Below are 57,671 nucleotides of genomic sequence, written 5' to 3'. Positions count from 1 at the left end.
CCATTTATAATCAATCGCGAATACACTAAAAATAGGGCTTTTTAGTGTGGAAAGGGAGGAATACATTCTCGTGAAAAAACTACTAATTATTGGCTCAGTAATTGTTTTGTTATTTGCAGCAATTATTGTGTTAACAAATGTCTCGAACAATAGCAAATTAGCAAACGCAGAGAAACTTTATGGCGACAAAGAACTAAAACAAGAAACAATTGATCAATTGGATGATAAAAATTACCAAAATATTATGTTGCCAGACGAACTTGAAAAAAAATTAAAAGCTGGTGAAGATGTAAATGCTTATTTCTTCAGTCCGACATGTGTGCACTGTAAAGCTTTTACACCCGAGTTAATGCCTATTGCTAAGAAGCTTGGTGTTGATATTGCTCAATTAAATGTTTGGGAATACGAAGATTTATGGAATAAATATCATATTAAGGCGACACCAACTTTTATTCGCTTTGAAGGTGGTAAAGAGGTTAATCGTTTTGAAGGTGCATTACCAGAAAAAGATTTACGTGCATTTTTAAATAATGTAGTATTAAAAAAATAAGTAAAGCTGAGACTGTATCAATAGTTATTTTTGATCCAGTCTTTTTTTAATGTCTTTCAGCAGTGTTCTTTGTAGGAAAGTGAAACGGGCAGGGACAGAATTTTCCCGCCTCTATAGCTGAAAGGATGTAGAGTCTTCAGCCTATTCTGGAATCAATTATGCCGAGGCATAATTGATTTTTGTAGTGTATACTAAATATACTGAAGAGTTGTACATTGGAGGAATATTGAATGACAATGGATGATTATTTTTATAATGGTGAGCTAATGAAGTGCTATGAGGTGGCTAAGCAAGTTACAAATGAAAACGAGAAAGCGTTAGCTAATAGGTATATTAAATTATTAGAAGAGTATGATTTTGCGAGCTATCCAAAACCAACACTGTTTGTGGAAACCCAACATGCAGAACGAGCAGATGAAAGCTATCCTGAATCGGATACCGTCGTCGAAATTCGTGCGATAAAAGATGAAGCAGAGTTTTCCAATCGTATTAAAGAACTCGAGGAAGTAGCAATAACAGGCACTCCAAATGAAAAGGCACTTTCATTTTTTACACAGGGTGAACTGTTTTTGTTTTCACATCATTACAACGAGAGTGTTCATTGTTTTAGACAAGCAGTAAAAGAAAACCCTAACAAGGCGTTATATTGGGGGATCACAGGTCAAACGATGCACCGTTTTGGATGGATGCCATTCGATGCGCTTGGCTACTTAGAGCAAGCTATTAACTTAGATCCAAATAATGCACGTTGGAAATGGAATAAAGCACTTGTTCTTATACAATTAGCGAAGGATTTGCAGATGGCACCGTTTATGGCAAATGCTGCGATGGCATTGGAGGAGTCACTAGCAGTTTGTGGCGAGCACCAGCGGTCATTGAAAGACGCTATCCAAAATACAATAGATAATATGGATAGTTATGTATTTTCATAATATATATTAGATGTCTCAATGAGTTGAGGCATCTTTTTTTGTGCTGAAATCTGACCTGAGGAACGAGGCTAAAAGTATCATGTCCTGTAAAAAATATCTTAAATCCATCACCTGTTGTTGCTGCCGCTCCGCTGTGCAGTTGTTACTTCAAGTGGCTCATTAGATGTCTACATGATAACGCTCAGTCAAACGTAATTAAACAAATTTTATAATAATAAGCCTGTTTCTTTGTTATTTATGCCTATTTTCATTCGGCTTTGAGTTTTAATGGAAAAGTTTATATTTCGTGGTAATACTATGGTATAATTATTCCGGAAATTTTTGTTATTAATGATTAGAAGAACTAATAGCTGAGTGAAATCAGTTTTCGATTTGCTGGTAAATAGAGTTAATAGCATATTTGTGAAAATATTTTCAGGTCAAAGGAGGATAGTTGAATGTGGAAATATAATGAGGATTTTTCATATGTAAGACACGGTATTCAATTCATCATATTCTCAATGATTTTCGTAACCGCAATCGGATTCGGTGGTGATGAATTTTATGGAGTATTTGGTGAGGACAACTATGTTACGATTCATTTAATGATGGAAATTCTCATCATTGTGGTGACGATGTCTATTTCGATTCAGACATGGTTAATATCACCGTATATTTTATCTAATAGAGGCCTCTATGTCGGCGCATTGTTTTTAACAATTAGTTTCATAGAAATGGTGCATACACTCAGCTATAAAGGAATGCCGTTCTTTATAACTGATAATACACCTTATGAGGCAACTTGGTTTTATATGCTTGGTCGATTACTATTATCGATGGGTTCTCTTTTAATATTTTTTACCAAGGAGAAGGAAATTAAATTAATTTATCGCTGGTTCATTTATAGTTTGCCATTTGTCATAATCATTGGTTGTTTTTGCGTCCTCTATGCCCAAACACCTATTTTGCCACCCCTTATGATAGAAGGTGAAGGTCCTACTGTTTTAAAAAATACTCTACAATATACGGCTGTAGCACTTCAATTGGTGATTATAGGCCTACTATTTAAAAATTTTAAGAAAGCACCAAAAATAATATTTTTACTATTAGGTAGTTCGATTTATTTAATAATGAGCGATTATCTTTTTACAATTTATCAAGATGTTTATGATATTAAAAACTTCATTGGACATATTTTTGAGTTAGGTGCATATTATTTTTTATTTAGAGCTATTTATTTTTCATCGATTGAAAAACCGTTTAAGCAGTTAATTGATACACAAGAACATTTAGAAAAATCTCGTGAAAAGATGCATTACATGGCTTATCATAATGAGATTACAAATTTGCCAAATGAACGTTTTTTAATGGAAACCTTAAAAAAAGATTTATACATATCTAAATCACAAAAGGCAATACTTGCTATCGGTATAGAGAGACTTTCTGCTATTAAAGCGTCTTTAGGTAGTACATATGCAGACCAAATGATAGGCCTAATCGCGCAAAGATTGAAAAATGTTTTACCGGAGCAGTATTTACTATGCATGCTGAGAGAAGACTATTTTGTCGTTTATATTGATGAGGTGAGCAATACCCATCAATTGACCCAGCTAAGTCAACAGCTTCAATTTGTCATGGAAGAATCATTCCAAATACAACATTTTTCTTTAAATAGTCAATTAAATATTGGTATTGCTTTATTTCCAACAGATTCTTATAGGGAAGAGGAACTCATTAGATTTGCACTTTATGCAATGCATGAAGCACAGAAGACGCCAACACGTATACGGTTTTATGAGTCTTCAATATCTAAAGAAACGACTGAACGACTTTTATTAGAAAATGATTTACATGATGCTTTAGCTAATCAAGAGCTTTTTTTAGAATATCAACCGCAGCTTGATTTACATACGGGTCAAATTAAGTCGGTAGAGGCCTTAGTCAGATGGCAGCATCCGAAGAAGGGGTGGATTTCACCGGGAGTCTTTATTCCAATTGCAGAGGAATCGGGATTAATTATTCCTATCGGACAATGGGTACTAGAAACAGCCTGTCAACAAGTAAAGAGGTGGGAAGCGGCTGGATTGCCACCAATTAAAGTAGCGGTCAATCTGTCATTAGGTCAACTTTTTCAGCAAAATTTAGTCGAAATAATTCATAATGTTCTTGAGAAAGCACAATTAGAGCCAAAATATTTGCAACTAGAAATAACAGAAAGTATGACGATCAATATCGATCATATGACGACGATCTTACACAAATTGAAGGCACTTGGGGTTACGATTGCGGTAGATGATTTTGGGACGGGCTATTCATCATTATCTTATTTAAAGGATTTCCCTATAGATTGCTTAAAAATTGATCGGTCTTTCGTTCAGAAAATACAATCGAACTCTACAGATAAAGCATTGGTAGATATGATTCTCTCTATGGCAAAGCATCTACAGTTAAAGGTAGTCGCAGAAGGAATAGAAGAAATAGAACAGCTATCATATTTAGTAGCAAGCCAATGTGATACTGTACAGGGCTTCTTATTTAGTAAACCAGTATCTCCAAGAACATTACAGGAGAACTATCAAACGCTTCATAATGATGCAAAGTATATTTTAGATTCAATTATTGCGTCTAAAGTATAAAGCGAGCCTACATTGCAGACCTAAACGTTACCCGTTTCTTTATATTCTACAATCATGGTATGATAGTGTTGAAATGATTTGTAGATATAAAGGACGGGTTTTTTGATGGCACAAGAGGCGGCAAATAAATTTATTGAAAATGTATGTAATCATTTAGTGCGCAATATGAATATTACGAAGGTTGAGGAGCACTTTAAAGCGGCAATAGAGATGCAGCGTAAATCAGCACAATCTCAAGTTGATTTTTGGGATATGTTAATGATGAATATGCTGTATTTTACTGAAAGTGAGCAAGTTTGGGAAAAAGAATTTTTGAAGATGCTCGAAAAGAAAGAGTGGTTAAAGACCACTGTACTTGAGGAAGAGCTATTGATGCATCAAATGCGTATTCGTCAGCAGGTCGCGGAACAAATGGATGCCGCTAAAGAATTGTTTCATCAACAGTATGTAACAGAAAATGTGACAGAGGAAGATATTGTTTACGATTATGCGTATAGCTCTGCTGGACATTCCATGCGCGTAGATTTATTAACAGTGCTTGTCTCAACACCAGAGCAATCCAAAGTGCTATTTAACGCAGATCCACAAGAAACGATTCGCATAATTAACGGCTATATTGCTTATCACACTGATGGGATTATTAATAAAGTGAAACTTTAAAATGCATTCGTGACCATCATCTTGCGTTGAGTTTTCGTACATAAAAACATCGTGTTCCAAGTGGCTTACCGTATTACTTGGGAAAGCGCCGGATTGGAAAGAGATCAATCAATCGTTATGGTGATAAGTCTATAGAAAAAGCTATTTATGATAACGGAGCAATCCTGTTATTGTCTAGATATATTTTGCAGTATAATAAGGTGACACTAAGTTCACCTGAAAGGAATTTTATAATGAATACACCATTTACATTTAAGCATACACAACCAACGAATATGGACCCAAATAAAAAATATCCAGCGATTTTTTTATTACATGGAATGGGGAGTAATGAAGACGATTTACCACAATTAGTGCAGGGTTTTAAAGAGCAATGCCATGTTTTTAGCTTACGTGGACCTATTGCGCAAAAGCCTGGCTATGCTTTTTTCACAATCCAGGAGGTCGGTAAACCAGACCGCGAAATTTTCGATAAAGTATTAGTGGCTCTACAACGATTCGTTTTAGAGGCTATTGATGAATATCAAATTGATCCACATAAAGTGTATGTTCTTGGATTCAGTCAAGGGGCAGTTTTGGCACAGACACTTGCGTTTGCAATGGGGAATTTAATTACAGGAATAGTAGCATTAAGTGGCTACACGCCAAAATTCGTAACAGAGGAATATGCAATTCGTCCAGTCAATCATTTACATGCATTTATTTCTCATGGTGATTATGATTATGTCATCCCATCACAATGGGGCGTAGAAAGTAAAGAAAAATTTGAGCAATTTGGTGCTACTGTGACATTTAAACAATATCCAGATGGTCACGGTGTGACACCAGAAAATTTACGTGATCTAACTGCATTTTTAGCACATGAATTACAAGATAATATTCAATGATATTGAAGCCGAGACACGTAGGATGTCTCGGCTTCTATAATATTGAAAACAACAATGTCAATGTATTTAAGTTGCATAAAAAAAGTATGCCTCTTCTGCAAAACGAGGGGTTGATTTCCGTTCCGACTGGGCGCTTTCCTGGGGGCGTCCGCTGAGCCGCTTCGCTACGCTGCAGGGTCTCATCTGCGACGCTAATCCCCGAGGAGTCGCCCAGTCTCCACTCCAATCTACCTCTTCACATAGCACGTAATTTATGGCATTTTATTCTAATTAATAGTGCTGAAACAAAACTTCAGTAAGAAGAGCAGCAAGTCAGCAACAATGTTTATCTGTGCACAAGTGCAGTAAAACGTACCGGTTCAACGCTTACTTACAGGAAATCTGGAAAGGAAATCCCCCTCGTTTAAAAGCCGTAAGATAACAAAATTCTCTTGACTATTTGTTTACAACTATTTAAAAACCGAGACATTGTATGGTGTCTCGGTTTCATTTTTTTTAGTATAATAACCCAATATTATTTTGATAAGCTTCGATCTTTGTCAGTCACGGCAGTTACTGCATCGTGAATCGTTGTTTCAAAATGATTGCTTTGTAATGAAGATACACCTTGGATAGTTGTCCCACCTGGAGAGCATACTTGATCCACAAGTGCCCAAGGATGTTCTTGTGATTGTAAAATCATTTTTGCACTGCCGAGTACTGCATTTGCCGCAATATCAAGCGCCATGTTTTTTGGCATCCCTTCACGCACAGCAGCACGTGCTAAAGCGTCAATATACATATAGGTGAATGCTGGTGAAGCACCACCAATCGTTGTAAATATAGAAAATAAGTGTTCAGGCACCTCGATAATCGTGCCAACTGTTTCAAATAGGGAATTGACAAGCTGAAGCTGCACATCTGATACTTGTTCACTCGCTGTAAAGCAGCTTGTTGAGGCACCGATAAGTGCATTAATATTTGGCATTACACGAATAATAGGGGTAACTTCAGATAAGTAACCTTGTAAATATGTTATATTTTTACCTGCAGCGATGGAAACAATAACATGGTTATCTTGTAAATGTTTTTTCACCTCTGGTAAAACATCTGGTAACATTTGGGGTTTGACGCCGAGGATAATGACGTCACATTTTGACATAATATCTTCAATAGAGCTTGCGGCTTGAATACCGTAAGAGGTTGTTAATTTTGTTGTTTTTGCTTGGGTACGATTATAGCCATAAATAAAAGTAGGATCAAAATCTCCGCTTTTACACATTCCTTTAATAATAGCTGTAGTCATATTTCCCAGGCCGATAAATCCGTATTTCACGTGTTAGACACTCCTTCATATAGTTAGAACATAAACCTTAGTATAGAGTAGATTGTTTTACTTGAATAGTAATATGCAAAGAATCAAGCTGATTAGGTTCAAATTCACGTCAGTCGGTGGTATCATAGAAGATGTTGTGAATAAACGTATATCTCTATGTAGAATATAAAGAGTAAAGAAAATCATGTACTTTATGTGAACATTGAGACAGACTTTATCTAAAAGAGGTAGAATAATATTTTGATATGTTTACTTTTTTCAGCAAATGTTTTTTGTAGCGAAAGCAACGCGTCAGCTACAATGTTTTCGTAACGAAAGTGCAACGGCAGTTACAAATGATTTTTGTAGCGAAGCAAAGCGCCTGCTAGAAATCTCCTACCTCTGGTGGTGAGATGAATGCGGTTTTAAGTTTCTTTGCATTGGATGTCCAGGCATCGGCTAAAATAGAGGAACTTAGGCTAAGAACTTCAGATCCTGTGAAAACGCCTAAGTGACTAACATCAATTGGCTTAAAGCCTTCGGAGCAATTATGCCGAGGCATAATTGATTTAATAATTTGTCGCTTTCTAATGGTAAAGCGTGTAGAAATTAAGAGAGAAAAGGAATTAAGATGAATGGAACATAATCTAAAAACGGAGCCTAAACTACAATCTGCCAAGAAGTCATTGGAGAAGTCCACACGCTCTACTATTTTAGCGCAGACAGTGAAAACGGGAATCATTAAATCCAATTTAATTCCTATGTGGGCTGGTTTAACGCTAGGTATGTACAAAAATAAAATGACTTTTGGAGAAAATATACCTGAAATTATTTTCGCGACGATTGGCTCTGCACTTGTGATTGGTGCTGCGGGAGCATTTAATAATGTGTATGATCGCGACATTGACGCTATCATGCCTCGTACACAAAGTCGACCAACTGTAACTGGTGAAATGTCAGCTAAATCTGCATTAGCGTTAGCTTTTGCCATGCTCATTATCGGGGCAGTTGTATTGGCACTTGCTTCACCACTAGCTGCAGCCTTCGGTCTCTTAGGGGTATTTTTATATGTAGTACCCTATACAATGTGGACAAAACGACGTACGATTTATAATACGGAAATTGGGAGTATAGGAGGGGCGATTCCACCTTTTATTGGTTGGGCTGCTGTTTCTACTGATATTACACACCCGGCGATCCTTGGCCTATTTTTCGTGATGGTCATTTGGCAGATGCCTCATTTCTATGCCATCGCTATTCGTAAGCATGCGGATTACGAAGCGGCCAACGTTCCAATGCTTCCTGTTGCAAAAGGGATGCGACGTACTTATTATCAAACGAACTTTTATTTAATCTTATTGATCTTATCAAGCTTCTTATTCGGCACTTTAAGTGTGGGCATTATGCTTGTTGCACTATTGCTAAGCATTGCATGGCTTGTTATGAGTATTTACGGTTATCGTAGTAATAAAGATCAAACAAAGTGGGCGACAAAAATGTTTGTTTTCTCACTTATCCATATGACAATTTTATTTACAACTGTTATTGTGTACTCTTTAGTAGGTGTTATTTTTAAATTATATTAAAGCTTAGCTTTACGTAGCACGAAAAGCCAACAGGTTATTCTAACTTGTTGGCTTTTCCTTTTCCACCGAAACTATTTGACGACTTGGCCATTCTAATGCATGTAACTGACCCCCAAAAACAGCTCCACCATCAATACCAATTATATTATTTTCACCAAAATAGACACTATAATCTGTTGGATTTTGGTGAAGTCTATAGGTAGGTGTATGGCCAAAAATCACCGTTTTTTCGCCTTGATAACCTCCATGGAATTCTTCACGTATCCATAAAAACTCCATAGGATCTGTGTCTGCCATTGCTACTCCAGGTACAACACCGCCATGTACAAAAATGGTGTCCTCTAATTCGATGTAAATATCAAAGGTATCGATAAGTTGTAAATGTTCTTCGAGCTTTGGTAAGGTTTGAATAAAGCTAGGTAATGTATCGTTTTCAATGGCTTCCTTAAAATCGTCTAATTGATAACCGTAGCTTGCGAGTGTTGCATCACCACCGCAAAGTCCCACCCAATGGTTCCACGGCTTAGGATGGCCAGAGCGACAGGCTTTTAGCATAATGGCTTCATGATTTCCTAATAGAACATGTGCACCTTTTGCCTGTAATTCCGTCACTAAGTTTAAAACGCCACAAGAGGCAGGGCCTCGGTCAATATAGTCGCCAAGTAAAAATAACCGATCTTGCATAGTATCATAATTAGCTTTTAATAATAATTCTTCAAAAAGTTCTAATTCCCCATGTATATCACTAATTGCTAGTATTCGTTCCATAAAAAAGCATCCTTTCCAGTATTAGAGAAGGTATTTTAAAGTATAGAGAATAGTTTTACAAATTTCGACTAATGTTACTTTTAACCAAAAGGTTGATTGCAAAGATATCACTTTACATGATCGTTTTCTAGTTTCCTTTTATCATATGACGAAGTGATTCCATTATCTTATTCATTCGTCTATGGTGTAGGAATAGCGAGGGGAGAGTGATTGGCTATAGTCAGTTCAATACGTATATGAAAAAATATAGGGCTGTCATTTTCAAGTGCATTTATTTTGTATCAACAGCGCTAGAAGAGGTGAGGGGGAAGTCATTAAAGAAAGTGATATAACAAATGCAAGGGGAATATACAAATGAAGAAAAAGAGCGAATCGAGAAGGTTAGTAGCGCAAGTACAGCAGCATAAACACTCGTTCTGCAACCTTTATACTCCTCGCGCATAACGTATGTGTATTTGGAATGTATGCGCGAGTACAGTATTTAACTTCTTTCAGCAAGTGCTTTTTGTACCGTAAGCGTAGCGACAGGTACAAAAAACACTTGTAGCTGACGCTTTGCTTTCGCACAGACAAAACACGTTGCTGACGCTACGTTAGCACTACGCTTTCGCACAAAAAACATCTGTTGGCCCAAAGCCTCCGGCGGATGTCACGGAATCGGAAAGGAGGTCTTAGAGGATGTTAGCCTAAAATCATCGCATCCATGCGATAACAGCTAACTGACCTGCATGCTGTTGTTGCTGCTGCTACGCTTTCGCACAGACAAAACCTTTTGCTGCCGCTACGTTAGCACTGCGCTTTCGCACAAAAAACATCTGCTGGCTTAAGCACAAAGCCGATTCCGGACGCAGACGCAATTATGCCGAAGCATAATTGATTTATTCTTGAAGATTTTCCCATACTTGTTTGGCTATCGACTCGTCGAATGTTGATAGTAGTCGATAGTTGTCTGTATTTAAAATTCGAAAATGCTGACTAATGACGTTTTGTTGTAGACAATAACCATTGTACTCGCTAAGATTTTTCCACCATATGTATCCCCCCATCGTTTTTTCCTTAGGTTGTAAGGTTCCGTTATTAGCGATTAAATCGACAACTTCAAGTGGATCTCCGCCTAGCTCATGCTGTAAAATCGTGCTATCTCGGCATAATGCACAAACCGCAATCGCTGTAGTCCAGCCAGTTTGAATACGGCCTTTTTCAATTTGAACAAGTGTCTTTTTAGAAAGTCCTAGTAAATCACTCATCTGATCCTGTGTTAAATCTTTTTCGGTACGGATTAATTTCAGTTTTTCTGAAATAAGTGTGATTAATTGTTCACGATTCAAATCCAAAACACCCTTTCTTTCAGATTGTTAAATACTATTATACATGAAAGTAGTAAGAGATGTTTTTGTTTGCTGGTGACGGTGATTAAAATAAGAGTTAGGTAATAAATAACAATTGAAATATAAAAAAACAGACTGTCCTGTAATTTAATTGGACAGTCTGTAAAATATTTAAATCTCGTATTTTTTCGTGTCAGAAATAACGCGGAAATGGATACCTTTAATTTGAGCACTTACTTTATGTCGTAGTGTATCAATATCTACTAACTCATCATTATCATTGACGCATTCTGCAATCTCTTGTAATAGCTTCGTAAATGCCTCTTTGAAGAGTGCGCGCATATTATCAAAATCTAGGCTACGGAAGTTTCCGTCAATATCAAATGCTTCCACAGAATTTAATTGCTTTGAAGCACCTGCAAAGCGATCATCGTACACCGTGTAGTTATCATCTGTTACTACGATAATATATAATACTTCACCTGTAATTGTTTTTAATTCAATGTTTGTTTTGTGTTTTTTGACGTCGGTAATGATATGAATACCGTCCGAATGATATAGCTTAAACAATCTCATTTGTGATGCCCCCTGAAAATAGAATCATATCCATATATTTATTATATATGAATATGCCTAATAATGGAATAATACAAAAGTATTTGGAAAAGCTAGAATAGCCCTGTTTGAATGATACATGTAAAGCTAAAATTATTATAAACTATCAATAAAATCGTATCGGTCGTATTACGCTTCTAATACAGTAGGTAATATATTGCGAAGGGGACGAACCTCGATGTAATGAATACGATGACCTTGCTGCTCATAAATGCTAAATATATATGGGGTTAGCTCAATATTTTTAGTTGCTTTAATGCCATTGTTCACAGTTAAAAACCAACCGCCCAATGTTTCGACTTCTTCTGCTTCAAGCGTTACTTTTAATAGTTTTTCAACATCTTCAATAAGCATTTTTGCATTTAATATATAGTGATTGTCATTTACTTTTCGGATTTCTGCAATTTCATCATCGTCAAATTCATCGCGAATCTCACCTACAATTTCTTCTAGAATATCCTCGACTGTTACAAGCCCTGATGTCCCACCATATTCATCCATTAAAATGGCCATATGAATGCGCTCTTTTTGCATACGCACAAGTAATTCTTGAATTGGAATCGTTTCAATTACTCGAATGACAGGATTTATAAAATCTTCAAGGACTAAAGAATCGTCTGTAAGTTGCTCAAGCAAACTGTGTGTAAACAATTCCTTGGCATTGATGAATCCTAAAATATTATCACGATCACCATCATAAACGGGATAACGAGTATATTTTTCAGCTGCGATGAAATGAATCATATTTGTAAAAGATTCATTTTTTTCAATTCCAGCAATTTCTGTTCGAGGAACCATAATTTCACGAGCAATACGTTCATCAAATTCAAAGACATTATTCACAAATTTTAGCTCTGTTTTATTGATTTCACCACTTTTAAAGCTTTCAGATAACAGTAATCGAATTTCTTCCTCTGTATGTGATAACTCATGCTCAGAAGCAGGCTTCATGCCAAATATACCAACTAATAATCGTGCTGAGCCGTTCAAGAACCAGATAAAGGGATACATCACTTTATAAAATATCATAATAGGTTTTGCAAAATGAAGTGTAATCGTTTCAGCCTTTTGAATCGCAGCAGTTTTTGGTGCCAACTCCCCGACAACAACGTGTAAAAATGTTGCAATGGCAAAAGCACTACCGATTGTGAAAATTGTCATATATTTATCTGAAATACCAACCAAATCAAAAAGAGGATGTAGAATAAATTCAAAGGTTTTTTCACCGACCATCCCGATACCAAGTGCTGTTACAGTTATACCAAGCTGACAGGCGGATAAGTACTCGTCTAAATGATGGACAACATACTTTGCAGAAATGGCTCTTTTATTGCCCTCTGCAATCAATTGGTCAAGCCTTGAGGAACGTACTTTTACAATGGCAAACTCTGTTGCCACGAAAAAACCAGTTAAAGCTAATAACATGGTGAAAATCGATAAGTTGAGTATGGTCTCCAAATAGTCGTTCTGTATGAACAGAACGTCACCTCCTAATTATGAATAAGTAAAAGTAAAGATTGCATGAGTGCAATACTTTCGGGGGAAACATTTTTTTTAATCTTTTCGATATCTTTATTGTCTTGTTTGTTTATTTGTTCAAGTAGAATAGCTACATCCTGCTCTAAGTCCTGCATTTTTACACGTAGCATTTGTACATCGATTTCTTCGTGCGGAGTGATGTTTAGTTCATGTTGTATTTCTATGAGTGAAAGACCTTGCTGTTTGCGTTGTTCAATATAGTGAAGTCGTTCAATCATTGCAGGGGAATAGTAGCGATAATTGGATGCAGAACGTTCAGCCTCTAATAAGCCAATGTTTGTATAATAATCGATTGTTCTTTTTGTAATGCCTGTTTTTTCTGCAAACTCGCCAATTTTTAATTTCTCTGTCCCAATGCAAACACCTCCAAACCATCACGTGATACTTTATTATAACTTGATGGTTTAGTTGTTTTCAAATAGAAGAGCCTAACATTTCTAAATTGTAAGATTTCCTTTAATGGAGGGGCTAATATGCTGAATGAACATAAAAATAGCTTTTCTAACAACTGAATGTTAGAAAAGCTATATATTTTTGAAAAACTCAATGAAATTGTCATGTTAAACAAAATACCGCTCTTCGGTAGTGCGAGGGTTGATTTCCGTTCCAGGCTACTCGCTTTGTCGCTTTGTCGCTGACGCTTCGCTTTCGCACAGAGCAAGGCTTCCTCCGCTTCCTCCGCTTCCTCCGCTTCGCTCCGCAGCGAAGCTGCTCATCGGACGCCCCCAAGAAAGCGCCTAGTCGGAACGGAAATCAACCTCTCGTTTTGCAGAAGAGCCATACTAAATATAAATTTATAATAGAAAAGATACGAAGTTTATTTCTGTAAATATGTATCATATAGGTGATGAAGTGCATCTTCACCAGTCGTTTCTAAAATTATTTTGTCATTGAAAATAAGTGTTACATTTGTGAGAGCGCTATCAATTTTATCGTTCTTAATAGTGCACGTAACCTTTACTACACCTGTTTCTGCTAGTTGTTTTTTCATCGTATCATCCCACGGTTGCTCAGAAAATAGTGGTGCTTGCCATGTGCCTCTCACATGAAGCTCACTTTTTTTAGCGTCATAATCCCAGCGCACGTCACGTAAAATAGTTTTAAATAGGTCATTAACCGTAAAGGATGTATCTTTATAGTCAATGGCACTTGCTCGTATAGCATGTACATCACGACCAACTGCACTGGCTGCAGTTTCTGCCGCTGAATTTATGCCTGAAACCGCTTCTTTCATTTCAGATAATCGATCACCACAGCCAGCTAGCAGCGCGCAAAGACATGTTATACAAGTTACCTTTGTCATCCATCTCACATGTAGTCCCTCCAGTATTGCAAGTTGATACTACTATATTAACGAAAAGAAAACTATGAAAAAAGGGCATGAAAGCGGCAGATTGTGACGGTTTTGCAACGATGCAACCGCCACTAGAAGGTGCGAGAAATTGGAAGTTTAAATATCTGAAAATTCGGTTAATAAATCAAAGAAGGGGAGCGGTTTGTGATGAAGATTAATGATGAATTACTTGAGCGATTAGGAACTTATTTCGTGTACCATGCTGTTTATGAAAATTATGGCATTACCTTTGAAAATTTTGTAGAGCGTTGGTTACGGGGGATACTTGAAATATAAAAGAAGAAGAGTCGTGTTCATGCATGGAACACGACTCTTCTGATTACTTAAAATAGTTAGTGATAAATTGGTTGGCTTCTTGCCAATTATAAACTCGTACGACATTGTCCGGAACAGCAAGACGGTTATATGGAGTGTCAAATAATACGACCGGTATTTTTAATTCTTCCGCAAGCATGACCGCATTATCATGCTTATCCTCAAAAAATGCCTGAACACCATACTTTTTTGCTGCGGAAATTTTATCGTGACTACCGATGAGCTCGATATGATCGTATGGAATAGACTGTGATTTAAACCAATTTACAGTCACATCTGATACATTCTCACCACGAGCAGAGATGTAATAAAGTTCGTAGTTTTCTATCCACGTATTTAAAATATCTTTTGCATCTTTAGCTGCTTCAGATACTTCGTACATATACGGCTCATTTTCTTTAAACCATGTATTAAATGCTACGCGATCAACAGGGTGGGGAAATGCTGATAAAAAATCATACTCGCACACATCGTCAAGCGTAATATTTACATTGTATTGTTTATTGATATGTGGGATGAGTGTACTAGGACATGTCACTGTTCCGTCGATATCAATCCCAAAGCGTGGCTTTTTCATGCTAGCACCTCCTTAGGCGTTCGCTTTAGCTGCTTCTTCAGCCGCGCGTTTTTCTGCCATTTCAGCGGCTAATTTATCGATTTCTTTTTTCAACTCTTCTACCATTGTTTCTTCAGGCACTTTACGAACTGTTTTACCCTTCATAAATAGTAAACCTTCACCACGAGCACCAGCAATACCGATGTCGGCTTCGCGTGCTTCACCAGGACCGTTTACCGCACAACCAAGCACCGCTACTTTTAACGGTACACTAAGTTTAGAAATATATTCTTCTACTTCATTGGCAATTGAAATTAAATCAATTTCGATACGACCACATGTTGGACAAGAAATAAGGGTTGCCATATTAGAAGCAAGACCAAATGATTTTAATAGCTCACGTGCTACTTTTATTTCTTCAACAGGGTCTGCAGATAGTGAAATACGTAATGTATTACCAATACCTTTTGATAGAATTGCACCAAGGCCAGCTGCTGATTTTACTGTACCAGCAAATAATGTACCTGATTCAGTAATTCCTAAGTGTAAAGGATAATCAAAGGCTTTAGACGCTTTCTCGTAGGCTTCAATCGCAAGATTTACGTCTGATGCCTTCATAGATACGATAATATCGTGGAAGTCCAAGTCTTCCAAAATTTTAATATGGTGAAGGGCAGATTCTACCATACCGTCTGCAGTAGGGTAACCGTATTTTTCTAAAATATGACGCTCTAATGAACCAGCGTTTACCCCAATACGGATTGGAATACCTTTTGCCTTTGCTGCATTAACAACAGCCTCTACCTTTTCCTTACGCCCAATATTACCTGGGTTAATACGAACTTTATCGATACCATTTTCAATTGCTTTTAATGCTAATTTATAGTCAAAGTGAATATCAGCTACTAATGGAATATGGATACGTTTTTTAATTTCTGCAATCGCATCAGCTGCACGCTCATCTGGTACTGCGACACGAACAATTTGACAGCCTGCTTCCTCAAGACGAAGAATTTCCGCTACTGTTGCTTCAACATCATGTGTTTTTGTTGTACACATACTTTGAATGAATAATTCATTACTACCACCTATTGTTAAGTTACCGACACGCACAGGACGTGTATTTGTACGGTGACAAATCTCACTCATTAACTTTCTCTCCTTTTCGGGTCATACTTTCAACCGTCACTGACATTTATTTTAGCAGTGTAAGAAAATAAGGACAAGGAAGAAACGCTAACTTTTCATTTTCCGCATTTGTTTTCAAAGTCAAATGACAGCGGAAGCTTAATATTTTCACCAGGAACAAGAGCCTGTAATTGTAAGTGCGGATTCAATTCATAAAAAAGCTGTAAACGTTCAGGAAAGGTCATGGGTACTTTTGCGGGATGAAGTGCAAATAAACTGTGAATGGTATCGCCTTGAATAGTCTGTACAGTGATATAACTTGGCTCTCGCTCCTTCTCACATAGGGTGTTTTCTGTATTTTTCGGATAAAAGGCAGCGAGATGTAATGATCCTTCTGTTAAATCTACTTTTATAACAAAAGCAAAAATAATAATGATAGCTGTTAACATTAAAGCACGCAAAAAATCCCCTCCTTTTCTACACTATATTTAGAAGAGGGGGGAATCATGCACATTATTTTGTAATTGGTTGTTTTGGATATTTTGTGATGGCTACGATTAGTAGAGTCACTGTTAAAAGTGCAGAAAAACCAGAGATAATTGTACTGCTAATCGGTAGATAATCTGATAGCATACTTATTAGAATTGCCCAAGTCATGGCAAATGTTGTAGTACGCCAAATGTGACGGTATTCTCCGCGACGTTTCATGACGTTTAAAATCAGCAGACCAGCCAGGGCGTAGAGAGCAATTTGTGCAAAAATAAGCATCGTTGTAAAAACAAAAAGCATGATGAATGTCACGGGATACAAAAGCCATTTAACGCCTTCTATGTATTCAGTTATTCCATTTATACTATTCATATCAAATGTATCAACAGACATGCCAGCCGTAAAACGACCAAAAGAGAAAACTGTAACAACAGTAATTAGCAGAAAGGTATATTGAATGACTTTCCCGATAGGTAATAAACGATAGGCAGCAAGTTTTTTTGGATGAATTAAGCTATCGATCAATAGTTGTGAGTGTTTCATAAACATATCTCCTCCAATCGTTATTTTACCATGTTCAACTTTGACAAGATATGAAATAAGAAATAATAACTGAGAATACGATAATGAAATGGTTCATTGCCAAATGTTGTGGATGACTTTTGTTAAAACGTATACTATGTAAATAAGTTGATCTTCGTTACGACTGGGCGACTCCTTGGGGATCAGCAATAGAGGAACGAAGGTTAAAACCATCACATCCTGTGATAAAGCCTTCGTGACCAACATCGTGTTGGCCCGAAACCCTGGAGCGAAGCGGGAGGGGAACGAAGGCTAAAAGCATCACGTCCTGTGATAACGCCTTCGTGACCAACATCCTGTTGCCCCGACGCCCCCAGGAAGCTCTGCTCTGCGCGAAAGCGAAGCGTCAGCGACAAAGCGCCCAGTCGGAACGGAAATCAACCACACGTTTTGGTGATGATCCAATGAAATGTTAATATTGTGTAAAGAAGTTAAAGGTTATCTTTACTTTTTCTATACTATCATTTAAAGATTATGATTAGAGTAGTAGAGACGTAGGAATTGGAGCGAATACAATTGACAATAGATTGGCAAAGCATACTGTTTCAATTTTTAGGCGGTTTAGGAGTCTTTTTATTTTCCATTAAATTTATGGGGGATGGGCTCCAAAAATCGGCAGATGATCGACTGCGCGAATGGTTGAATCGTTTTACAACAAATCCTTTAATGGGCGTGTTAGTGGGCATAGTTGTGACGATCTGTATCCAGTCGAGCTCTGCAACGACAGTGATTACGGTTGGGCTAGTGAGTGCAGGTTTTTTAACATTACGACAAGCAATCGGTGTCATCATGGGAGCCAATATTGGAACGACAATAACCGCATTTATTATTGGTATAAATATCGGCATTTATTTTTATCCTTTATTAGCGATTGGTGCAGGGTTGTTATTTTTCTTTAAGAAAGCGACCTATCAGTATATCGGGCAAATATTATTCGGCTTCGGGGGATTATTTTTAGGATTAGAGTTAATGAGTGCAAGTATGCAGTCACTACATCAATTAGCTGATTTTGAATCATTAACGCTTCAACTAAGCAATCAGCCCGTTGTAGGGGTTTTTCTAGGGGCAGTTTTTACATTGCTTGTGCAAAGCTCAACAGCGACTGTTGGTGTGCTCCAGGGCTTATACGCTGAGCATTTAATTGGCTTAGATAGTGCTCTACCTATTTTATTTGGTGAAAATATAGGAACGACCGTTACAGCAGTATTAGCCTCACTCGGTGCTTCTATATATGCTAAACGTGCGGCAGCGGCGCATGTGTTATTTAATATTATAGGTACGATCATTTTCATGGTGTTCTTTACACCATTTATGCAGTACGTTCTTTGGATTAGCGGGCTATTCCATTTAGAACCGAAAATGCAAATAGCGTTAGCACATGGCTCATTTAACATCATTAATATGATGATTCTGCTGCCATTTATCGGAGGATTGGCAGCACTTGTCACGAAGCTAGTGCCTGGGCGTGATGGAAATATTGATGTGACAACGAAACATTTAGATCCATCATTCATCGATTCCTCTCCAGCGATTGCACTTGGGCAAGCGAAGGAGGAAGTGCTACGTATGGGGGAGCATGCGCTTCATGGTTTAGAAGAAACTTTTTTATATATGAAAACAGGTGAGGCTGCTCATATTCCTACAGTTTTACAATTAGAAGTTGCGCTCAATCATTTAGACAAGGAAATCACAAATTATTTAGTAATGGTGTCTAAGCAGCCACTTTCTCGCGCAGACTCAGTAAGACACCATACACTTCTAACAAATGTACGAGACATTGAGCGTATTGGTGATCATTTTGAAAATATTTTAGAACTTTTACAATATAAAGATCATCATGAGGTAAGTTTAAGTAAGTCAGCACGACAGGATTTAATAGGCATGTTTAGCTTAGCGATTGAAGCTGTACGAAAGAGCATCGCGGCTCTGGATACAGCTAGTTTGAGCTTGGCGCAGGAAGTGACTGAGCTCGAAAGCTTGATAGATGATATGGAAGATAAGCTTAGACAAAAGCATATTGCGCGCTTAAATACAAATGAATGTAATGGAGCGGCGGGAATTGTCTACACGGATATCGTTAGCAATTTAGAGCGTATAGGAGATCATGCTGTAAATATAGCTGACTCTATTTTAGGAATTAGAAATTAAGGAAATGAAACCTTCAGCTTTGTAAATCCGTATGAAAGGCACTGCGCGATCAGGCGGGTTAAATAGGGTCATTGGGATTTCTTTGTTGAGAATGAGCTTTAGCTAGGAGGAAACAGCTCAACTCTCGTCAGTAAAGGAAATTATGACTTCTAATTAACTAACCTGATGCACGACAAAAGGAGAGGATTTTTATGGAAGTTGTTGGCTGGATCTTAGTGATTGCCTGCTTTATCATTTCATTTGTTGGATTGATATACCCGATTATTCCAGGTGTGCTTTTTTTACTTGGTGGTTTTTTAATATATGGATTATTTTTTACATTTGCAGAGTTAAGCTGGTTGTTCTGGGTGAGTGAAATAATATTTGTTGTCATATTATTTGTTGCCGATTCTGTAGCAAACGCATTTGGTATTAAAAAATTCGGTGGCTCCAATGCAGGCATGTGGGGCAGTACCATTGGTTTGTTAATTGGTCCGTTCGTCATTCCGGTTCTAGGAATAATAGTAGGTCCATTTTTAGGAGCGGTAATTGCAGAGCTAATTGTAGAGCGTCGTACATTTGGAGAGGCTGTGAAAAGCGGTGTTGGCTCTCTCGTTGGTTTCTTAACATCAACACTTGCAAAAGCAGTGATTCAAATCGTCATGATTGTTGTGTTCTTTATAGCGATATGATTTTCACGTATAACAATTTAACTTCTTTCAGCGGGTGTCCAACCACCCACTGAAAGAAGTTAAAGCCTCCGGCGGATGTCACAGAATCGGAAAGGAGTTCTTTGTGCAAGCACAAACCGATTCCGGACGCAATTATGCCAAGGCATAATTGATAAAATAGGTTAGGTTAGTAATCGTACTGGCTTTTCAGTCAAAAGGCTGAAATCTTTCATTTGAAGTATTTTTCGTTGAATGGTTTGACCAATTTTGATAATCTAAGAATGTACTAATTATTTCTTTACTTTAGGAGGAACTTAACAATGGCTTATGTATTACCACAATTAACTTACGCTTATGACGCATTAGAACCACATATCGATGCAAAAACAATGGAAATTCACCATTCAAAACACCACAATACTTATGTAACAAACTTAAACGCAGCAGTAGAAGGCACTGAATTTGCTGAAAAAGACATTAACGATCTTATCGCAAACATTGATGCTCTTCCAGCTGACAAACAAACTGCTGTTCGTAACAATGGTGGCGGACATGCTAACCATACATTATTCTGGGAAGTAATCGCTCCAGGCGGTTCAAACACTCCAGTTGGCGAAGTAGCAAAAGCAATCGATGCTAAATTCGGTTCTTTCGATGCATTCAAAGAAGAATTTGCAAAAGCTGCTACAACTCGCTTCGGTTCAGGTTGGGCTTGGTTAATCGTTGATGGTGACTCAGTTGCTGTTACATCTACTCCAAACCAAGACTCTCCAGTTATGGAAGGTAAAAAGCCAGTCCTAGGTTTAGACGTTTGGGAGCATGCTTACTACTTAAACTACCAAAACCGTCGTCCAGATTACATCGGCGCATTCTGGAACGTAGTAAACTGGGATGTAGTGGAAGCTAAATTCCAAGCTGCAAAATAATCTCTGTTTAATAGAAGGCTATGTCAAAGGTGATGTATCACCGAGGCATAGCCTTTTTTGCTGTCTTTTTTAGGTCTTAACTCTTCGAGGTAATACAAGGTAGAGGTGAATGTTCCAACACACCTGCAAAAAATGGCAGTCAGTCGGTGAATAGAAAAAGGCGCTCGCCGGACTGTTTGGAGAAGTTTTTTAGTGCGCCTCACCCTCCAATATTAACTTCTTACTGCTAACGCTGCGTTTTCGCACAAAAAACATTTGTTGCTGCCGCTACGTTGCACTACGCTTTCGCACAAAAAACATTTGTTGCTGCCGCTACGTTGCACTACGCTTTCGCACAAAAAACATTTGTTGCCCTAAAGCCTCAGGCGGATATAAAAAAATTTTTCAAGTAATCGGTAAAAACAGAAACTTTTCATCTTAAAGTGCCGTCAAATAAATGATGTTTTCAAACATAAATTCACAAGTACACGCTTTCCTGACGTACCTTCGAATGGTATACTAAGTATCGTGTATTTAAATTGTAATTAGATGAGGAGGGGAATACATATGCGCAAAGTACCGGGAAAAAACCGCGCGACGAATGTTAAAGCAAAACATCACTCTAATTTAACATTTCGTATGAATGTCCTTTTCTTTGCTATATTTATCGTATTTTCGATGCTAATTTTTAGGCTTGGCTATATGCAGATTGTAAAAGGGGAAGATTATGTACGCGATTTAGAGCGTAAAGAAGAGGTACCTGTCAATACAAGTGTGCCAAGGGGACGTATGTATGATCGATACGGACGTATTTTAGTGGATAACCAACCAGAAAATGCTATTACGTATACGAAAATGCCAACGACGACAACTGAAGAAATGCTGGAAATAGCGGAAAAGCTGGCACAATTGATTGAACAGCCAACAAACCGTGTCACTTTACGTGATAAGCAGGATTTTTGGATTATTAAAAATCATGACGCTGCCTATGCAAAAGTAACAAAGGCAGAAGAAAAGAAAATTAAAACCCAAGAAAATATGACGACAAGTCAAATCAATGGACAGATAGATAAACTTGTTCGTGAACGAATTACAAACGAAGAATTATTGCAATTGACAGACAAGGACATGGAAGTATTAGCAATCTATCGAGAGATGGTATCAGGCTACAATTTATCACCGCAAATTATTAAGAGTGAAAATGTGTCAGCTGATGAATTTGCACGTGTCTCTGAGCGTTTAACTGAACTAACAGGCGTTAACACAACAACGGACTGGAAGCGTTTGAAATTATCATCGCTTGCTATTTTAGGACGCACAACAGTACCAGTAAAAGGGATTCCGAGAGAAAAGCTGAATTATTATTTAGCTCGAGATTATTCACGAAATGACCGTGTTGGTGAAAGTTATATTGAAGCGCAATATGAAGATTTACTGCAAGGACAAAAAACCGTTGTTAAAAATATTACGAATAAAAAAGGGCAGGTAGTCGATACCGTTACGACCTATAAAGGTGAGCCTGGTAAAGATTTAAAACTGACAATTGATAGTGAGCTACAATTAGAAACAGAAAAAATTGTCGAGCGAGAATTGCTTAACTTAAAAGCAAGAGCGGGTTCGTATTTACTTGATCGTGCCTTTTTAGTCATGATGGACCCAAATACAGGCGATATTTTATCAATGGTTGGTAAAAAGATTGAGAAAAATCCTGAAACAGGGAAATATGAAGTCGTCGATTATTCGTATGGGACCTTTACAACAGCCTATGAGTCTGGCTCTTCAGTTAAGGCAGCAACTGTTCTTGCTGGTTATAATGAAGGAGTTATTTCAATGGGTACTTATCAGGGAGATGAACCTATCGAATTAGCTGGGACACCTACAAAAGCGTCAATTTTTAACCGAAGTGGTTACATTACGATGAATGATTTAACAGCTCTAGAACGTTCGTCGAATGTTTATATGTTTAAAATTGCTATGCTTATGAATGGAACACCATATAGCTATAAGATGCCACTTCGCTTAAAGGATGATACATTCTCGAAAATGCGCAATAATTATGCGCAATTTGGCTTAGGTGTAAAAACAGGTATTGACTTGCCAAATGAATTTAGTGGTGTACAGGGTCCATCTGGTCCAACGATGGGTGGTAAAACACTCGACTTAGCGATTGGACAATATGATACGTATACACCTTTACAATTGGCACAGTATATCTCGACAATCGCAAATGGCGGTTATCGTATTCAGCCACATGTTGTGAAAGAGGTACGTGAGCCATCAAGTGATGGGCAACAGTTAGGTCCATTAGTGTCTGAAATAGGACCAACAATTTTAAATCGTGTCGATAATCCTGTAGAAGAAATTGATTATGTGAAAAAAGGGTTACGTCTAGTTTATACAGGTTCGCAAGGTACTGCGCGAGCTCAATTTGCAAATACTCCATATACAGCGGCAGGAAAAACAGGAACAGCTGAGGTAGTGTATTTCGGACCGTTAAAAGAGCATTATGGTACGGATACACTTACTTTTACACATGTTGGCTTTGCTCCTTATGAAAATCCTGAAATTGCCTATGCTGTTGTCATTCCATGGGCAACAACAGGTCGTGAACATTTACCAAATAATAATATTATTGCTCGCGATGCTTTAGACAAATATTTTGAGTTAAAAGCAAAATATAATGCCGAAAAAGTGACAGATAGTAATGTAAAACAACCAATTTTACCAGCTATTACACAAGACAAAATTGGTGAAGATGAGCAAAAATAAGAGAAACCGCTAGTGCATTTCAATGCCTAGCGGTTTTTTTACAGTTTCAGAGTATTATTGAATACCCACAAAAAAACCACGATATGAAAGATCATAACTTTCATACCGTGGTTTATTTATTCTTCAATGGAAGACTTATTGTACAGATAATTGCTGAATAGCTATTTCAAATTGTTGTTTCGGTTTTATTCCATAAAGCTCTATATTATTACAAAAATAAGACTCTACCATATAATCAACGGCTTCCTGTAGAGTATATTCCCGATGATCCATAATAAGTGTTAAATATGTTTTAAAGTAATTGGCATTTTGTACTTTTGCATGTTTAATCACAAAGTCAAACTCCTCTTAGATTATTTCCTGACACAATTGCTTATTATAGCATCTTTCCATTAGGAAGCAAGTTTATCTTCATTCAGAAGAAGGCTCCCACCTCTGAAGGTAGTGAGATGAATGCGGATGTGATCCTTTTCAGTGGGTGTCCAAGCACTTACTGAAAGAACTTAGTCTAAGTACGTCATTTCATGTGACGGTTTATTTATAGCGACAGCAACAAAATATTTACTGTGCGAAAGCGAAGCGACAGCAACAAAATGTTTACTGTGCGAAAGCGAAGCGACAGCAACAAATCCGTCAATTGTAAATCCATCTTTACAATCGTTTACAAAGCATTACATTCCTTTACATCTCTTTTACGAACCGTTTATACGACTTCAACAATTAGTCATTATAGTAAAGATTGTAAGACAAACAACTATAAAAAATGTTAGTGACGGAGGCAAATGAGATGAAAAAGTGGAAGTACTTAACGATGACAGCGGTAATGGGGTCAGCATTAATGCTTGGGGCGTGTGGTAATGACTCTGCACAAAATGGTAACAATGCAGAAACAAATGCACCATCGAACTCAGGACAAGATGCTGCTGACAAAAAACTGCAAGGAGCTGTAGCTGGAGATGGTTCTTCAACAGTCGCACCAATTATTGAAGCAGTTGTTGAAGAGTATGCAGGGACTCAACCGAATGTCAAAGTATCGGTAGGTGTTTCAGGTACTGGTGGTGGCTTTGAAAAATTCATCGCAGGTGAGACAGACTTTTCTAATGCATCTCGTCATATAAAAGATGAAGAGAAAGCAAAACTAGAGAAAGCAGGAGTTGCTTTTACAGAGCTTCCTTTAGCATATGATGGCATATCCGTTGTCGTGAATCCTGAGAATGATTGGGCAAAAGATTTAACTGTTGAGCAATTAAAGAAAATCTGGGTTGAAGATGGTAAACCTAAAAAATGGTCTGATATAGATCCATCTTGGCCAGATGAAAAGATCGTGTATTATTCACCAGGTACTGACTCAGGAACGTACGATTACTTTGATGAAACGATTTTAGACGGTGCTGATCTAGCAAAATCAGCAACATTATCAGAGGATGATAACATGCTAGTTCAAGGTGTAGCGGGTGACAAAAACGCAATCGGCTTCTTTGGCTACGCTTACTACTTAGAAAATAAAGATAAATTAGGTATTGTGAAAGTTAACGGCATTGAGCCAACAAATAAAACAATTGAATCTGGTGAATACGCACCGCTTTCAAGACCACTATTTGTATACGTGAAAAATAGTGCTATGAAAGACAGTGAAGCGGCATATGATTTCATCAAATTTACACTTGAGCATGCAGGAGAAATGGCAGAAGCAGTAGGTTATGTCAGTCTACCTGAAGATGAATATAGTAAAGCTTTAAAAACTTTAGAAGGCTTAAAATAAGTAGACATGCATAGAGGGAAAGAGATGTATGCTCTTTCCCTCTCTTATTTGAAAGGAGCACCCAATGGTTTCTCAAAAAGAAAACAAGACATCATCTGTGCAGCAATTAATTGCAAATTCGCGCAATCATAAAACAAGGAAAATAGTGGAAAAAGCAATGCCAACTCTATTATTTTCTGCGGCACTTATTTCTATATTGACGACATTTGGCATTGTTTTCACCCTTATTTTTGAAACGTTTGAATTTTTTAAACGTGTTTCGATTACGGATTTCCTATTTGGTACACAGTGGCTACCGTTTTCAGGAAAGGAACCGTTATTTGGGATTTTACCTTTAATAGCTGGAACATTGAAAGTTACGCTTATTGCAGTTGTCGTAGCAGTTCCATTTGGCATAGCTTCGGCCATTTATTTAAGTGAATATGCAAGTGAAAAAATAAGACGTACAGTTAAACCTATTTTAGAAGTGTTAGCGGGTGTACCAACAATCGTTTATGGCTTCTTTGCATTAACATTTGTAACGCCGATGTTACAGCAAATTGTCCCAGGGTTAAAACTTTTTAATGCACTTAGTCCAGGGATTGTTGTTGGGATTATGATTTTACCAATGATTACGTCACTTTCTGAGGATGCGATGTCATCAGTCCCAAATAGTATGCGAGAAGGAGCTCTAGCTCTTGGAGCAACAAAGTTTGAAGTAGCTATAAAAGTAGTATTACCAGCTGCATTATCAGGCATTATCTCTTCAGTTGTTCTCGCCATTTCCCGGGCAATAGGTGAAACTATGATCGTATCACTTGCAGGCGGATCTACACCTAAATTTGATTTAGATGTGACAGACTCGATTCAAACGATGACTGCGTATATTGTACAAGTTGCAACAGGCGACGCTGGTTATGGTACGACAATTTATTATTCGATTTATTCAGTCGGATTCACATTATTTATCTTTACTTTAGTGATGAATTTACTAGCCCACTATATTTCGAAACGCTTCAGGGAGGTTTACTAGCATGCGCTATATGGATGACACGGTCGTCATGAAACGAATGACAAAGCGTATTACATTCAATAAAGTTTGGAAGTCATTTTTCTTCTTAGCAACAACCTTTGCTTTAGTGACACTTGTTATTTTGCTTTACCGTATAGTAACACAAGGTGTCGACTATTTATCCATTGATTTTTTAACAAATTTTGCTTCACGTTTTGCAGATAAAGCGGGCATTAAGGCAGCTTTAATAGGCTCACTTTGGTTGATGGCAGTTGTTGCTCCAGTATCGATTTTATTAGGTGTAGGGACTGCGATTTATTTAGAGGAGTATGCAAAGAAAAATAGACTAAATGATTTTATTCGTATGAATATCTCGAACTTAGCAGGTGTTCCTTCCATTGTTTTTGGTTTACTTGGGTTAACAATTTTTGTTCGAATGTTGGGACTAGGGAAGAGTGTTTTAGCAGCCGGTTTAACAATGAGTTTATTAATTTTACCAGTGATCATTGTTGCGGCGCAGGAGGCTATTCGTGCAGTACCGAGTGAACAACGGGAAGCTTCTTATGGTATGGGTGCGACAAAATGGCAAACGATATTGCATGTTGTGCTACCAGCAGCCATTCCTGGGATTTTAACAGGAAGTATATTAGCGTTGTCTCGTGCGATTGGTGAAACAGCACCACTAGTTGTTTTAGGTATTCCAGTTATTTTACAGTTTTTACCTAACGGTTTATTAAGTCAATTCACAGCTTTACCAATGCAAATATACGATTGGGCAAAACGTCCGCAAGAGGCATTTCAATATGTAGCGGCAGCCGGTATTTTAGTACTGATGACAGTGCTTTTACTGATGAACTCTATTGCCATCTTTATTCGAAATAAATTCCAAAAACGTTATTAATGAGGTGACCTTATGGTACTAGGTATTAAAGAGGAAAAATCTATTGTCAAACCGATTCATACGGCTACAAAGCCTTCTGCTGACGTTGCCAAAAAAGTGGTATATGATACACGTAATTTAAATTTATGGTACGGCGATCATCACGGTTTAAAAGATATCAATTTAAGCATTTATGAAAATGAAGTAACAGCTATAATTGGTCCTTCTGGTTGTGGGAAATCCACTTATTTAAAAACTCTAAATCGAATGGTAGAGCTTGTACCGAGTGTTCGAACATCAGGAGAAATAGTCTATCGTGAGCGCAATATTTTAGATAAAAACTATACGGTTGAGGAATTACGCACTCGAGTAGGTATGGTATTCCAGAAGCCAAACCCATTCCCAAAGTCTATCTACGATAATATTGCATATGGTCCGCGTATTCATGGCATTAAAAATAAAAAGATACTTGATGAGATTGTCGAAAAATCTTTACGTGGTGCGGCAATTTGGGATGAAGTAAAGGATCGCTTAAATCAAAATGCATACGGCCTATCAGGTGGTCAACAACAACGAATCTGTATTGCGCGTTGTTTAGCGATTGAACCAGATGTTATTTTAATGGATGAGCCAACATCCGCACTTGATCCAATTTCTACATTAAAAGTCGAGGAGCTTGTACAAGAGCTGAAAAAAGATTATTCAATTATTATTGTGACACATAATATGCAACAAGCGGCGCGAATTTCCGATCGTACAGCGTTTTTCCTAAGTGGAGAGGTTGTTGAATACGATAAAACAGACGTTATCTTCCAAACACCAGCAGATCAACGTACTGAAGATTATATTTCAGGTCGTTTCGGCTAAGGAGGAGCAGTAGATGGTAGTACGTGAACGTTTTGAACAGGAATTAAAAGAAGTCCAAGAACAATTTATTGAGATTGCCAATAATAGTGTCAACGCTCTTAAATTAGCATTTGAAGCATTATTAAATCAAGATTTAGAGGCATCCTTAAAAATTCTTGAGGACGATTTAATCATCAATCGTCTTGAAGAAGAAATCAATGATCGTGTTATTTTAATGATTGCGAAGCAGCAGCCTGTAGCTACTGATTTACGTCGTCTCATGGTGCTTGTCAAAGCGGCATCTGATATGGAAAGAGTAGGGGACTATGCGGTTAATATTGCAAAAGAGACGATTCGTATTGGCAAAGAGCCACTTGTCTTTCCTACAACAAACTTGCAAACGATGTGTAATAAGACTGTAGAAATGCTAGAAAGTATTATTAAAGCCTTTACAGAGGAAGATACTGCTCATGCCAAGGAAATTGCTGAGCTAGATGATTACGTCGATGATTTATATGGAGCGACAGTAACGCTATTGCTACGTGCCGGAGCTGAAAATCCAGCACATATTTCTCAAATCACACATTTAACATTTGTTTGCCGCTATTTAGAGCGCTCAGCTGACCATGCAACAAATATTGCTGAACATTTATTTTACTTAGTCAAAGGTAAACATTATGAATTAAATAATTAGTAACGAAAGAGCCAATTATAGGCTCTTTTTTTTTCGTAGTTACGTTTTGTTGTTGTCGCTTCGCTTACGCACATAAAAACATCTTGTTGCAGCCGCTTCGCTTACGCACATAAAAACATCTTGTTGCAGCCGCTTCGTTTACGCACATAAAAATATTGTTGCTGTCGCTTCGCTTACGCAGAGATAAAACATTGTTGCTGAAGTTTTTGTTTATCACTATAAATTAGAGTAACATGTCAGAAGATACATGCTATGTAAAGTGGTTGATTGAAGCGGCTCATCGGACGCCCCCAGGAAAGCGCTCAGTCGGAACGGAAATCAACCCCTTGCATTGCTGAATATCCATATTTTGTTAATACTGAATTACAGCAACATTATTAATAAAAATAGCGTCAAAATACTGCAAGTGTTATTGTATTGTCAAAAAATTATTTTGGTTATACTATAGACATTATCCGAAAAAATGTGCTGAGGAGGTGCTGCCTCGTGAAAGACGCTGTAGAATCACTCATAGAGAAATTTGATCTGGAATTCACGCCAGAACAACGAGACTTTCTACGTTTTCTATATGAAAACTTACATCTTGAGGAATTAAGTGACAAGGAACAACATTTTTTTATTGATTATTTTTACAAGAGTGAAACATTACGAAATATGGCAGCATTTGCACTTGAATTGGCAGATATCATGCGTGAAATTTGCGAACTTATACCAGCTATTGAGCAAGCCGAACGATTAACCAATGGAAAAGAGCAGCGCTTGTATAATGAACGAAAGTGGCAAGTAGCTAGGCGTCAAAAGCTAAGTCGTCAAACAATAAAAAAAGGAAATATCCTATATGTTCCGTTTGATGAATATAAAAAAGAGGCAGGTCCAATTATTATCTGTCTTGAACAAACAACTGGTATGGCGGCATATTCTGAGCTTTGTAAAAGTATAATTTTACCGTTATTTATGAACGCGCATCGTGAACGTCGAGATTTATATATCGTTCCATATGACTGTCAAATTCATGTGCATTATCGATTCGAAAATGGTCATTTAAATTTATCTGATTTTAAGGGTTTTATTGAATATAAGGCAAAGGGAGAAGCTGCAATTCTGCCTGTACTTCATTTTGTAAAAGGCTTGCTTCAAGAAAGTCAGCATTGTACGGAAGCGGATATTATCATTTTTACAGAAGGTGCTCCGATCGATGGACAGCATCTCGTTGGAAAGCAGGCGAAGGCAGTACTCGAGGAAATGAAGCGTAAGTATCATGCTGAATTTTCGGTTATCGCTATGCATGAACATAATTTTAATGAACAGCAATTTTGGTTCGCTAATAAGGCTTTTTTTGCGGATGACGCTATTCAATAAAAAGGAAGCTGATCGTATTGTTGATTGGCTCCTTTTTTGTGAATATACATAGTAGCTAGAGGAGAATGATATGAATTCATTGAAATGGTTATTACCAAATATGTCAGCACCGACATGGATGGACGTTATTATTGCCATCGCTCTTTTTGTCGTTGGTTGGCTTTTTCAGCATTTTGTTATAAAGAAAATAATTAATCGTACGGTTACATTTTTGACAAACCATCAGCGCAACTTTCAGTCAACAGTGCTCGCACAATTTAATAAAGCGATTCGCTATGCATTCATGTTTGCGGTGATTGTACTCAGCTTAACCATTTTATTAAAAGAAAACTTATTTACAAATGCAGTGACAAAGAATTTTGTTTTGTCCATTATTGTTTTTTTCCCCTTTAAAGGTGTATATGATGTTTTACATTTTTATACGAAACAGCCTTTACAGCTGAATAGTGAAGAAGAACCAAACGTCCTGTTACCGTTTTTTCTTCGTATAGGAAAAGTGCTAATCATGTTATTGGCAATGTTTACGATTACTTCATTCTGGGATTTTAACTTGAATGGCTTTTTAACGGGGATTGGTTTAACGGGTGTGGCGATTGCCTTCGGTATTCGAGATACACTAGCGCATGTTTTTGGTGGGATGTCAGTCGCGTTAGATAACCCGTTTCAAATTGGTGATTGGATAGCAACAGAGGACCAAAAAATTGAAGGAACCATTGAGGATATTAATCTTCGAAGTACATTAATTCAAACGGGGGATAAAGGGCTTGTTTATGTACCTAACTCATATTTGGTAAATCGACCAATCTATAATTTATCCAAAAGAGAAAAACGAAAATGTGAGCATTTTTTATTTGTTGCTGCTGAAAATGAAGAAGAAACATTACGCAGTGCTTTAAGTGCTATTCATAAGGAAATTTATTTGCATGCTCAAACAGAAAAAGAAATGATTCATGTATGTATAGATGAGTTTTATCCAACTTCCTATCGAGTCCTTGTACGTTTCTTTGTGGCAACAAATGATACGGCAGTGATGCTAAATGTGCGACAGGATATTTTGTTTGCTATTCGTCAAATCTTTCAAGAACTAAATATTATAGTAGCTAATCCGGCTGAAGATGAATGGGTTAGTACTAAAAAATAATTTGAATTGTTAGTTTCCTTGTTTTACAATGAATACATGTAATCAGCTTTGATGAAGAGTAGTAGCCATTATTATTTGTTTTAGAGAGCTAGTGGCTGGTGGGAACTAGTACAAAAACATGGCGAATGGACTTCGGAGCTCTAATCTTGAATAAAGTATGGATTAGCGTCTGCCCACGTTATAGGGCATAGAGAGGGTCTTTTAACTCTTTCAGCGGATATCCAAACATTAGCTGAATCCAATTATGCTGGGCATAATTAATAAAGACCAATGAAGGTGGCACCACGGCTTTTCCGTCCTTTTGTGATGGAAAGGCCTTTTTATATGTTTTTGGCTGGACTGAACAATGTTTAACAGTTCAAAATCCGGACGCAATGTTTATACAAATGACAGAGCGTCAAAAATGCCATTGCATAATTGATAGATTTTGGTGTAGAAGAGCAGAGCATAGAGAAGGAGAGAAAGAGTATGACAGTTGAGCTTAGAAAGTTTGCCATGAAGGTATTACAAGGTGATATGATGACACCAATTTCCGTTTATCAATCACTGGAAGGGAAGCATAAAATGCTTTTCGAATCGTCTGCCAAGCATGAAGAAAGTGGGCGTTACTCGTTTATTGCCGTCAACCCAATTGCAGAACTAATTGGGGATAGGAATGGTTATTCTTTTATCAAAGATGGAGAAACAGAAAAATCGAGTGACAATGTATTAACAAAATTACAGCAAGTTATGCCATTTCATAAGACACAGTATCCTTTCGCCTTTTTTGGAGGAGCAATCGGGTTCTTTGGTTACGAAACAGCGTTTTATACAGAAAAAATAGGTGAATACTTGCAGGATGATTTAGAAATGCCGGATGTCCATATCTTTTTCTATGATACATTTATTGTTTTTGATCATTTAAAGCAAGAGATTACTTTAGCGGCGATTGATTTATTTCATGAAGGGCGTTCTCTTGAAGCGATGGAATTGGCTATTTCTACGATGAAAAAGCAGCTTCATGCTGGAACTACATTTGACGCCATGACGTTTGGAGAGCTAAATTTCAGACCAATGATTGCCAAAGAAAACTTTGTAGCAATGGTTGATCGCGCGAAGCAGCATATTCGTAAGGGTGACGTTTTCCAGATAGTCTTATCACAACGTTTCACTTCACCATATACAGGTAACCCTTTTGCTTTATATCGTCAGTTACGTACTTCTAATCCCTCACCATATATGTTCTATATGGATTTTGGTACGTATACGATTTTAGGAACATCTCCTGAAAGTCTCGTCAAGGTAAAGAATCGAAAGGTCACGACAAATCCGATAGCAGGAACGAAGCCTAGAGGTAAAACCGAGGAGCAAGATAATGCGACTGCGGAAGAACTACTAAATGATGAAAAAGAAATCGCGGAACATCGTATGCTCGTGGATTTAGGCCGAAATGATCTTGGTCGTATTGCTAAAGTGGGTTCAGTGAAGCTTATAAAATATATGAATATTGAGCGTTATAAACATGTTATGCATATTGTATCGGAGGTTATCGGTGAATTACATGAGGATGTACATGTTTTAGATGTTCTCCGAGCTTGCTTGCCTGCCGGTACTGTTTCGGGTGCCCCGAAAATTCGCGCTATGCAGCTAATCAATGAGCTAGAGCCTGTGAAGCGTGGTGTCTACGCTGGCGCAGTAGGCTATATTTCCACTACAGGAGACATGGATTTAGCTCTAGCCATTCGGACAATGATCATCAAGGATTATCGTGCCCATGTTCAGGCAGGGGCCGGTATTGTGTACGATTCAGTACCTTTGTCAGAATACGAGGAAACACTAAATAAAGCTCGCGCGTTATTGGAGGTAAAACAATGATTTTATTGATCGATAACTATGATTCCTTCACATATAATTTATTTCAGCAAATACGTATGCTTGGAAAAGATGTGAAAGTAATACGTAATGACGAAATGACAATCGAAGAAATTAAGCAAATGCAACCAGAAGCGATTATTTTATCGCCCGGTCCAGGTACGCCAATTGATGCTGGAATAACAGTGGATGTTGTCAAAGAGCTTTATACAGAATTTCCGATTTTGGGCATTTGTCTTGGGCATCAATCGATAGGGCAAGCTTTTGGGGGGAGCATCGTTCAAGCTAAACATATAATGCATGGGAAAATTTCTACGATTCAATACGAAAAAACAGGCTTATTTGCTCAGTTAGACGGTAAAATCGACGTAATGCGCTATCATTCCCTTGTCATTAAGCCAAGCACGTTACATGAGGATTTTAATATTTTAGCAAAGTCCAGTGATGATGGGGAAATTATGGCGATTCAACATAAGGAGTACCCACTTTTTGGGCTACAATTTCATCCAGAATCTATTGGGACACAAGAGGGCAGCGTAATGATGCGAACTTTCATAGAACAAATTTCATAAACGAAACAAAATAGGCTGTCATCCAAAATCAGTAGTTGTGATTTTGGATGACAGCCGTTTTTACAAATAGGAGAGTAATATTATTGCTTTTTCCCTGTAATCAATTTTGCAATTTCCTCTAAGGACATTGAAGAATTGACCTCGTAGGTACCAATTTGTAAGCTTCGAGCGTATTTAGGATTAGCAAGTAAAAGTTCCATTTCAATACTATTTTCGATGACGCCACCATCTTCAAGTTTTTGCGCCACAGTATATGGTTCCATACCACTATAAATTTGGAGTGTCATAGTAGTAACGTTTCCTTGAGATGCCGATTCCTGTTTGTCTTTAGCCGTTGTTTTAGGTGCATCTGTTTTCTGCGTGTTTTCCTTCGGCGCTTGCTTAACTTGTTCCTTTAACAATGCAATTTTTTTATTTGCCTGTTCAAGTTTTTTTTGCAGCTCCTCTACATGTTCGGTGTTTTTGGAAGCTTTAGTTGGAAGACCGATATTGAAATCAAAACGAACTGCTAAAGCTAGCAAAGCTCCGACAAGAAAAAGTGCAATGCCAAATGCGCGGATAGCGGACTTATTCATAGATTACCGACCTCCGTTTGCAATCACTTGGCGGACTTGCTCTTCTGTTAAATTGGAACGAATACTTATATCGGCTACAGAAAGACCCTGCTTATTTAGTTCAAGTACCTGACTTATAATAATTTGATGTATAGGTTTCGTTTTTGGAGCAGGTTGTCCTGTTTTCGATGTTTGAGCAGCCTGTTGAACAGTTTGCATGACCTGTTGGATGTTCGGATTTGGTATCGTGTTATTTTGTGCTGACGGTGATTTAACCTGAAACTCTGGCTCTAATAACAGTTCCTCCTCAACAATTTTCAGACGACGTTTTAAATTATTTGTTTCTTGAAAAATAGAGATGGATAATTCCTCTACATCTTGTTCGACTTTTTTCGCGTTATTTTTGAAAAAGAACGACGCAATAATTAGGAGAATTCCCACAATCATAAGTATGATGGATAAATCCACTAGTTTCACCTCATTAAGTATGTAATTATAAGGTATTTTACCATATGCAAACTTAATATGAAATGAAGGTAGATTTTTTTTCAGTTTATGTTATAATAGGTTAGTCGTATAAATCATGCTCAAAATATAAATTCTTGATATAGAGTGGGAGGGTTAATAATGCGCGTAAACATTACTTTAGCTTGCACAGATTGCGGCGAACGTAACTACATTTCTAAAAAGAACAAGCGTAACAATCCAGAGCGTCTTGAACTTAAAAAATATTGCTCTCGCGAGAAGAAATACACTCTTCACCGTGAAACTAAGTAATCGCTCATTAAGCCAAAACCACATGTGGTTTTGGCTTTCTACATTTTATCTTCATTCAGCAAATGTTTTCTGTAGCGCAAGCAAAGCGTCAGCTACAGTAGACTGCCACCTCTGAAGGTGGAGAGATGAATGAGGATAAAGTTTCTTTTCAATGGGTATCCATACCACCAACTGAATGAAGATAAAGCCTCCGGCGGATGTCACGGATTTTGAAAGGAATGAATAAAGGATGTTAGCCTAAAACCTTCGCATCCTGCGAAAACGGCTAACTGACCTGCATCGGAAAAAACGCCACGTCCTGTGGCATTACCGAAATGACCGACATCGTGTCGGCCCTCATGCAGGCCTGAGCACAATTCAAAATCCGGACGCAATTACGCCAAGGCGAAATTGATTAGGAGATAGCTTAACATGGATAAAACAACTTTACGGGACGAGGTAAGGGAAGCTCTTGCCGAAATGAGCGAAGTATCTTACCAGGATCAATCATTTGCTGTATTAAAAAAAGTGTTACAGGAACCATATATAATAGAAGCAACTACAATCGGCATCACCATTTCCAATAAGCCAGAAGTCGACACAATTCAATTAATAGAAGAACTGTGGCAACTTGATAAAAAAGTGGCTATACCTAAATGTAATCCAAAAACAAGAGAAATGTCATTTTATGCTATTGAATCGTTTGACCAGCTTGAAACTGTATATATGCATTTGCGTGAGCCAATTCCAGAAAAGTGTGAGTTTGTTGACGCAAATGAAATGGATGTGATCCTTGTTCCAGGAGTTGTTTTTGATCAGTTCGGCTATCGAATAGGCTACGGCGGTGGTTATTATGATCGCTATGTATTAAACTATAAAAAGGGTAAGCTCATGTCTCTGTTATTTAACGAACAACTATATGAACATGTCCCTAGAGAAGCGCACGATTGCCCAGTAGATATCATTGTGACACCGACAAAACGTCTTGACTGTGTAACACAACGAGGAGCGAACTAAAATGGACAAAATGTTAGATATTTATGAATTACTAAAAACATATGGCACTTATATTTACACACGTGATCCGATTGGTGATTTGATGTTAATGGAGGATGAAGTTCGCGAGTTGTATAAAGCGAATGTACTAGATATTAAAGATTACCAAATGGCATTGTTACTAATTCGACAAGAAACAACAAAACTTCGTATGAAAGAAAATAGCCAGTAATGTTTTAAAATAATTCATTTGGGGTATTGTAAAAATAATGTAACAAGTATGTAATATTATTAAAAACAGTGGTTTTCCACTGTTTTTGTGATTTGTGAAACTTTTTACAAATAAAAACGTATATATTATTGTCCAGCGCGAACAAGGAGAACAGTTTTCCATAAATATATCTATTGATTATCTGTAAAAAATGGATTAAGATATATTTTGTTTCAGTAACAAATTGTAAAAGATTATTATTTTTTTTGTAAGAAAGTAAGGAGGATGTTAGGAATGAAATCAATAAAGTGGCCTAAACATTCGTTTATGATACTAGCAATTGTAGCAACTTGGATAAAAACGGTCATTGTTTATCACACAAGCTTTGAGATGAAACTCGAGAATGCGATGCAACAATTTATTTTGTTTATTAATCCATTGAGCTTCGTGCTATTTGCTTATGGTATATCGTTATTCTTTAAATCGCCGAAAGTTAAAAGTCGTTATATAATTACAATTAGTGTTATTTTATCGATTGTCTTATATGGGAATGTCGCGTTCTATCGTTTCTACAATGACTTTATTACGATACCGGTATTATTCCAAACGAGTAACTTTGGTGATCTAGGAACTTCAGTAGCAGCGATTGTCAGCCCTTGGGATTTATTATATTTCGTAGACGTACTTATTCTAATATTAGCGAATAAATATTTACCTAAAATGAAAGATGCAGTAAAAGTCAATGTAGAATTCCGTCGCGCGTACTTCGTATTAGCAATTGCTGTATCGTTCTTAAACTTAGGATTAGCTGAAACAGAGCGTCCACAATTGTTAACACGTAGCTTTGACCGTGAATTACTTGTGAAAAACATTGGTACGTATAACTACCATTTGTATGATATTTATATTCAATCAAAATCTTCTGCTCAACGTGCATTAGCGGATGGCAGTGAATTAGTAGAAGTGAACAACTATATCCGTTCTAATCAAGCAGCGATCAACCCTCAAATGTTTGGTAAATACAAGGGGCGTAATTTGATTCTTGTTTCGATGGAGTCTTTACAAAACTTTGTGATTAATAATCAAATGGATGGTCATGAAATTACACCATTCTTAAACTCTTTATCAAAAGATAAAGATACGTATTATTTCAGTAACTTCTATCACCAAACTGGATTAGGAAAAACTTCTGACTCAGAGTTTATTACAGAAAACTCATTGTTCGGCTTAGGTCGTGGTGCAGTATTCTTCACGCATGGTGGAAATACGTATAACTCAATGGCTGAGCGCCTTGGAGATAATGGCTACTTTACAAATGTCATGCACCCGAATAATAAATCATTCTGGAATCGTGACATGATGTATCAATCATTACACATTAATAAATTTTATGACATAGATTCATATAAGATTGGCGAAGGGCAAGCTGTTAACTGGGGTATGAAAGATGTCCCATTCTTAGAGCAATCTGCAGCATTAATGAAAGATATGCCACAGCCATTCTATTCTCGACTAATTACTTTAACGAACCACTATCCATTCACATTGGACCCAGAAGATGTAATGATTCCTGAATATACGTCAAACTCAGGTACATTAAATCGTTATTTCCAAACAGTTCGTTATATGGATGAAGCACTTAAAGACTTCTTCCAAAGCTTAAAAGATCAAGGTGTATATGATAACTCTATTATTGTAATGTATGGTGACCATTATGGTATTTCAGAAAATCATAACAAAGCGATGGCTCAATATTTAGGAAAAGAAAGCATTACACCATTTAATAATGCAATGTTACAAGAAGTACCATTATTCATCCATATCCCTGGATCAGGTGATGGTAAAGAAATGACAGAAGTTGCTGGACAAATGGATTTACGTCCAACAATTTTACACCTTCTTGGCGTTGAAACTTCAAAGGATATGCAACTTGGTGCAGACCTATTCTCTCCAGAGCATGAAGATTTCGTTGTTTTCCGTGACGGTCGTTTTGTAACAGATAAATATGTATATGCTGGTGAAGCTTGCTATGACAAAGCAACTGGTGAAGAAATTGAAGGTGAGCCATGTCAGCCATACGCTGATCGAGCTACGAAAGAACTAGAAAGTTCTGATGCCATCATTAACGGTGATTTACTCCGCTTCTATGACCAAAAGACAGGTAATTTGAAGCAAGGGGCAGTTAAATAAATAAAAAAAGAGATCTCATGTTTAGTGAGATCTCCTTTTTGTTGTACAATCAGCGTTCATTAGCCTGTCTTCAGCAGAAGTGACGAGTTATTTACCTACATATTACATATATCTTTTAACACTTAAATGGGAGCGTATGAGAAGCCAAATAAACAGCTTAAGGTATCGTGTTAGAAAAGGTGGAGAAATAATTGTGACTGTTCGAAAGGTCAAAAAGAACAGCTTAAATAGGAAATAAATATAAAAAGGATAAAAAAAGAGCAGTCTCATGATAGAGACTGCTCTTTTTTTGTCTGAATTTTAGTGTAATGCTGGTGGGTATCCGCTATGAATTACAGTCATAATTACGAACCAACCGAATACTACCGCACTTAATAAGTTGAAACCAACGCTTAAAAGGTTCTTTTCTTTAAGTGCTTGGAATGTACCAACTACAGCTAAAATTGCTACTAGACCAAAAATAACCATTAATAAGTTCATTAAAAATTGACACTCCTTTCGACATCAGAAAATGAATGTCGTCAACAATATTCCTCCTTAATTGTAAACGTTCTACCTGTTTTTGTCGAGAACTAAAATAGCTTAAACTATGAACATTTATCGTCAAATTGTGGTAAAGGCTGTATAATTGAAAATGAGGTGATAGCAATGATGAACGTACGAAGTTATTCACTTGGACCTGTCCAAACGAATTGTTATATCGTATCGAATAAAAATAAGGAATGCATAATTTTTGATCCAGGAGAAGAAGCCGATCGAATTATCAAGGCAATACGTAGTAACGGCTTAAAACCATTGGCCATTTTTTTAACACATGCGCATTTCGATCATATCGGAGCCGTAGATGCTGTCCGCGAAGCTTTTAATGTGCCATTATGGATTCATGAAAAAGAAGTAAGTTGGTTAGGTGATCCAACAAAAAATGGCTCTAGTAAATACGCAGCATTACCAGATTATATTGTCGGCGCTCCAGCTGAAGAAAATATAATTAAAAAAGAACAACTATTTGAAATCAGCGATTTTGGCTTTAAAGCAATTTTTACGCCAGGACATTCACCAGGTAGTATTTCATATATATTTGAAAATGATGGCTTCGCTATTGTTGGAGATACACTCTTTGAGCAAGGTGTAGGTCGTACGGATTTACTTGGAGGCTCAACAAAAACATTACTTGCTTCCATTCATGATAAGCTATTGACATTACCTGAAGATACTATTATCTACCCTGGTCATGGTAGTTATACAACAGTCGGTGCAGAAATGGAGACAAATCCTTTTTTGAATGGTTTTTAATAAATGACATCCCAATACTTTTGGTGATGAACTTGGAGAATTTATACGATAAAATCCCCCTGGCATTTCATATTGCAAAGGGGGATTTTACTATGCTTTGATCTATAATCATCTATATTTTCTGCATAAAAAAAGCATGTCTCATATTAGATGAGACACGCGTTTTTCTTTGTATTAATGACCGCCACCAGGTACGTGAATGAATGTTGTATAGTACGTGAAGCCAGCAAAGAATACAGTTAAATATGCTCCGAAAATGTACATGTACATACGTTCTGAAAGGTTTAAGAAGCCTAATAATAAGAATAAACCTGTATTACCTACGAATAATAGCGATACTTCGTTCATACCACCAAGGTAGAACATAACTGCAAAAATACCTGTCCAGAATGCCATAACTTTATACATATTATCCATGAAGATTTCCCCTCCTTTTGCCCACGACACAATAATCTCTTACTCATTATAAATGATATGAAAGGTATCTGTAAACTGGAACTTCTTCTTCTTTGTGACAAACCATTGGATTTTAAAAGTTAGTTATCGATTTCTGTCACGTTTATTTCATATTTACATAAATCGCAATTATGTATCATGCTATCAATTTGTAAAAAATCATTGCCCGAAAATAGCGCATCTACCTGTCCCTTTAAATAAGATTCATGTAAAGAACAAACAATTTCTGAATGAGTAGTAAGCTGCCCCTGGAATGGACAATTAAAAATGGAGAACGTCACTTTTTTAGCGTGTTCTGTTTGTTGAACTTGCGGAATATAGCCAATTAATGCAGCATTGTCAGTTAATAGCTGAAGCTTTTGTTCGAAGGAAAGGGTATTATTTAATTGTAATTCAGCATTTACATAATTCTTCATTTGTTGATAACCGTCTTGGTAGCTAATGTCCTTGCATCTTTCTAGTGCAGATGGTCCGAATTCTTGAATTAATTGGATTGCCCATTTTAATAGTCGATCCTCATCACGTCTCGGGAACGTTAATGATACACCTTTATCTGAGGCCTTATAAACACGACCTGGTCTGCCGCCTTTCCCAGTTTTAGCAAAATCAGCTGTGATGATATTGATTTCTGATAGCTTTGTTAAGTGTAGACGTGCAACGTTTGGATGTATGCCGAATTTATCAGCGATGTTTTGGACCGTTACAGTTTTCTTCTCTTTCAGGATGTACTCATAAATAGAGTATCTAGTTTCATCGGCTAATGTACCAGTAATTTTTAATGGATGGATCATTTACTTCACCTCTATGTAATTTTTAAATGTTATTTCTTTTACCAAGTCTTAGAAAAAAACCATGTTGATTCTATTATATTGTATTATTGAAAAAGATACAGTTCCTTTAGGCATAAATATTAACTTTTTCCTAAGATATTGTTCATTTTTAGTGGAAATTTGCACGTTATTCACATTTTTATAGCAAAAAACATATTTGATAGGAAATTTTATTGCAAATTTTTATTTTAAGAAAAGGGCTTTTTTCGTGATTGGTTCCTATCTATAATAGGAAATAACGAATAGAGCGGTCAAATTCGAATGAACTAGAAGAGGGGGTATAATTTACTGAATTTTTAGATAAAAATTAAAGATACGATCAACTTTTACCATTGTTCCAAGTCTTTCAAGGGATATAGAAATATATTTGAATTATGGGGGGATGGGGCTAGATATGAATAATAAAGATGTAAAAAAAGATAAAAACAATGATTATATTCCAGAAGCTTCAAGATGTACTCTCGCTTTTGTACTCGCAACTTTATTAATTTGGGGAATTTTTGATGTTTTTAATGAGGAAAATACTGGGTTTGGTTTTCAGTGGTGGTTGATAATTGAAATAGTATTAATTTATACAGTCTCAAGATATTACTTTACATTCAAAAACTCAAAAAAATAAACTAAAAAGCTAATAGAAACTATAAGAGCTTTTACCCTTATTGGACTTGGATCTGCAATAGCACTTAATACGATGTAAGGTTTTTTACTTATAGTTTAGATAGAACAAAAGGTAAATTCTATACATATCCGGGTTCTATAAATTCATATCAATAAAAATTCTAATATTAAGGTATGGCTGTGAAGGCTTTTATATTAGGCAAAATTTTGAACATTAATTTTTCTGAAATGGGTAGCCGGTGGTTCCAATCTAAACCATATATACAAATACAAGGACCTGTAATTAGGTGCCTTGTATTTTTTATGTAAAAAATCGATACTTCAACATCCGTATATTCTTTTATTCAACTTTGTTCGACCGATCTAAATCGGCATGCCATTTCATTAAAGGCCCTGTACAGATTTGAAATGTTAATAATCATTTTGATTGAGTTTTATCGATTGATAAAACTAACAATTGCACTGCCACTTTACTCCTTAATCTTGAAAATAGTTAGCTCAACTACTCTTATTAAATAAAATAGTTGCAATGTATTTAGCAATGTGTAAAATGTGTATAAAGTGTATATATATTGTGTTATATTGAGGGGTTTTCTATTATTTCTCAATCAACAAATGAAGAAGAGGGATTAGCATGCAAATCATTATTTCAAATAGTTCAAAGGAACCAATCTATGAACAAATTACAAATCAAATTAAGTCATTGATTTTAACAGGTGACCTCTTGGAAGGGACAGCATTACCCTCTATGCGTCAATTAGCAAAGGATTTACAGATTAGTGTGATCACAACCAAGCGCGCTTATGAAGAATTAGAGAAGGCTGGTTTTATTTATTCCATTGTAGGTAAGGGCTCTTTTGTCGCGGAGCAAAATTTAGAGGTAATCAAAGAGAAAAAACTAAAAGTTATTGAAGAGCAGTTGAGTGCAGTCATCAAAAACAGCAGAGAAATAGGAATGTCACTTAATGAATTGCAAGAATTATTGAGCATTTTAAATGAGGAGTGAAGCAATGGAAAATGTCATTGAAATAAGTAATATAAGCAAAAAATTCAAAGGTTTTTCTATTGAAAATCTTAACTTACAGGTGAAGAAAGGTTACATAACAGGATTTGTCGGGGCAAATGGTGCCGGAAAAACGACAACAATAAAAATGATAATGAATTTATTGAAGCCAGATACTGGGGAGGTTAAACTTTTTGGGTTGGACTACAAAACACATGAAAAAGAGATTAAAGAGCGTATTGGGTTTGTATATGATGAAAATGTATTTTTTGAAGGGTTGAACTTAAAGGATATACGGTTAATTGTTGGTCCGGCCTATAAAAGCTGGGATGATACATTGTTTTATCAATATGTAAAAAATTTTAATTTACCATTAAATAAACCTATAAAAACTTTCTCAAAAGGCATGCAAATGAAGGTATCATTAGCGATAGCCTTGTCACACCATGCAGAGTTAATTATTATGGATGAGCCAACAGCGGGTTTAGATCCTATCTTTAGACGAGAGTTCATAAATTTATTACAAGAGTTAATGCTTGATGGTAGTCGTACTATCTTTATCTCTACACATATTACAACTGATTTAGATCGGATTGCAGATTATATAGCTTTTATGCAGAATGGGAAATTAACATTTAATCATTCGGGTCATGAGTTAGCTGAAAATTATGCACTAGTGAAAGGAGGGCTAGATCTTCTAGATAGAGACACTGAAAAAGCATTTGTGCATGTTCATCGTGCATCAACGGGATTTGAAGCTTTAACGAAAGATAGAAATTCTGTAAATGAAATTTTCGGAGACAGTGTTGTAATTGAACGTGCCTCTTTAGAAGACATAATGTACTACTTTAAGGAGGAGTTGAACCATGCTTAATTTGATCAGACGTGATGTTATATTACAGAAAAAGTATTTGGTGGTTTTTATCCCCTTTATTTTAGTCTTTGTTATTTTTGACACATCACCAGTTTTGGTATTTCTCGTTGCTAGTATTTATATCCCCTTTAATACGTGTGCTTACGATGAGAAAGCAGAAACGAATATTCTATTAAATTCCTTACCGTACACTCGTAAAGAAATTATCTCATCTCGTTACATAGGTGCTATTGTATATATGTTTTTAACTATTGTAGTAACAAGTTTAACCCTGTTTGTTTTTAATAAACCATTTACAATTACTGATATTGTAATCAGTAGCGGATTATTTTTATTATTTGTTGCTTTTACTTTTCCGTTATTCCAAATATTCAAGTCAAACTACCTTACATTAGTAGTTCTCATTGGCTTTATTATTCTAACTAAGGTAACAGAACCTATTGTGCCATTTATAAGTGATTTTATTGTCAATATACCTTTACAAATTTTATATATGAGCGCGCTAATTACTATAATCACAATCTATGCTATTTCATGGGGAATAACTACGGCTATTTATCAGCGAAAAATATTCTAAATGTAGTTTTTACTATTAAACATTTTTTAACTTCTTTCAGCGGGTGTTTCGTAGCGGAAGGGAAACGTCGAGGCATAATTGATTGTTATTGTGAATATAAGGAAAAGCTGAAGGTACAATCTATATATTATCGTATGATAGTGATTATTGTGACCAAGATTTTCAATGTTCTCCATGGCAATATGCGGTTATGCCATTGTCCTTTAACCATTATAAAAGAAGAAATAAATCCTGCGTTAAGGGAGGGAAAGTTGCTGTTTCCTGAAAGTATTCACGACTGCCTCTAATGATACAAGCAACAATTGTTTCTGTTATTTATGGTTTTGATAAGAATAAAGAATATGAACCATATCTAGCCCATTCGCAACTTGTATAACTAAAGGTAGAATGGACGCGTTCAAATGAATAGTTAAATTTTAGGACCATTAAGGAGATACTTTCCTTAATGGTTTTTATATTAGTATAGTGTTCGCTTTGTTATATAGGTCTCAATACTTAATATGTTAGAAATGTATTTATATTAAAAAGACTATATTATTTGTAGTGCTTATCTTAAGTCTTTTCGATTGATTATATCCAAAAAGTGCTATAAAAAATGAAGAATTTAGCACCGTCCTACCAGTGATTGCCTGACTATAATAGATAATGTTTCGAAAATCACAAGAATTAGGAGGGGAAATATTAGTATTGAAGTTACATTATAATATTTATTTGGTAGAGAGATTTTCCTCTGTAAACATTATACGAATTCAAGAATTTATTGAAGAATATCTAAAGATGAAGTCCATTAAGGATGTGTCGACTCAGATTACTGAAGGTGAAATTAGTTACCTTGTCCATATGGAAACGGATATTTATGAAGAGTTAGCATCAAAAGTTTTGAATCAATTTGATTATGAACTATCTGAATATACTATGTTTCTACACAATCATTGTCATTTTACTAGATATAATGAGAATAATGATATCATTCATGCAGTAACAGCTTATCATGTAAGTGAAAACGTGTGGGAATTTTATTACGGTGGTATTTTAGATGTGCCAAAAAATACTGGTACTGTAGAGGGGGGGAATTACTGTATATATAAATTGGAGTTAGATCCTTCAGATGATAACCAAGAAAAAACTTTGGAAAAATCCTTTGATGATTGGCTGCAAAATAATAGTTAATAAGAAAAAATAGTATTTTATTAATTAATAATATATAGGGTTATCTTTCTAGTAGGGATATTGTCTATTATCATATTTACCTTAATAAATATAAAGTTAGGTTGAAATTAATGGGCAGGCATTAGAATTGGATAGGTCTTCGCAAACATATCATTCCATTAAGTTGCTATTAAATAACCAAGAGATTTAAATAGGCGATTAGAAGAATAAAGAGGCTGCCGTATTATTTCGGTAGCCTCTTTCATTTTATCGAAAACTAAGTCGTTTTGGTAATTGTCTTACAGGATGTTTTGATGTGTTTGGATTTGTGAATATAATGAGTAATTTATGAGAGAAAATTACTGCCTTAGTTTGTATTCTTGAACGAACCGTAGTACATTTTGGAAATTAGCACGTTATCCACATTTTTATAGCAAAAAACATGTTTGATAGGAAATTTTATAGCAAATTTTTATTTTAAGAAAAGGGCTTTTCTTGCTACAGGTTCCTATCTATACTAGGACATAACGAATAGAGCGGTCATATTCGACTAAACCAGAAGAGGGGTGCGAATATGAAAAATTTTGAAACGGTTGTTGAACGAAAGTGTGAGCAACTTTTACTAAAAGCCTATCATTTCGGTGCATCAGATTTACTATTAGTTCCGGAAAGTGAGCGATATCGTATTTATTTTCGCAAATATGATAAGCTACTCCAAGCAGGTGAGTTACCAAACGATCTTGCGGAACGAATGATTTCCTTTTATAAATTTTCAGCGGCATTAGATATTAGCGAGCGGCGAAAACCCCAAAGCGGCTCCTTCCAAAAAGTTATGGAACAAGATCAATATGCCTTTCGTGTCTCGACACTTCCCTCCGTGTTTTTAAAAGAAAGCCTAATTATCCGTCTACTTCTACAAAATCATGCATTCCCACTTACTTCCTTATCTTATTCCAAATATGCAGCAAACATGTTGATGGAACTAGTGAAACATCAACAAGGACTTTTATGTTTCACAGGTGCGACAGGCTCTGGTAAATCAACATCCTTGTATTCTCTTATCCATTACTGTTCGACAGAGCTAAATCGTCATGTAATTTCTTTAGAAGATCCTGTTGAAAATAATCAAGCTAATCTTTTACAGATTCAAGTAAACGAACGAGCTGGCGTTACATATGCTGCAGGCTTAAAGGCTATTTTACGCCACTCACCGGACGTTATTATGATTGGTGAAATACGTGATAAAGAGACTGCGAAAATCGCAGTCGAAGCTTCTTTAACAGGTCATTTAGTGGTCTCGACAATTCATGCTAAGGATTCGGTAAACTGTCTTTATCGTTTCATTGACTTAGGTATTTCAGTTGAAGAACTCCGTCAAACGGTGGTAGGTATAGTAGCTCAAACACTTTTCCAATCACCCATAATACAAGAAGAACGCCGTGCATTGTTTGAAATATTAAGCGATGTTCATCTTCAAATGGCCATCCAAGCAATTATGCAAAAAACTAGCTATGAGCTACCACATGATTTAACACTTGTAGGCCAAAAAGAAATAATAGAGAGTCATCACTATGCGAATACGAAAGTTTATTGAAAGAATTCGCTTGGCTTACAAGAAGGCAACAAAATGGCGCGTAAAGGAGCAAGCCCATTTTTTTAGTCGATTAAGCGTGTTAATGCAGGAAGGTTATTTATTTCCACAGGCTATTTCTATTCTATTACCTCATCATATTGAAGCGCATGAAGACATACAAAAGCTAATCAATGAAAAGCTAAGACAAGGAGTCGGTGTTTCAGGAGTGTTTGAAGCATTACAACTTCCCAAACACCATTTAGTAGCCATTACAGTTGCAGAAAACAATGGATATATGATAGAGACGTTAAAAGGCGTGGCAAAGCAAATGACTTTGAGTGAAGCAACGAAGAAAAAATTAATGAAACTACTCCTCTATCCAGTAGTACTTATTTTATTTATGTTGCTGTTGTTTTTAGTGTTTCGCACCATATTCTTTCCTAATATCGAAAAAATGGTGACTAGTCGAACGACCGGCACTGAGGAGACAAGCATTGCTTTGTCAAAGGCATTATTGCATCTTCCCGATGCTTTAATGTTCATAGGCATTGCAGTATTTTGTAGTATTCTCATTTTCCACCTTACTCTCAAACGACGTCCGATTGCTCGCCAGTTAAATATTAACCTAAAAACTCCTTTGATTCGGATTTATATACGAATGTCTTTGACGAGACAATTTGCTGCTTATTTAGGGAGTCTGCTACAAAGTGGGTTTTCTTTACAGGCAAGCCTAAAAATTCTAGAGGAGCAGCGACTTCAACCGTTTCTACAATATCTAGCGCGATGTATAAAGGATCGTGTTGTTTTGGGTGATACGCTAACACAAGCCGTTAATTTGATGACGGTTTGGCAGAAGGATTTCTCGACATTTGTCGAACATGGAGAGCAAAGTGGCTATTTAGGAAAAGAGCTAGTACTGTACAGCGAATTATTGACAGAAAAGCAAGAGCAACTATTGCATAAAATCCTTGCATTTGTGCAGCCAACCTTCTTTATCATTATTGCGATGTGTATAGTTGCCGCATATGTAAGTTTATTATTGCCAATATATCACATGATTGAACTAGTATAGGAGGATAATAATGAAACGTATAAAGCAGCAAGCAGGTTTTACCTTGATTGAAATGCTAATTGTTCTTCTGATTATTTCCATATTAATTTTAATTACAATCCCTAATGTTACAAAACATTTTGCTACCGTCGATGAGAAGGGCTGTAAAGCATATGTGAGTATAATTGCATACAAAGACAACCGTATCTATAAATCTAGTCATATCAAGGGTTTATAGCTTTTTAGTGTAAATGCATAATTAATATTTTAGTTCCACTTCTAGTGATTTCAGATAAGCACACTACCAACAAATGGTTTAGTGTGTTTTCTTTTGTTAAAAAGGTTTACATGATTATTCTTGAAGAGGAAATAGGTAATTAGGAATGTTTATCGATAGTGGTTGATTAGGTAATAAGTATTGATTAGTGTTTGCAACACTAATCAATTTGAATTATTAAAAGTTGTTTTATTGTTAACTTTAGTTTAAAATGGAAACAATCATAGCATTTTATTGCTATCGAGGGATCTTATAGTGTTAATAGGAATTGTTAATGCCAGATCCATAAGCATTGCAATTTCAGATAATGTACACTCAACAGATTGAGGAATTACACTGACAAGTAGAAACAATCACTATTTTTAAGAGAGAAGGAACAACAATGACAAAGAAAAGCAACGAATTTAGTAGAAGTATTGTTAATGAACAACTTAGTACGGTGAGGAATTTGTTTGTTGAATATGGTATTGACTTATCGTTAATTAGCGCAGGGAGAACACTATACGAGTCTTTGCGACTAGCTAAACACCGCACTAAAAAGAGAAAAGATTACATTGAAAAAGGTATTAAGTTCTTGTTTAACTCCGAAGATAGACTTGCACTTCTGGAAGTTATTAGCGGTGATAAAGTGTTCTGGGAAGCGTGGATAAATCAAAATAACATCTATGACAAAACGGGTTTTGATAATGATAGACCTTCTGTTCACAGATTAAATCCCGATGGCAATTATGAGTTTGGGAATATCGGTGTACTTCCTTTAGGTAAACATCGACAAGAACACGCTGTATCTACAGCAGTGGTCATACTTGAAAATGGTAGTCTATCTGCTCAAATTTTTGGAAGTAAGACTACAACAGCTACAGCAATTGGCGTAGGTATTGGTAAGGTGAATAACATGGCAAAACGTGGCTATAAGGTTGTTGATGAAGCAACAGTTGCAGATACAGGACAAGTTGCCATTACAATGCCTGTCAAAGTCTTAGAGCCAACTAACAGTGAAGATGAATATAAGGCTCAATGTAAAGCTCATGGAATAACTTACGAAACACCCGAAGTACGAGCGGAACGTGAAAAGAAACAGGTAAAAAGGGTAGAGCAACAGTACAAAGAAATGTGTGAAACAGATGGAATAGAGTACCTTCCACCCGAAGTACGTAGAAAAAAGGCAGATAGTAAGTCTTCTAGTGAATTATAATTTTGAGTTTTGACAAAGTGCCTTTCTTTTGGGGGTGCTTTGTCGCCCTATAATAACCCTAGGAACTGATTGATTATTGAATAATTAATTATCATTTTTATTCTAGTTTTTAATTAGTAAATTGATAATTCAATGTTGGGAAGGATAGAGAGTTAGATTGAAAATGGTAGGTAACATAAAATCGGTAATTGGAAAGGATATTTCTTCAGTTCCAAACAAACACAAACCTTATTTTGAGATAGATGAAAATAACATAATCAGATCATACAAGCGTCAAATTTGCATTGATAGAGCAGAGCTAAAGGCAATGCTAACAAGTGATGAAATTGAAAATTTTCTTCCGGAATTTAACTATTACGTAGAGCGGAAAGTGCAACCAAATGGCTTTACAATCATACAAAATATCATTGATTTAAGGGAATATTACGGTGTTTATATTAAGATTCAACCTTACAATAAGGGTGTTAATGCAGAGATTCAACTTCATTCAAAATTCACTAACAACCTACAAGGCAATAGCTCTGTGATACTCGATATTCTAAACAATCCTAAATGGTTTATCACTCGCTTAGATATAGCAACCGACTATACAACCCCATTCAACAATAGTGCTTTCCTTAGACGTAATGGCAACCAAAAGCAAAAAAATTTTGGTACGTCCTCGTGGTCTGGTTCAACTGCAAATCCTAACAAAACCGCAGTTAATTCTCATTATGACCGCAAAGTAGAAGATAAATCACTGGATAGCAATTTCACTAACCGTTTTGAGGTGAAAATGTACTTCAAAGAGAGTGATAATATGTCCTTTGCTAATCTAAATCATGCCCTTATCATTGAGCGACTAAAGGCAGAGTTGTTTATTCCATGCCTAACGTACTCTAATTTCCATGAGAAGAAGGTAAAGACCAATAAAGGTAAGAAGGACTTCATTGACCTTATCAAGCGCTCTAAGGATGCAGATAACGAGAATTATGTCAGATTGCTTCTTACTGATAGTCAATTGCAAACCTACCGTCGTCACTTTAAAGCGTGTCGTGATGAGATAGAAAATCTATATTTAGGTAAGAAGAATATGATCTATGATTTCTTACTAGCACGTCAATAGGTTGATGTGTTTTGTTAAGTCCCTCAGAACAGCGCTCAGACGATTTGAAAATCAGCTAGGCGCATATTTAAGTGCGTAGATTGCTCTCGGGTTAGAGGATGAAGACTACGTCTCTGACTGTTTAAAATTCCATAACAGATAGTAGAGCCAACCACAATCCTATTAGTTTTTATATTACTGATAGAGATTATCTTATTTCAAGATGAACATAGGGAGGAACAGAGATGGAGAAACAAAAAAAGAGTTATAGACGTAAACCAAAACGCAACATATTCACATTGCCACCTGATTCAGAGGAATTTTTATTACTTGAAGAACAAGCTCGAAAAGATCTTGAAACATACAGAAAATCAAAAGATGAAGTAAGTGATGTATTGAAAAAAGAAGCATTGGATGATAAAGACTTTCTAAAGCAAGTGATCAGTATGCTAGGACAAATACTAGAGAGAATGTCTAAATTGGAAATGAACCAAGAAGAGCAAGCAAAGCAGTTGAATGAGCTTAACAAGAAGCTCAAAGCCTTGAGTTAGCTTACAACAAAAAGCGTACCAAGCTCTTAGGCGTGTTTAACGAACCTGTATCACCTGTGGGCGTTGAAAACGGAGCAGAAGAATGGTTGGTGGGACAACATCTACAGAGCTTTCTATGAAGTTATAGAAATGAATGTGAGATATTAGAAAAGGACTTATGGAATGGGAATAACATAAGTCCTATATTAACGAACTATCTAACTAATCTATAGTTGATTTGGTATCCACTAGCGTCCATTTCATCGGCAATTTGAGTTTTCCATGTACCGTCTTCATATTTAACATAGACAACACCTGAAATATCGTTAGGTAATTCAAGGTTTTCACCTTTATGTAGAGCAACCACATTATTGCGACCTAGTTTAGCGGTGAAGTAACCATGTTCAAAAACTACATTTTGTCTAGCTCTACTGTTGAAATGCTCAGATGACTTTGCTTTACCTTCATCACAAGGAGTATATAAAATAATAGCAAATCCTACTTCAGAATATTCTTCTATCTTTTCTATAATAGTCTTACCTTTGCTTACTTGTTCGTGAAGAATCACGGCTTCAAAACCTAATTTTTCTACAAATCGTGCAACTTCATTTTTTAGACCAACATCATGACCATGTACTATAAATACTTTGTTACTTTTTGTAGGTTCAGCTACTTCTGTGTCTAAAGGTAGAGAAGGAGTAGATGGGAAAAATTCTTCTTCCAACTCTATTTCTTTTACAGCTCCATTCAATACACTTATCATTGAAGTTTTTCCTCTTTGAAAACTACTTATATATGTAGAAGTGTTATCTGCTCCTAGGGCTATCATACCAGGAGTGAATTTAACTTTTTTGAACTTTTCAGTATGGCTTGAGTTTTGGCTGAAAATTTTAGTAAGAATTACTTCTCCTGTAGCCAAAAAATCTGAAAGATTTGATGAACCACTTTGATATTCCATGTTCTGCATCTCTTCAATCAGATTATTTATTAGTTCCCTTTTTTTACTATTGTCCATTTTGATTTAACCTCATCTCTACTTTTTCTTTACAGAATAAAACTGCTATATACCATAGAAATCATAACATAGTAGAGAGGTGAGTTGGTAGAAGAATGGTATAGGTGCATCAAATAAGATCTACTGTTACTTCCAACCGATACGATAAGGGCTAAATGTCTTAGAAGTTTATTCAACTTTATAGCACAGAAGTTCATTGGAAAATTCCTATACAATACTCAAATTAAATAGTTATCCATATCGAAGCAGTGCAAAAAAGGTAAATGTACCATCATCTACAGCGTGTGAGTGTATACAAAAATTTTATAGAGGGACTAAGGTGTTTACGAGAAGGAGTTAGTTTGTAATAAATTACCACATAGAAAAAATGGAAGTTCGATAAAAAGATTCTAAATGATGAGAAGAGGCAACTAAAGGCAATCGTTATGGAGCATAGAGAGCCTTTAGCAGATATGTATTTAGAACATTGTGACGAGTTGTTTAAGGTGTTCCATAATGTTCCGATTATGACCGATGCCGAAAGTGTTCGCACGTTGGCAAGCTAATAAACTTACTAAACAAGGAGAAATGAAAATGTTAACGACATACGAACTATACAGGAAAGTACCTGTGTTTAGAGATGCTTTAATTAAAGAGTTACAGGAGGAAGGTATCGGGAAAACGGAACAGTTATTGCTCGATAAGTACCCTGAGGACTATAAAAAACTAAAGGAAATTCTGCCACTTGTAGATAGATTAAAAAAAGAACTACTACAAAATTGCAAAGCAGAATAAGCAATCAAAATAGCTGTAAAAAGAACAAGCACATCACTAAGCTGTGGTGTGCTTGTTAATAAGCGTGTGAGCGTGATTGAAGTGACCAACTATTCACGGGATGATTTTTCGATGCGTGTGAGGTCGCTGTACTGGTTCACTTTTGTCGTGCTGTTACAGTTGGACGATACGATGAGGTATTAAAAATCAATAAGCCCATTTTGTATTTTTATAGCTTGGTTTACCTTCGACATTGTTTCAGAGTCTAAGTTTGCTATTTTTTCTGTTAATCTAGATTTGTCAATAGTTCGAATTTGCTCTAACAATACAACTGAATCCCTTTGTAGGTTACTTTCTAATGAATTAAGTTCTACATGAGTTGGCAATTTAGCTTTTTGAATTTGTGCAGTTATTGCTGCAACAGTAACTGTGGGGCTATATCGATTATTAATATCATTAGATATTATTAATACAGGTCTAAATCCACCTTGTTCGCTACCGATAACAGAAGATAAATCTGCAAAGAATATATCACCTCTTTTACATATACCTAGATACTTGTTTAAGTTTTTGTTGCTATCATTAATGCTAGATGCTTTTGGTGATTTATTTAGAAACCTATTTATCATAGATTTAATAGAAACCGCAGGTTCTGAAGCTTCTGTAGGTTCCGCATGTTCTGTAGCTTTTGTAGGTTCCGCATGTTCTGAAGCTTCTGTAGGTTCCGCATGTTCTGTAGCTTCTGTAGGTTCCGCATGTTCTGAAGCTTCTGTAGGTTCCACAGGTTCTGTAGCTTCTGTAGGTTCTGTTGGGTTAAGTTCAGACATACCATTGGCGTAAAATTTATCAAACCTAGCATGAGTTTCATCGGTTTTATGTATAAGATTTATTTGTTCTTGTTTTAGTGCTTCAATTAGTGATGACATTTCTTGTACATTTTTGATTACCGATTCTAGGGCAATATTAGTTTTCGTTTCGGTGGCATTAGCTTTAAAACTTTCTCCTACTGCGATTATTATTGCCACAAATGCAAGAGCTATTGAAACTAATCCACTAGCGAGGGAAATAAATTCACCAAGAGACAAACTCTCATCTTTTTTTATCCAAAAAATGATGGTTGATAACACTAGTATTATAAAAGTTAAGTTCGTCCTACTGAATATTTTCTTTTTGCAATAGGATGTAAATTGGTTTTTTTGCTTCATAGGTTCATCTCCTTTAATGGATATTTTAAACTAATTTAAATAAAATGGGAATATACTTTTCGGTGTCGTAACTTTTAAGTTTTGACACCTTTGGAGTGATACTGTATTATCAAGGTATCAATTGGTGTCGTAATTAAGTGTCATAAATAAGTGTGGGAAGAGGAATGGAAATGACAGTATATGGATATGCACGTGTCTCAACTATAGGTCAAGACCTAGAAGCACAGATTCAAGATTTGAAGAAGAACGGTGCTGAAATCATCTATAAAGAAAAGTTTACAGGCACGAAAACAGATAGACCACAATTTAATGAACTTTTAAGCGTACTAAAAGAAGGTGATACGCTTATGGTAACAAAGTTAGACCGTTTTGCTCGTTCAGCTTCACAAGGTAGTGAATTAGTAAAAGACTTAATTGCAAAAGGCGTAAGAGTACATATTTTGAACATAGGGCTTCTGGATAACACACCTGCTTCAAAGCTTATTAAAAATATTTTCTTTGCATTTGCAGAGTTCGAGCGTGACATGATTGTGGAGCGCACACAAGAGGGGAAAGCGATAGCAAAACAAAATCCAAGTTATCGTGAAGGGCGCAAGCCTACATATACAAAGGCACAGCTTGATCATGCTATGAAGCTGAAAGAAACACATTCATTCTCACAGGTAGAAGAAATCACAGGGATTAGCATGAGTACCTTAAAGCGTGAAGCTAGAAAGAGAAAAGCAAAAGAAATATAACAACTTTACTTGTTTTTCAAAAGGTGACGTTCATGTATATTCAGACGAAAACCTTGATTTATAGGGCTTTATGACACACTCGATTTTTATGAGTTGACGTGTAAAATCATCGTTTTGTTTTGAGTGTGACACAGAGTGATAGAGGCTTGTTAGAGGGGCTTCGTGGCTTCGTGGCTCGCTCCTAGAGATCGAGTTGATACATTCGTCGTGTAAAGATTGAAGCGTCACAGAAAGCCATTTGGGAGGTTTTGGAGCGATGGGCTACCAAAGGTACTTATACCCCATTATTTCCGATATTTAACTAATTGGTGTGTAGAAATACATAATACCTTGTACATCTACACCCCACGTGAAAGGAATCGAAGCGATATGAAAAGAAAAAGAGCGGTAGTTTATACAAGGGTTTCAACAGATAAAGAGGAACAAAAATTGTCCTTAGCTATGCAGAGAGAAGTTTATGAGGAGTACTGTGCAAAACATAACTTCGAACTTGTTGAAATCTTTGCAGATGAAGGTTTCAGTGGCACTAATGCTAGACGTGAGAAATTCATTGAAATGATGTACCGAGCAGGATTGGATTTTGATGAACGAGTTAAAGATAGCGACATTTTTCATACATCAGACAGAGAGCCTGAATTTGACTACATTATCACTAAAGATGTTTCCCGTTATGCTCGTAATGAAGAAATTGGTATGTCAACAGCTAAACAGCTTAGAGCTTTAGGGGTTTATATTAGATTTGAACACGGGGGAGTTTCTACAGAAGACAAGAATTGGAAGTTAATGCTAACTATCTTGTTCAGTGTTGCAGAAGGATATTCTCAAGATTTAAGTGAAAAGATAAAGTTTACTAAGGAACATAATGCTAGAAAACATAGATATAGACCCGCTAGGCTTCCTTATGGCTTTACATGGGATAAACAAAGGGAAATTGTAAAAGTTCCTGAACAGGCTGAAATTGTAGCGTACATTTTCGACAGTTATGCTGAAAAAGGTGGAATGATTCTCTCTAAGGAATTAAATGAAAAGAAAATACCCACTCAAAGAAATCATCTTTGGTCAAGTGATAAAATTACACGCATCATCAAGAATCGTATATATACAGGAACAGCGGTTGTGCATCAAACGTATAAAGATGATGTAACATCAACTGAACGAAAGCGTAGAGATGAAAGTGAGTTCATTACTATCCCTAATGCAGTTCCTCGTATTATTTCAGATAAGCAGTATGAAGAAGCACAAAAGGTTCGTTTAAGTAGGGTTAATACTATTATAAAAAAGCGAGGTAGGAAAGTTTCTTATAATGATATATACTTTCAGAAGATTAAGTGTGGTGTATGTGGTAAAGGATTTAAGAAGCATACAACTACAGGAAGTGGTAAGAAAAAGAAAATCAACTATATGTGTAATAGCAGATTGAAGCAAGCTAGCTGTGGTTGTAGAGGTATCGCTTTAAATAATTTGAACAAGGGATTAGAGGAAATCAATATCAATTTCTTAGCGGACACTATGAAAGAGCAATCTCAATATAAGGAACTGAAGAATAGTTTAGCTACAGAGCTTGTTCGTGTAGATGGAACTAGAAAACAGCTACAGGAGCAGATTGACCAATTACATGATGCCTGTGACAACCTATTAGATTCTATACAAGAGTACAAAAAGAAAGGTAACAACAGGCTAGTTAAAGGTTTTGAAAAGAAATATGATGTTGCTATACAAGAACTTGAAGTATTAGAAATTCAATATGAAGCTATTAATGTTGAAAAGATTCAAAGGTTAAAGCAGAAAGTAGAGAAGAAAAAAGACCTTATTCAACAGTTGAGGAAGAATCAGAGTTTTAATATTGAAGAAAAGCTACAGTTTTTGCAAAAGGTAGTTGTCACTGACTATGAGCTTGAATATTTTTTTACTATGCCTAACTATGACGATGAAATTCAAGAGTTCAACAGCATTTTCAAAGAAAACCCAATTAACGTTGAGCTTCAAACGATACCCTTTGGAATCACTGTAAGAAGGAGTCATAAAGAAGCTAAGGAACATTGGAACCAGCTTGTTGAGGATAACGAAGCTAGAGAACAACATGAGAGAGATTTTATACATCAATAGATGGTTACAGAGGGTATCAATTATATAGGAAGAAACACGCATATAGATCCGATTGTATGCGTGTATTTTTTTTAGTTTTCTTTTTTGAACTTGATCACTTTGGATTCTTCAATCCAACCTTCAATATTTTGCTCTTCTATTTGTGCCTCTACCTTAACCCAATTTCTTCTTTTTTCTATAATGTTTACTATTGTATCTTTAGGTATATTTACATTAGAGCTGAAAGCGGAATGTCTTGAGTAACTTAATCGAACTTTTGAGGATACTCTTAAAATACCGATCCTGTTTACATTTTCATAAGAAGTTAATCCCTGTTCTTTGATATATTTTTTTGCTGAGATGTAGCCTATAACGTAAATACCATTATCAACAGAGTTTTGGATAGCATTGATAATTTCGTAGTGATTTTCTATAAGGTATCTAATTGCTATGGAGACTAAAGGCAATAAAACGAGATTTACTAAAGATTTTAAAGCATCAGTACCATAAGATACTAAAATATCTCTAACAAAGTCTTTAAATGGAGATTTTTTTACATTTTGCTGACTTTGCATGTCATTAACAATTCTCCTGACATCTTCCTCGGTCAGAGATTGATTGTTATTGACTGAATAAGGAGCTTTATCTTCTTTGACTAAGGAAGAACTAGAATATCTAAATTCTTCATAGGCTTCTTCAATGTCTTGAAGTTGTCTAGAAACTAATTCTTGAACTTCAAAAAAGTGTTTTGGCTCAAAATGTTTGAATGCCCCCATTGCAGAGCTTAGAGACCCCCCCATTTTACTAACAGCACTGAGTGTATCTGACAAATCCAAAGCTGATAAGGAGGAAGCTATAGCCTTATTGGATTGATAGAGAGAATCCATTGCAGG

The 57,671-nt window shown here is 36.3% G+C and carries 59 protein-coding genes, 1 pseudogene and 1 other annotated feature; of the genes and pseudogenes, 39 read left to right on the top strand and 21 right to left on the bottom strand.

The window, feature by feature from the left end; translation table 11 throughout:
* Positions 1-70: 70 nt before the first annotated feature.
* From ACQKN2_RS16120 to ACQKN2_RS16100, 5 genes are all read left to right on the top strand, one after another.
* Positions 71-550: a thioredoxin family protein gene (locus ACQKN2_RS16120; protein WP_427415842.1), complete on the top strand. Its 480-nt coding sequence runs from the start codon at positions 71-73 to the stop codon at positions 548-550.
* A gap of 230 nt (positions 551-780) precedes the next feature.
* Positions 781-1,482 (top strand): O-linked GlcNAc transferase, encoded by a 702-nt coding sequence (locus tag ACQKN2_RS16115; protein WP_427415841.1) that lies wholly within the window; start codon positions 781-783, stop codon positions 1,480-1,482.
* Between the two features lie 437 nt (positions 1,483-1,919).
* On the top strand, positions 1,920-4,097 hold the full coding sequence (locus tag ACQKN2_RS16110) for a bifunctional diguanylate cyclase/phosphodiesterase (RefSeq protein WP_427415840.1): 2,178 nt from the start codon (positions 1,920-1,922) through the stop codon (positions 4,095-4,097).
* Positions 4,098-4,202: 105 nt separating this feature from the next.
* Entirely contained in the window at positions 4,203-4,757 is a 555-nt protein-coding gene (locus ACQKN2_RS16105) for a hypothetical protein (RefSeq protein ID WP_427415839.1), read from the top strand.
* A gap of 233 nt (positions 4,758-4,990) precedes the next feature.
* Positions 4,991-5,644, top strand: coding sequence for an alpha/beta hydrolase (locus ACQKN2_RS16100; RefSeq protein WP_427415838.1), 654 nt, complete (start codon positions 4,991-4,993; stop codon positions 5,642-5,644).
* 514 nt (positions 5,645-6,158) lie between these two features.
* Here the strand turns inward: ACQKN2_RS16100 and proC are convergent.
* Positions 6,159-6,959 (bottom strand): pyrroline-5-carboxylate reductase, encoded by an 801-nt coding sequence (proC, locus tag ACQKN2_RS16095; RefSeq protein ID WP_427415837.1) that lies wholly within the window; start codon positions 6,957-6,959, stop codon positions 6,159-6,161.
* Positions 6,960-7,573: 614 nt separating this feature from the next.
* Between proC and cyoE the strand changes: the two genes are divergently transcribed.
* Positions 7,574-8,524, top strand: a complete 951-nt coding sequence (gene cyoE, locus ACQKN2_RS16090; protein WP_427415836.1) for a heme o synthase — start codon at positions 7,574-7,576, stop codon at positions 8,522-8,524.
* 39 nt (positions 8,525-8,563) lie between these two features.
* Here the strand turns inward: cyoE and ACQKN2_RS16085 are convergent, their stop codons facing one another.
* From ACQKN2_RS16085 to ACQKN2_RS16055, 7 genes are all read right to left on the bottom strand, one after another.
* The gene (locus tag ACQKN2_RS16085; RefSeq protein ID WP_427415835.1) at positions 8,564-9,292 is read right to left on the bottom strand and encodes a metallophosphoesterase; all 729 of its coding nucleotides are present in this window, start codon (positions 9,290-9,292) and stop codon (positions 8,564-8,566) included.
* Between the two features lie 481 nt (positions 9,293-9,773).
* On the bottom strand, positions 9,774-9,926 hold the full coding sequence (locus ACQKN2_RS16080) for a hypothetical protein (protein ID WP_427415834.1): 153 nt from the start codon (positions 9,924-9,926) through the stop codon (positions 9,774-9,776).
* Between the two features lie 244 nt (positions 9,927-10,170).
* Positions 10,171-10,620, bottom strand: a complete 450-nt coding sequence (locus tag ACQKN2_RS16075) for a helix-turn-helix transcriptional regulator (protein ID WP_427415833.1) — start codon at positions 10,618-10,620, stop codon at positions 10,171-10,173.
* Between the two features lie 171 nt (positions 10,621-10,791).
* On the bottom strand, positions 10,792-11,196 hold the full coding sequence (locus tag ACQKN2_RS16070) for a hypothetical protein (protein WP_427415832.1): 405 nt from the start codon (positions 11,194-11,196) through the stop codon (positions 10,792-10,794).
* 168 nt (positions 11,197-11,364) lie between these two features.
* Positions 11,365-12,660, bottom strand: coding sequence for a hemolysin family protein (locus ACQKN2_RS16065; RefSeq protein WP_427415849.1), 1,296 nt, complete (start codon positions 12,658-12,660; stop codon positions 11,365-11,367).
* A 65-nt stretch (positions 12,661-12,725) separates the two neighbouring features.
* A complete protein-coding gene (locus tag ACQKN2_RS16060; protein WP_427415848.1) occupies positions 12,726-13,067 on the bottom strand; it encodes a MerR family transcriptional regulator in 342 nt (113 codons plus the stop codon).
* Between the two features lie 524 nt (positions 13,068-13,591).
* Positions 13,592-14,077: a hypothetical protein gene (locus tag ACQKN2_RS16055; RefSeq protein WP_427415847.1), complete on the bottom strand. Its 486-nt coding sequence runs from the start codon at positions 14,075-14,077 to the stop codon at positions 13,592-13,594.
* 195 nt (positions 14,078-14,272) lie between these two features.
* Between ACQKN2_RS16055 and ACQKN2_RS16050 the strand changes: the two genes are divergently transcribed.
* Positions 14,273-14,404: a hypothetical protein gene (locus tag ACQKN2_RS16050; protein WP_323651540.1), complete on the top strand. Its 132-nt coding sequence runs from the start codon at positions 14,273-14,275 to the stop codon at positions 14,402-14,404.
* A 43-nt stretch (positions 14,405-14,447) separates the two neighbouring features.
* Here the strand turns inward: ACQKN2_RS16050 and ACQKN2_RS16045 are convergent, their stop codons facing one another.
* The 4 genes from ACQKN2_RS16045 to ACQKN2_RS16030 form a co-directional block, all read right to left on the bottom strand.
* Positions 14,448-15,020, bottom strand: coding sequence for a 5' nucleotidase, NT5C type (locus ACQKN2_RS16045; protein ID WP_323651530.1), 573 nt, complete (start codon positions 15,018-15,020; stop codon positions 14,448-14,450).
* A gap of 12 nt (positions 15,021-15,032) precedes the next feature.
* The gene (gene ispG, locus ACQKN2_RS16040; RefSeq protein WP_323651529.1) at positions 15,033-16,148 is read right to left on the bottom strand and encodes a flavodoxin-dependent (E)-4-hydroxy-3-methylbut-2-enyl-diphosphate synthase; all 1,116 of its coding nucleotides are present in this window, start codon (positions 16,146-16,148) and stop codon (positions 15,033-15,035) included.
* A gap of 95 nt (positions 16,149-16,243) precedes the next feature.
* Positions 16,244-16,588, bottom strand: coding sequence for a hypothetical protein (locus tag ACQKN2_RS16035; protein WP_427415831.1), 345 nt, complete (start codon positions 16,586-16,588; stop codon positions 16,244-16,246).
* 52 nt (positions 16,589-16,640) lie between these two features.
* Positions 16,641-17,159: a DUF1189 family protein gene (locus tag ACQKN2_RS16030; protein WP_427415830.1), complete on the bottom strand. Its 519-nt coding sequence runs from the start codon at positions 17,157-17,159 to the stop codon at positions 16,641-16,643.
* A gap of 555 nt (positions 17,160-17,714) precedes the next feature.
* Here ACQKN2_RS16030 and ACQKN2_RS16025 point away from each other — a divergent pair.
* The 4 genes from ACQKN2_RS16025 (at position 17,715) to ACQKN2_RS16010 (ending at position 23,670) form a co-directional block, all read left to right on the top strand.
* Entirely contained in the window at positions 17,715-19,346 is a 1,632-nt protein-coding gene (locus ACQKN2_RS16025) for a Na/Pi cotransporter family protein (protein ID WP_427415829.1), read from the top strand.
* A gap of 191 nt (positions 19,347-19,537) precedes the next feature.
* The gene (locus ACQKN2_RS16020; protein WP_427415828.1) at positions 19,538-20,017 is read left to right on the top strand and encodes a DUF456 domain-containing protein; all 480 of its coding nucleotides are present in this window, start codon (positions 19,538-19,540) and stop codon (positions 20,015-20,017) included.
* A gap of 299 nt (positions 20,018-20,316) precedes the next feature.
* On the top strand, positions 20,317-20,922 hold the full coding sequence (locus ACQKN2_RS16015) for a superoxide dismutase (RefSeq protein WP_427415827.1): 606 nt from the start codon (positions 20,317-20,319) through the stop codon (positions 20,920-20,922).
* 546 nt (positions 20,923-21,468) lie between these two features.
* Entirely contained in the window at positions 21,469-23,670 is a 2,202-nt protein-coding gene (locus ACQKN2_RS16010; RefSeq protein ID WP_427415826.1) for a peptidoglycan D,D-transpeptidase FtsI family protein, read from the top strand.
* Between the two features lie 135 nt (positions 23,671-23,805).
* On the opposite strand, the gene ACQKN2_RS16005 is transcribed toward ACQKN2_RS16010, so the two are convergent.
* Positions 23,806-24,003 (bottom strand): hypothetical protein, encoded by a 198-nt coding sequence (locus ACQKN2_RS16005; RefSeq protein ID WP_427415825.1) that lies wholly within the window; start codon positions 24,001-24,003, stop codon positions 23,806-23,808.
* Between the two features lie 454 nt (positions 24,004-24,457).
* Between ACQKN2_RS16005 and ACQKN2_RS16000 the strand changes: the two genes are divergently transcribed.
* From ACQKN2_RS16000 to ACQKN2_RS15960, 9 genes are all read left to right on the top strand, one after another.
* Complete coding sequence (locus ACQKN2_RS16000) at positions 24,458-25,432, top strand: PstS family phosphate ABC transporter substrate-binding protein (protein ID WP_427415824.1); 975 nt, start codon at positions 24,458-24,460, stop codon at positions 25,430-25,432.
* A gap of 64 nt (positions 25,433-25,496) precedes the next feature.
* On the top strand, positions 25,497-26,444 hold the full coding sequence (gene pstC / locus ACQKN2_RS15995) for a phosphate ABC transporter permease subunit PstC (RefSeq protein ID WP_427415823.1): 948 nt from the start codon (positions 25,497-25,499) through the stop codon (positions 26,442-26,444).
* 1 nt (position 26,445) lies between these two features.
* Positions 26,446-27,324: a phosphate ABC transporter permease PstA gene (gene pstA, locus ACQKN2_RS15990; RefSeq protein ID WP_427415822.1), complete on the top strand. Its 879-nt coding sequence runs from the start codon at positions 26,446-26,448 to the stop codon at positions 27,322-27,324.
* A gap of 12 nt (positions 27,325-27,336) precedes the next feature.
* Complete coding sequence (gene pstB / locus ACQKN2_RS15985) at positions 27,337-28,170, top strand: phosphate ABC transporter ATP-binding protein PstB (RefSeq protein ID WP_427415821.1); 834 nt, start codon at positions 27,337-27,339, stop codon at positions 28,168-28,170.
* A 13-nt stretch (positions 28,171-28,183) separates the two neighbouring features.
* Entirely contained in the window at positions 28,184-28,843 is a 660-nt protein-coding gene (phoU, locus tag ACQKN2_RS15980; RefSeq protein WP_427415820.1) for a phosphate signaling complex protein PhoU, read from the top strand.
* 486 nt (positions 28,844-29,329) lie between these two features.
* On the top strand, positions 29,330-30,202 hold the full coding sequence (locus tag ACQKN2_RS15975) for a hypothetical protein (protein ID WP_427415819.1): 873 nt from the start codon (positions 29,330-29,332) through the stop codon (positions 30,200-30,202).
* 70 nt (positions 30,203-30,272) lie between these two features.
* Positions 30,273-31,343 carry a mechanosensitive ion channel family protein gene (locus ACQKN2_RS15970; RefSeq protein WP_427415818.1) on the top strand — a complete coding sequence of 357 codons (1,071 nt, stop codon included), beginning with the start codon at positions 30,273-30,275 and terminating at the stop codon, positions 31,341-31,343.
* Between the two features lie 39 nt (positions 31,344-31,382).
* Positions 31,383-31,647 (top strand) — a binding site (T-box leader).
* 164 nt (positions 31,648-31,811) lie between these two features.
* The gene (trpE, locus tag ACQKN2_RS15965; protein ID WP_427415817.1) at positions 31,812-33,197 is read left to right on the top strand and encodes an anthranilate synthase component I; all 1,386 of its coding nucleotides are present in this window, start codon (positions 31,812-31,814) and stop codon (positions 33,195-33,197) included.
* Positions 33,194-33,766 (top strand): anthranilate synthase component II, encoded by a 573-nt coding sequence (locus ACQKN2_RS15960; RefSeq protein ID WP_427415816.1) that lies wholly within the window; start codon positions 33,194-33,196, stop codon positions 33,764-33,766. Before trpE ends, ACQKN2_RS15960 begins: the two co-directional genes overlap by 4 nt.
* 80 nt (positions 33,767-33,846) lie before the next feature.
* On the opposite strand, the gene ACQKN2_RS15955 is transcribed toward ACQKN2_RS15960, so the two are convergent.
* On the bottom strand, positions 33,847-34,341 hold the full coding sequence (locus tag ACQKN2_RS15955) for a hypothetical protein (protein ID WP_427415815.1): 495 nt from the start codon (positions 34,339-34,341) through the stop codon (positions 33,847-33,849).
* A 3-nt stretch (positions 34,342-34,344) separates the two neighbouring features.
* Positions 34,345-34,788 (bottom strand): hypothetical protein, encoded by a 444-nt coding sequence (locus tag ACQKN2_RS15950; RefSeq protein ID WP_427415814.1) that lies wholly within the window; start codon positions 34,786-34,788, stop codon positions 34,345-34,347.
* 159 nt (positions 34,789-34,947) lie between these two features.
* Here ACQKN2_RS15950 and rpmG point away from each other — a divergent pair, with 159 nt between their 5' ends.
* From rpmG to ACQKN2_RS15930, 4 genes are all read left to right on the top strand, one after another.
* Positions 34,948-35,097, top strand: coding sequence for a 50S ribosomal protein L33 (gene rpmG, locus ACQKN2_RS15945; RefSeq protein ID WP_008408521.1), 150 nt, complete (start codon positions 34,948-34,950; stop codon positions 35,095-35,097).
* Between the two features lie 411 nt (positions 35,098-35,508).
* Positions 35,509-36,093, top strand: coding sequence for a 5-formyltetrahydrofolate cyclo-ligase (locus tag ACQKN2_RS15940; protein WP_427415813.1), 585 nt, complete (start codon positions 35,509-35,511; stop codon positions 36,091-36,093).
* 1 nt (position 36,094) lies between these two features.
* Complete coding sequence (locus ACQKN2_RS15935; RefSeq protein ID WP_323651508.1) at positions 36,095-36,304, top strand: YqgQ family protein; 210 nt, start codon at positions 36,095-36,097, stop codon at positions 36,302-36,304.
* A 273-nt stretch (positions 36,305-36,577) separates the two neighbouring features.
* Positions 36,578-38,473: an LTA synthase family protein gene (locus tag ACQKN2_RS15930; protein ID WP_427415812.1), complete on the top strand. Its 1,896-nt coding sequence runs from the start codon at positions 36,578-36,580 to the stop codon at positions 38,471-38,473.
* A gap of 300 nt (positions 38,474-38,773) precedes the next feature.
* Here the strand turns inward: ACQKN2_RS15930 and ACQKN2_RS15925 are convergent, their stop codons facing one another.
* Positions 38,774-38,953, bottom strand: coding sequence for a DUF2759 domain-containing protein (locus ACQKN2_RS15925; protein ID WP_427415811.1), 180 nt, complete (start codon positions 38,951-38,953; stop codon positions 38,774-38,776).
* Between the two features lie 168 nt (positions 38,954-39,121).
* Between ACQKN2_RS15925 and ACQKN2_RS15920 the strand changes: the two genes are divergently transcribed.
* Positions 39,122-39,766 (top strand): MBL fold metallo-hydrolase, encoded by a 645-nt coding sequence (locus tag ACQKN2_RS15920; RefSeq protein WP_323651505.1) that lies wholly within the window; start codon positions 39,122-39,124, stop codon positions 39,764-39,766.
* Between the two features lie 174 nt (positions 39,767-39,940).
* On the opposite strand, the gene ACQKN2_RS15915 is transcribed toward ACQKN2_RS15920, so the two are convergent.
* Together ACQKN2_RS15915 and ACQKN2_RS15910 are read right to left on the bottom strand one after the other, a co-directional pair.
* Positions 39,941-40,183 carry a DUF2626 family protein gene (locus ACQKN2_RS15915; RefSeq protein WP_024361272.1) on the bottom strand — a complete coding sequence of 81 codons (243 nt, stop codon included), beginning with the start codon at positions 40,181-40,183 and terminating at the stop codon, positions 39,941-39,943.
* A 119-nt stretch (positions 40,184-40,302) separates the two neighbouring features.
* Positions 40,303-41,013 carry a helix-turn-helix transcriptional regulator gene (locus ACQKN2_RS15910; RefSeq protein ID WP_427415810.1) on the bottom strand — a complete coding sequence of 237 codons (711 nt, stop codon included), beginning with the start codon at positions 41,011-41,013 and terminating at the stop codon, positions 40,303-40,305.
* 433 nt (positions 41,014-41,446) lie between these two features.
* On the opposite strand from ACQKN2_RS15910, the gene ACQKN2_RS15905 reads away from it, so the two are divergent.
* The 11 genes and pseudogenes from ACQKN2_RS15905 (at position 41,447) to ACQKN2_RS15855 (ending at position 51,004) form a co-directional block, all read left to right on the top strand.
* Positions 41,447-41,671 (top strand): hypothetical protein, encoded by a 225-nt coding sequence (locus tag ACQKN2_RS15905; protein WP_427415809.1) that lies wholly within the window; start codon positions 41,447-41,449, stop codon positions 41,669-41,671.
* Between the two features lie 633 nt (positions 41,672-42,304).
* The gene (locus ACQKN2_RS15900; protein ID WP_323651503.1) at positions 42,305-42,676 is read left to right on the top strand and encodes a GntR family transcriptional regulator; all 372 of its coding nucleotides are present in this window, start codon (positions 42,305-42,307) and stop codon (positions 42,674-42,676) included.
* 4 nt (positions 42,677-42,680) lie between these two features.
* On the top strand, positions 42,681-43,547 hold the full coding sequence (locus ACQKN2_RS15895) for an ABC transporter ATP-binding protein (RefSeq protein ID WP_427415808.1): 867 nt from the start codon (positions 42,681-42,683) through the stop codon (positions 43,545-43,547).
* On the top strand, positions 43,540-44,124 hold the full coding sequence (locus ACQKN2_RS15890; RefSeq protein WP_427415807.1) for an ABC-2 transporter permease: 585 nt from the start codon (positions 43,540-43,542) through the stop codon (positions 44,122-44,124). The genes ACQKN2_RS15895 and ACQKN2_RS15890 overlap by 8 nt, the downstream gene beginning before the upstream one ends.
* Positions 44,125-44,811: 687 nt before the next feature.
* Positions 44,812-45,294, top strand: coding sequence for a hypothetical protein (locus ACQKN2_RS15885; RefSeq protein WP_427415806.1), 483 nt, complete (start codon positions 44,812-44,814; stop codon positions 45,292-45,294).
* A gap of 553 nt (positions 45,295-45,847) precedes the next feature.
* The gene (gene comGA, locus ACQKN2_RS15880; protein ID WP_427415805.1) at positions 45,848-46,867 is read left to right on the top strand and encodes a competence type IV pilus ATPase ComGA; all 1,020 of its coding nucleotides are present in this window, start codon (positions 45,848-45,850) and stop codon (positions 46,865-46,867) included.
* A complete protein-coding gene (comGB, locus tag ACQKN2_RS15875) occupies positions 46,845-47,918 on the top strand; it encodes a competence type IV pilus assembly protein ComGB (protein ID WP_427415804.1) in 1,074 nt (357 codons plus the stop codon). Before comGA ends, comGB begins: the two co-directional genes overlap by 23 nt.
* A gap of 10 nt (positions 47,919-47,928) precedes the next feature.
* Positions 47,929-48,084 (top strand): annotated as a pseudogene (locus ACQKN2_RS15870) (prepilin-type N-terminal cleavage/methylation domain-containing protein); the annotation flags it as partial.
* Positions 48,085-48,556: 472 nt separating this feature from the next.
* Positions 48,557-49,369, top strand: a complete 813-nt coding sequence (locus ACQKN2_RS15865) for a hypothetical protein (protein ID WP_427415803.1) — start codon at positions 48,557-48,559, stop codon at positions 49,367-49,369.
* 157 nt (positions 49,370-49,526) lie between these two features.
* Positions 49,527-50,474, top strand: a complete 948-nt coding sequence (locus ACQKN2_RS15860; RefSeq protein ID WP_427415802.1) for a hypothetical protein — start codon at positions 49,527-49,529, stop codon at positions 50,472-50,474.
* Positions 50,475-50,698: 224 nt separating this feature from the next.
* Positions 50,699-51,004, top strand: a complete 306-nt coding sequence (locus ACQKN2_RS15855) for a hypothetical protein (protein ID WP_427415801.1) — start codon at positions 50,699-50,701, stop codon at positions 51,002-51,004.
* A gap of 193 nt (positions 51,005-51,197) precedes the next feature.
* Here the strand turns inward: ACQKN2_RS15855 and ACQKN2_RS15850 are convergent, their stop codons facing one another.
* Complete coding sequence (locus ACQKN2_RS15850; RefSeq protein ID WP_427415800.1) at positions 51,198-51,998, bottom strand: TIR domain-containing protein; 801 nt, start codon at positions 51,996-51,998, stop codon at positions 51,198-51,200.
* Between the two features lie 573 nt (positions 51,999-52,571).
* On the opposite strand from ACQKN2_RS15850, the gene ACQKN2_RS15845 reads away from it, so the two are divergent.
* Positions 52,572-52,772 (top strand): hypothetical protein, encoded by a 201-nt coding sequence (locus ACQKN2_RS15845; RefSeq protein ID WP_427415799.1) that lies wholly within the window; start codon positions 52,572-52,574, stop codon positions 52,770-52,772.
* A gap of 179 nt (positions 52,773-52,951) precedes the next feature.
* Here the strand turns inward: ACQKN2_RS15845 and ACQKN2_RS15840 are convergent, their stop codons facing one another.
* Positions 52,952-53,299: a type II toxin-antitoxin system PemK/MazF family toxin gene (locus tag ACQKN2_RS15840; RefSeq protein WP_427415846.1), complete on the bottom strand. Its 348-nt coding sequence runs from the start codon at positions 53,297-53,299 to the stop codon at positions 52,952-52,954.
* 827 nt (positions 53,300-54,126) lie between these two features.
* On the opposite strand from ACQKN2_RS15840, the gene ACQKN2_RS15835 reads away from it, so the two are divergent.
* Positions 54,127-54,693 carry a recombinase family protein gene (locus ACQKN2_RS15835; RefSeq protein ID WP_427415798.1) on the top strand — a complete coding sequence of 189 codons (567 nt, stop codon included), beginning with the start codon at positions 54,127-54,129 and terminating at the stop codon, positions 54,691-54,693.
* Positions 54,694-55,062: 369 nt separating this feature from the next.
* Positions 55,063-56,799, top strand: a complete 1,737-nt coding sequence (locus ACQKN2_RS15830; RefSeq protein WP_427415797.1) for a recombinase family protein — start codon at positions 55,063-55,065, stop codon at positions 56,797-56,799.
* 71 nt (positions 56,800-56,870) lie between these two features.
* On the opposite strand, the gene ACQKN2_RS15825 is transcribed toward ACQKN2_RS15830, so the two are convergent.
* Positions 56,871-57,671, bottom strand: an 801-nt coding sequence (locus ACQKN2_RS15825; RefSeq protein ID WP_427415796.1) for a hypothetical protein, incomplete at its 5' end; no start/stop codon positions are given.

It is taken from the genome of Lysinibacillus sp. NPDC093688 (genome assembly GCF_050280145.1).
Taxonomy (GTDB): Bacteria; Bacillota; Bacilli; order Bacillales_A; family Planococcaceae; genus Lysinibacillus; species Lysinibacillus xylanilyticus_B.
This window is presented reverse-complemented; position numbering and strand designations above follow the sequence as displayed.

What these genes read in the sequence shown, in the direction of transcription:
- ACQKN2_RS15955 (WP_427415815.1), bottom strand. Translation starts at nt 34,341, where the DNA reads ATGAATAAGTCCGCTATCCGCGCATTTGGCATTGCACTTTTTCTTGTC.
- ispG (WP_323651529.1), bottom strand. Translation starts at nt 16,148, where the DNA reads ATGAGTGAGATTTGTCACCGTACAAATACACGTCCTGTGCGTGTCGGT.
- ACQKN2_RS16020 (WP_427415828.1), top strand. Translation starts at nt 19,538, where the DNA reads ATGGAAGTTGTTGGCTGGATCTTAGTGATTGCCTGCTTTATCATTTCA.
- comGB (WP_427415804.1), top strand. Translation starts at nt 46,845, where the DNA reads ATGCGAATACGAAAGTTTATTGAAAGAATTCGCTTGGCTTACAAGAAG.
- ACQKN2_RS16000 (WP_427415824.1), top strand. Translation starts at nt 24,458, where the DNA reads ATGAAAAAGTGGAAGTACTTAACGATGACAGCGGTAATGGGGTCAGCA.
- ACQKN2_RS15930 (WP_427415812.1), top strand. Translation starts at nt 36,578, where the DNA reads ATGAAATCAATAAAGTGGCCTAAACATTCGTTTATGATACTAGCAATT.
- ACQKN2_RS15850 (WP_427415800.1), bottom strand. Translation starts at nt 51,998, where the DNA reads ATGGACAATAGTAAAAAAAGGGAACTAATAAATAATCTGATTGAAGAG.
- ACQKN2_RS15900 (WP_323651503.1), top strand. Translation starts at nt 42,305, where the DNA reads ATGCAAATCATTATTTCAAATAGTTCAAAGGAACCAATCTATGAACAA.
- pstB (WP_427415821.1), top strand. Translation starts at nt 27,337, where the DNA reads ATGGTACTAGGTATTAAAGAGGAAAAATCTATTGTCAAACCGATTCAT.
- ACQKN2_RS16030 (WP_427415830.1), bottom strand. Translation starts at nt 17,159, where the DNA reads ATGAAACACTCACAACTATTGATCGATAGCTTAATTCATCCAAAAAAA.
- phoU (WP_427415820.1), top strand. Translation starts at nt 28,184, where the DNA reads ATGGTAGTACGTGAACGTTTTGAACAGGAATTAAAAGAAGTCCAAGAA.
- ACQKN2_RS15925 (WP_427415811.1), bottom strand. Translation starts at nt 38,953, where the DNA reads ATGAACTTATTAATGGTTATTTTTGGTCTAGTAGCAATTTTAGCTGTA.
- ACQKN2_RS16065 (WP_427415849.1), bottom strand. Translation starts at nt 12,660, where the DNA reads ATGTTATTAGCTTTAACTGGTTTTTTCGTGGCAACAGAGTTTGCCATT.
- ACQKN2_RS16115 (WP_427415841.1), top strand. Translation starts at nt 781, where the DNA reads ATGACAATGGATGATTATTTTTATAATGGTGAGCTAATGAAGTGCTAT.
- ACQKN2_RS16070 (WP_427415832.1), bottom strand. Translation starts at nt 11,196, where the DNA reads ATGAGATTGTTTAAGCTATATCATTCGGACGGTATTCATATCATTACC.
- trpE (WP_427415817.1), top strand. Translation starts at nt 31,812, where the DNA reads ATGACAGTTGAGCTTAGAAAGTTTGCCATGAAGGTATTACAAGGTGAT.
- ACQKN2_RS15910 (WP_427415810.1), bottom strand. Translation starts at nt 41,013, where the DNA reads ATGATCCATCCATTAAAAATTACTGGTACATTAGCCGATGAAACTAGA.
- ACQKN2_RS16015 (WP_427415827.1), top strand. Translation starts at nt 20,317, where the DNA reads ATGGCTTATGTATTACCACAATTAACTTACGCTTATGACGCATTAGAA.
- ACQKN2_RS16085 (WP_427415835.1), bottom strand. Translation starts at nt 9,292, where the DNA reads ATGGAACGAATACTAGCAATTAGTGATATACATGGGGAATTAGAACTT.
- pstA (WP_427415822.1), top strand. Translation starts at nt 26,446, where the DNA reads ATGCGCTATATGGATGACACGGTCGTCATGAAACGAATGACAAAGCGT.
- ACQKN2_RS15890 (WP_427415807.1), top strand. Translation starts at nt 43,540, where the DNA reads ATGCTTAATTTGATCAGACGTGATGTTATATTACAGAAAAAGTATTTG.
- ACQKN2_RS15865 (WP_427415803.1), top strand. Translation starts at nt 48,557, where the DNA reads ATGACAAAGAAAAGCAACGAATTTAGTAGAAGTATTGTTAATGAACAA.
- cyoE (WP_427415836.1), top strand. Translation starts at nt 7,574, where the DNA reads ATGGAACATAATCTAAAAACGGAGCCTAAACTACAATCTGCCAAGAAG.
- ACQKN2_RS15895 (WP_427415808.1), top strand. Translation starts at nt 42,681, where the DNA reads ATGGAAAATGTCATTGAAATAAGTAATATAAGCAAAAAATTCAAAGGT.
- ACQKN2_RS16110 (WP_427415840.1), top strand. Translation starts at nt 1,920, where the DNA reads ATGTGGAAATATAATGAGGATTTTTCATATGTAAGACACGGTATTCAA.
- ACQKN2_RS15920 (WP_323651505.1), top strand. Translation starts at nt 39,122, where the DNA reads ATGATGAACGTACGAAGTTATTCACTTGGACCTGTCCAAACGAATTGT.
- ACQKN2_RS15845 (WP_427415799.1), top strand. Translation starts at nt 52,572, where the DNA reads ATGTTAACGACATACGAACTATACAGGAAAGTACCTGTGTTTAGAGAT.
- ACQKN2_RS16045 (WP_323651530.1), bottom strand. Translation starts at nt 15,020, where the DNA reads ATGAAAAAGCCACGCTTTGGGATTGATATCGACGGAACAGTGACATGT.
- ACQKN2_RS16010 (WP_427415826.1), top strand. Translation starts at nt 21,469, where the DNA reads ATGCGCAAAGTACCGGGAAAAAACCGCGCGACGAATGTTAAAGCAAAA.
- pstC (WP_427415823.1), top strand. Translation starts at nt 25,497, where the DNA reads ATGGTTTCTCAAAAAGAAAACAAGACATCATCTGTGCAGCAATTAATT.
- ACQKN2_RS15855 (WP_427415801.1), top strand. Translation starts at nt 50,699, where the DNA reads ATGGAGAAACAAAAAAAGAGTTATAGACGTAAACCAAAACGCAACATA.
- ACQKN2_RS15830 (WP_427415797.1), top strand. Translation starts at nt 55,063, where the DNA reads ATGAAAAGAAAAAGAGCGGTAGTTTATACAAGGGTTTCAACAGATAAA.
- ACQKN2_RS15970 (WP_427415818.1), top strand. Translation starts at nt 30,273, where the DNA reads ATGAATTCATTGAAATGGTTATTACCAAATATGTCAGCACCGACATGG.
- ACQKN2_RS15935 (WP_323651508.1), top strand. Translation starts at nt 36,095, where the DNA reads ATGGACAAAATGTTAGATATTTATGAATTACTAAAAACATATGGCACT.
- comGA (WP_427415805.1), top strand. Translation starts at nt 45,848, where the DNA reads ATGAAAAATTTTGAAACGGTTGTTGAACGAAAGTGTGAGCAACTTTTA.
- rpmG (WP_008408521.1), top strand. Translation starts at nt 34,948, where the DNA reads ATGCGCGTAAACATTACTTTAGCTTGCACAGATTGCGGCGAACGTAAC.
- ACQKN2_RS16055 (WP_427415847.1), bottom strand. Translation starts at nt 14,077, where the DNA reads ATGACAAAGGTAACTTGTATAACATGTCTTTGCGCGCTGCTAGCTGGC.
- ACQKN2_RS15940 (WP_427415813.1), top strand. Translation starts at nt 35,509, where the DNA reads ATGGATAAAACAACTTTACGGGACGAGGTAAGGGAAGCTCTTGCCGAA.
- ACQKN2_RS15905 (WP_427415809.1), top strand. Translation starts at nt 41,447, where the DNA reads ATGAATAATAAAGATGTAAAAAAAGATAAAAACAATGATTATATTCCA.
- ACQKN2_RS16105 (WP_427415839.1), top strand. Translation starts at nt 4,203, where the DNA reads ATGGCACAAGAGGCGGCAAATAAATTTATTGAAAATGTATGTAATCAT.
- ACQKN2_RS15960 (WP_427415816.1), top strand. Translation starts at nt 33,194, where the DNA reads ATGATTTTATTGATCGATAACTATGATTCCTTCACATATAATTTATTT.
- ACQKN2_RS16100 (WP_427415838.1), top strand. Translation starts at nt 4,991, where the DNA reads ATGAATACACCATTTACATTTAAGCATACACAACCAACGAATATGGAC.
- ACQKN2_RS15835 (WP_427415798.1), top strand. Translation starts at nt 54,127, where the DNA reads ATGACAGTATATGGATATGCACGTGTCTCAACTATAGGTCAAGACCTA.
- ACQKN2_RS15915 (WP_024361272.1), bottom strand. Translation starts at nt 40,183, where the DNA reads ATGGATAATATGTATAAAGTTATGGCATTCTGGACAGGTATTTTTGCA.